General features: G+C 46.1%; 45 protein-coding genes and 2 riboswitches. Of the genes, 12 read left to right on the top strand and 33 right to left on the bottom strand.

The genetic code is table 11. From position 1 onward, the window contains the following. Positions 1 to 488 precede the first annotated feature (488 nt). The 11 genes from AC58QM_RS29710 to AC58QM_RS29760 form a co-directional block, all read right to left on the bottom strand. Complete coding sequence (locus tag AC58QM_RS29710; protein ID WP_497288387.1) at positions 489 to 1,382, bottom strand: family 43 glycosylhydrolase; 894 nt, start codon at positions 1,380 to 1,382, stop codon at positions 489 to 491. Positions 1,383 to 1,458: 76 nt separating this feature from the next. Continuing rightward, positions 1,459 to 3,105 carry an extracellular solute-binding protein gene (locus tag AC58QM_RS29715; protein WP_497288388.1) on the bottom strand — a complete coding sequence of 549 codons (1,647 nt, stop codon included), beginning with the start codon at positions 3,103 to 3,105 and terminating at the stop codon, positions 1,459 to 1,461. A 24-nt stretch (positions 3,106 to 3,129) separates the two neighbouring features. Then, positions 3,130 to 4,005 (bottom strand): carbohydrate ABC transporter permease, encoded by an 876-nt coding sequence (locus AC58QM_RS29720; protein ID WP_497288389.1) that lies wholly within the window; start codon positions 4,003 to 4,005, stop codon positions 3,130 to 3,132. Positions 4,006 to 4,017: 12 nt separating this feature from the next. Next, entirely contained in the window at positions 4,018 to 4,872 is an 855-nt protein-coding gene (locus AC58QM_RS29725; RefSeq protein WP_497288486.1) for an ABC transporter permease, read from the bottom strand. A 278-nt stretch (positions 4,873 to 5,150) separates the two neighbouring features. Continuing rightward, a complete protein-coding gene (locus tag AC58QM_RS29730; RefSeq protein ID WP_497288390.1) occupies positions 5,151 to 7,382 on the bottom strand; it encodes an AraC family transcriptional regulator in 2,232 nt (743 codons plus the stop codon). 307 nt (positions 7,383 to 7,689) lie between these two features. Beyond that, entirely contained in the window at positions 7,690 to 8,082 is a 393-nt protein-coding gene (locus AC58QM_RS29735; RefSeq protein WP_497288391.1) for a retropepsin-like aspartic protease, read from the bottom strand. Then, a complete protein-coding gene (locus AC58QM_RS29740; protein WP_497288392.1) occupies positions 8,072 to 8,326 on the bottom strand; it encodes a hypothetical protein in 255 nt (84 codons plus the stop codon). The genes AC58QM_RS29735 and AC58QM_RS29740 overlap by 11 nt, the downstream gene beginning before the upstream one ends. Positions 8,327 to 8,445: 119 nt before the next feature. Beyond that, positions 8,446 to 10,218 (bottom strand): allophanate hydrolase, encoded by a 1,773-nt coding sequence (atzF, locus tag AC58QM_RS29745; protein ID WP_497288393.1) that lies wholly within the window; start codon positions 10,216 to 10,218, stop codon positions 8,446 to 8,448. A gap of 18 nt (positions 10,219 to 10,236) precedes the next feature. After that, positions 10,237 to 13,860 carry an urea carboxylase gene (uca, locus tag AC58QM_RS29750; protein WP_497288394.1) on the bottom strand — a complete coding sequence of 1,208 codons (3,624 nt, stop codon included), beginning with the start codon at positions 13,858 to 13,860 and terminating at the stop codon, positions 10,237 to 10,239. A gap of 28 nt (positions 13,861 to 13,888) precedes the next feature. After that, on the bottom strand, positions 13,889 to 14,539 hold the full coding sequence (locus AC58QM_RS29755; protein ID WP_497288395.1) for an urea amidolyase associated protein UAAP2: 651 nt from the start codon (positions 14,537 to 14,539) through the stop codon (positions 13,889 to 13,891). Positions 14,540 to 14,570: 31 nt separating this feature from the next. Then, positions 14,571 to 15,290: an urea amidolyase associated protein UAAP1 gene (locus tag AC58QM_RS29760; protein ID WP_497288396.1), complete on the bottom strand. Its 720-nt coding sequence runs from the start codon at positions 15,288 to 15,290 to the stop codon at positions 14,571 to 14,573. Positions 15,291 to 15,359: 69 nt separating this feature from the next. Further along, a riboswitch (guanidine-I (ykkC/yxkD leader) is annotated at positions 15,360 to 15,459 on the bottom strand. 190 nt (positions 15,460 to 15,649) lie between these two features. Further along, a riboswitch (guanidine-I (ykkC/yxkD leader) is annotated at positions 15,650 to 15,754 on the top strand. Between the two features lie 89 nt (positions 15,755 to 15,843). Between AC58QM_RS29760 and AC58QM_RS29765 the strand changes: the two genes are divergently transcribed. The 5 genes from AC58QM_RS29765 to AC58QM_RS29785 all read left to right on the top strand — a co-directional run bounded on the left by AC58QM_RS29765 (position 15,844) and on the right by AC58QM_RS29785 (position 21,083). After that, positions 15,844 to 17,205: an APC family permease gene (locus AC58QM_RS29765; protein WP_497288397.1), complete on the top strand. Its 1,362-nt coding sequence runs from the start codon at positions 15,844 to 15,846 to the stop codon at positions 17,203 to 17,205. 272 nt (positions 17,206 to 17,477) lie between these two features. Continuing rightward, positions 17,478 to 18,431 carry a metal ABC transporter solute-binding protein, Zn/Mn family gene (locus tag AC58QM_RS29770; RefSeq protein ID WP_497288398.1) on the top strand — a complete coding sequence of 318 codons (954 nt, stop codon included), beginning with the start codon at positions 17,478 to 17,480 and terminating at the stop codon, positions 18,429 to 18,431. A 49-nt stretch (positions 18,432 to 18,480) separates the two neighbouring features. Beyond that, positions 18,481 to 19,236 carry a metal ABC transporter ATP-binding protein gene (locus AC58QM_RS29775; RefSeq protein WP_310502894.1) on the top strand — a complete coding sequence of 252 codons (756 nt, stop codon included), beginning with the start codon at positions 18,481 to 18,483 and terminating at the stop codon, positions 19,234 to 19,236. Between the two features lie 13 nt (positions 19,237 to 19,249). Further along, positions 19,250 to 20,197, top strand: coding sequence for a metal ABC transporter permease (locus AC58QM_RS29780; protein ID WP_497288399.1), 948 nt, complete (start codon positions 19,250 to 19,252; stop codon positions 20,195 to 20,197). Continuing rightward, positions 20,190 to 21,083, top strand: coding sequence for a metal ABC transporter permease (locus AC58QM_RS29785; RefSeq protein WP_497288400.1), 894 nt, complete (start codon positions 20,190 to 20,192; stop codon positions 21,081 to 21,083). The genes AC58QM_RS29780 and AC58QM_RS29785 overlap by 8 nt, the downstream gene beginning before the upstream one ends. Before the next feature lie 79 nt (positions 21,084 to 21,162). Here AC58QM_RS29785 and AC58QM_RS29790 read toward each other — a convergent pair whose 3' ends face one another. The 4 genes from AC58QM_RS29790 to AC58QM_RS29805 form a co-directional block, all read right to left on the bottom strand. Further along, entirely contained in the window at positions 21,163 to 22,149 is a 987-nt protein-coding gene (locus tag AC58QM_RS29790) for a Gfo/Idh/MocA family protein (RefSeq protein ID WP_497288401.1), read from the bottom strand. Between the two features lie 101 nt (positions 22,150 to 22,250). Beyond that, entirely contained in the window at positions 22,251 to 23,360 is a 1,110-nt protein-coding gene (locus tag AC58QM_RS29795) for a Ger(x)C family spore germination protein (RefSeq protein WP_497288402.1), read from the bottom strand. Further along, entirely contained in the window at positions 23,353 to 24,432 is a 1,080-nt protein-coding gene (locus AC58QM_RS29800; protein WP_497288403.1) for a GerAB/ArcD/ProY family transporter, read from the bottom strand. Before AC58QM_RS29800 ends, AC58QM_RS29795 begins: the two co-directional genes overlap by 8 nt. A gap of 13 nt (positions 24,433 to 24,445) precedes the next feature. After that, positions 24,446 to 25,951, bottom strand: a complete 1,506-nt coding sequence (locus AC58QM_RS29805; RefSeq protein ID WP_497288404.1) for a spore germination protein — start codon at positions 25,949 to 25,951, stop codon at positions 24,446 to 24,448. 271 nt (positions 25,952 to 26,222) lie between these two features. On the opposite strand from AC58QM_RS29805, the gene AC58QM_RS29810 reads away from it, so the two are divergent. The 5 genes from AC58QM_RS29810 (at position 26,223) to AC58QM_RS29830 (ending at position 29,261) form a co-directional block, all read left to right on the top strand. Then, the gene (locus tag AC58QM_RS29810) at positions 26,223 to 26,645 is read left to right on the top strand and encodes an SRPBCC family protein (protein ID WP_310502887.1); all 423 of its coding nucleotides are present in this window, start codon (positions 26,223 to 26,225) and stop codon (positions 26,643 to 26,645) included. 1 nt (position 26,646) lies between these two features. After that, a complete protein-coding gene (locus AC58QM_RS29815; RefSeq protein ID WP_497288405.1) occupies positions 26,647 to 27,021 on the top strand; it encodes an ArsR/SmtB family transcription factor in 375 nt (124 codons plus the stop codon). A 26-nt stretch (positions 27,022 to 27,047) separates the two neighbouring features. Next, positions 27,048 to 27,209 carry a hypothetical protein gene (locus AC58QM_RS29820; protein WP_497288406.1) on the top strand — a complete coding sequence of 54 codons (162 nt, stop codon included), beginning with the start codon at positions 27,048 to 27,050 and terminating at the stop codon, positions 27,207 to 27,209. Between the two features lie 823 nt (positions 27,210 to 28,032). Beyond that, positions 28,033 to 28,800, top strand: a complete 768-nt coding sequence (locus tag AC58QM_RS29825) for a DODA-type extradiol aromatic ring-opening family dioxygenase (RefSeq protein ID WP_497288407.1) — start codon at positions 28,033 to 28,035, stop codon at positions 28,798 to 28,800. Positions 28,801 to 28,814: 14 nt separating this feature from the next. Beyond that, positions 28,815 to 29,261: a DoxX family protein gene (locus tag AC58QM_RS29830; RefSeq protein ID WP_497288408.1), complete on the top strand. Its 447-nt coding sequence runs from the start codon at positions 28,815 to 28,817 to the stop codon at positions 29,259 to 29,261. 212 nt (positions 29,262 to 29,473) lie between these two features. On the opposite strand, the gene AC58QM_RS29835 is transcribed toward AC58QM_RS29830, so the two are convergent. The 7 genes from AC58QM_RS29835 to AC58QM_RS29865 form a co-directional block, all read right to left on the bottom strand. Continuing rightward, on the bottom strand, positions 29,474 to 30,379 hold the full coding sequence (locus AC58QM_RS29835) for a GyrI-like domain-containing protein (RefSeq protein ID WP_497288409.1): 906 nt from the start codon (positions 30,377 to 30,379) through the stop codon (positions 29,474 to 29,476). 72 nt (positions 30,380 to 30,451) lie between these two features. After that, complete coding sequence (locus AC58QM_RS29840) at positions 30,452 to 31,162, bottom strand: metallophosphoesterase family protein (RefSeq protein WP_497288410.1); 711 nt, start codon at positions 31,160 to 31,162, stop codon at positions 30,452 to 30,454. Between the two features lie 158 nt (positions 31,163 to 31,320). Further along, a complete protein-coding gene (locus AC58QM_RS29845; protein ID WP_497288411.1) occupies positions 31,321 to 36,486 on the bottom strand; it encodes a right-handed parallel beta-helix repeat-containing protein in 5,166 nt (1,721 codons plus the stop codon). Positions 36,487 to 36,901: 415 nt separating this feature from the next. Then, on the bottom strand, positions 36,902 to 37,777 hold the full coding sequence (locus tag AC58QM_RS29850; RefSeq protein ID WP_497288412.1) for a carbohydrate ABC transporter permease: 876 nt from the start codon (positions 37,775 to 37,777) through the stop codon (positions 36,902 to 36,904). Positions 37,778 to 37,812: 35 nt separating this feature from the next. Then, positions 37,813 to 38,763, bottom strand: a complete 951-nt coding sequence (locus AC58QM_RS29855) for an ABC transporter permease (RefSeq protein WP_497288413.1) — start codon at positions 38,761 to 38,763, stop codon at positions 37,813 to 37,815. Positions 38,764 to 38,849: 86 nt separating this feature from the next. Continuing rightward, positions 38,850 to 40,391, bottom strand: coding sequence for an extracellular solute-binding protein (locus tag AC58QM_RS29860; protein WP_497288414.1), 1,542 nt, complete (start codon positions 40,389 to 40,391; stop codon positions 38,850 to 38,852). A gap of 252 nt (positions 40,392 to 40,643) precedes the next feature. Then, a complete protein-coding gene (locus AC58QM_RS29865) occupies positions 40,644 to 42,161 on the bottom strand; it encodes an extracellular solute-binding protein (RefSeq protein WP_497288415.1) in 1,518 nt (505 codons plus the stop codon). 156 nt (positions 42,162 to 42,317) lie between these two features. Here AC58QM_RS29865 and AC58QM_RS29870 point away from each other — a divergent pair, with 156 nt between their 5' ends. Further along, positions 42,318 to 44,639, top strand: a complete 2,322-nt coding sequence (locus tag AC58QM_RS29870; protein WP_497288416.1) for a helix-turn-helix domain-containing protein — start codon at positions 42,318 to 42,320, stop codon at positions 44,637 to 44,639. A gap of 144 nt (positions 44,640 to 44,783) precedes the next feature. On the opposite strand, the gene AC58QM_RS29875 is transcribed toward AC58QM_RS29870, so the two are convergent. The 3 genes from AC58QM_RS29875 to AC58QM_RS29885 all read right to left on the bottom strand — a co-directional run bounded on the left by AC58QM_RS29875 (position 44,784) and on the right by AC58QM_RS29885 (position 47,363). After that, positions 44,784 to 45,080 carry a hypothetical protein gene (locus AC58QM_RS29875; protein ID WP_497288417.1) on the bottom strand — a complete coding sequence of 99 codons (297 nt, stop codon included), beginning with the start codon at positions 45,078 to 45,080 and terminating at the stop codon, positions 44,784 to 44,786. Between the two features lie 292 nt (positions 45,081 to 45,372). Then, the gene (locus AC58QM_RS29880; RefSeq protein WP_497288418.1) at positions 45,373 to 46,209 is read right to left on the bottom strand and encodes a sugar phosphate isomerase/epimerase family protein; all 837 of its coding nucleotides are present in this window, start codon (positions 46,207 to 46,209) and stop codon (positions 45,373 to 45,375) included. An 80-nt stretch (positions 46,210 to 46,289) separates the two neighbouring features. Further along, positions 46,290 to 47,363, bottom strand: a complete 1,074-nt coding sequence (locus AC58QM_RS29885; protein WP_497288419.1) for a Gfo/Idh/MocA family protein — start codon at positions 47,361 to 47,363, stop codon at positions 46,290 to 46,292. Positions 47,364 to 47,523: 160 nt separating this feature from the next. Between AC58QM_RS29885 and AC58QM_RS29890 the strand changes: the two genes are divergently transcribed. Beyond that, the gene (locus tag AC58QM_RS29890) at positions 47,524 to 48,375 is read left to right on the top strand and encodes a helix-turn-helix domain-containing protein (protein WP_497288487.1); all 852 of its coding nucleotides are present in this window, start codon (positions 47,524 to 47,526) and stop codon (positions 48,373 to 48,375) included. A gap of 55 nt (positions 48,376 to 48,430) precedes the next feature. On the opposite strand, the gene ybaK is transcribed toward AC58QM_RS29890, so the two are convergent. From ybaK to AC58QM_RS29930, 8 genes are all read right to left on the bottom strand, one after another. Then, positions 48,431 to 48,904, bottom strand: coding sequence for a Cys-tRNA(Pro) deacylase (gene ybaK, locus AC58QM_RS29895; protein WP_497288420.1), 474 nt, complete (start codon positions 48,902 to 48,904; stop codon positions 48,431 to 48,433). Between the two features lie 279 nt (positions 48,905 to 49,183). Then, a complete protein-coding gene (locus AC58QM_RS29900) occupies positions 49,184 to 50,167 on the bottom strand; it encodes an aldo/keto reductase (RefSeq protein ID WP_497288488.1) in 984 nt (327 codons plus the stop codon). 190 nt (positions 50,168 to 50,357) lie between these two features. Beyond that, positions 50,358 to 51,680 carry an ABC transporter substrate-binding protein gene (locus AC58QM_RS29905; protein WP_497288421.1) on the bottom strand — a complete coding sequence of 441 codons (1,323 nt, stop codon included), beginning with the start codon at positions 51,678 to 51,680 and terminating at the stop codon, positions 50,358 to 50,360. Positions 51,681 to 51,860: 180 nt separating this feature from the next. Continuing rightward, the gene (locus tag AC58QM_RS29910) at positions 51,861 to 53,471 is read right to left on the bottom strand and encodes a response regulator (RefSeq protein WP_497288422.1); all 1,611 of its coding nucleotides are present in this window, start codon (positions 53,469 to 53,471) and stop codon (positions 51,861 to 51,863) included. After that, the gene (locus tag AC58QM_RS29915; protein ID WP_497288423.1) at positions 53,449 to 55,218 is read right to left on the bottom strand and encodes a sensor histidine kinase; all 1,770 of its coding nucleotides are present in this window, start codon (positions 55,216 to 55,218) and stop codon (positions 53,449 to 53,451) included. Before AC58QM_RS29915 ends, AC58QM_RS29910 begins: the two co-directional genes overlap by 23 nt. An 80-nt stretch (positions 55,219 to 55,298) precedes the next feature. Then, positions 55,299 to 56,144 carry a carbohydrate ABC transporter permease gene (locus tag AC58QM_RS29920; RefSeq protein ID WP_497288424.1) on the bottom strand — a complete coding sequence of 282 codons (846 nt, stop codon included), beginning with the start codon at positions 56,142 to 56,144 and terminating at the stop codon, positions 55,299 to 55,301. Further along, positions 56,141 to 57,100, bottom strand: coding sequence for a carbohydrate ABC transporter permease (locus AC58QM_RS29925; RefSeq protein WP_497288425.1), 960 nt, complete (start codon positions 57,098 to 57,100; stop codon positions 56,141 to 56,143). Before AC58QM_RS29925 ends, AC58QM_RS29920 begins: the two co-directional genes overlap by 4 nt. A gap of 183 nt (positions 57,101 to 57,283) precedes the next feature. Continuing rightward, positions 57,284 to 57,484, bottom strand: a complete 201-nt coding sequence (locus AC58QM_RS29930; RefSeq protein ID WP_497288426.1) for a hypothetical protein — start codon at positions 57,482 to 57,484, stop codon at positions 57,284 to 57,286. Positions 57,485 to 57,671 lie beyond the last annotated feature (187 nt).

Genomic DNA, 57,671 nt, shown 5'->3' on the forward strand with positions numbered 1-57,671 from the left:
ATTAGGCACGCCGCCAGCGTTCGTCCTGAGCCAGGATCAAACTCTCCATAATAGAAAGATGACTTGCTCATTTGAAGCTAGCGAGATTTTGCAATCTCTTTTATAGTCGATGACTCGACTGTGCTTACTCACTCGTTGTTCAGTTTTCAAAGATCAATTTCTTTCGTTCGCTACCGTGTTACCGAAGCAGCGAGAAGTAATATATCACAGATCGTTTCACCAATGCAAGTACTTTTTTTTCGATTGATGTCGGTGTCTGTCGAGAAGGCTATTTTACCTTATCTTATTATCAGAAAGCAAGTTCACTTGATGTTGCTTGTGTTTGTTTGCTTCCGAACAACGAGGACTAATGTACCATGCCTAGAAATCAATTACAACCCCTTTGGAAAAGTTGTACTATTGCAATTGTTTTGAATTGTTTATAGAAACATAATAAAGAACCTGCAGCCACAGGCTGCAGGCCTAACATACCCCGCCAGGCTGGTTACCTACTGGATGATAAAAGGCAAACCATCTTTCCAGCCGACCTCAACCTTGGAGAGATACCACGTTTTTCCCATGTCATTATTCCCTTGATAGAACAAGTACGTCCGCTCATCCTGATCTACAAACAGGAAAGGATGTCCAGATTCACTTGAATTCCAACTGCCTGGCTCCCCATTTGGCAATAGAGGTTCTTCAAACAACCGCTTCCACTGAATGCCATCTTCACTGATCGCACAACCGATTTGCTGAGGTGCATTGTTATAAGCCCCTGCATAGAACATGTAGAGCTTGCCCTCTCGTTTGCACATGGCGGCAGCCTCAATACAAGCGCCCTCCCATGCTAGCTCTGGCTTCAAAATGGTGTCTGTGCTAGCTTGTGTCCATGCCGACTTCCCATAATCAGAGTGAAGCGGAGCTGTTGCCACGCCTTGCATCTGAATCTCACCTTTCGGGTCACGCGTTGCATAGTAGAGAAATAACTTCTCGTCGTGAACGATCACATCTGCATCAATCGCTCTGCCATTGTTCCACGCCCCCGTTGGCGCATAGATCGGGTTCGTCGCATTCTTCGTGAAGATCAGCCCGTCCTCCGATACGGCATGGCAGATCGCATCCTTCGGAGAATTACCATACGTTTGATAAAATAAGTGCACACGACCTTCTAACACGATAGCGCCAGGCGCACAAATACCTTTAGCTTCACACGGCTGCTCGAGCGGGACTTCACCGATTTTGTTCCAATTCTCCAAATCCGTGCTTTCCGCAACACCGATTCCCCATCGGCCATCAATAAAGGGACCTCTTGAATAGTATAAGAAATACTTCCCCTTATAGAAAACAACCGCTGGATCTTTCGCATAAGGTATTCCTGCTGTCATGTCGGCAAACTTCATCATGATCATCTCTCCCATCCTCTTGTATACAGCTTACCGCTTCTCATGAATACATGAGAAGCGGTGCTAGCATCTTTGTTTAGTTTTGTTTGAATTTCCACATATCCTTCGCCAGGAATGCCGTATCTTTGTTCTCCTTATACCATTTCAAGTAGAACTCCTCTAGCTTGGCTCCGCCTGACTTCGTCCACAAATCTTTCGCGTCTGCAAAGGCTTGATCAATCGTGTACGTGGATCCCGACACAATTGCTTTGTTATAGAAGTCCGTTATTTTGCTCACATTCGTATTCACGATTTTGAGATCTTCCGGTAATGCTGGCATATGTTCATTAGCCGTAATTGGCGCAAATTTCACATCATCGCTAAGGTTGGCGATATTGTTTTGTTTAATTAGTTCGATGAATTCCTTCTGCAACGGCTGACTGGCATCCATCTGACTTGTTACACTGGCACAGGGCTCGATCTCGATCTGTTGCAGCAAAAGCTGGAAGTCAAGATTCCAAGATACTTCTTTACTAAACTGCGCCAAATCCTTAGGCCCATAACAGCCATTGGCTTTTTTGACAGAATCCGCTTCAGGCGTGCCGTAGCGAAGCATTTCCGCAGTCGCTTTGTCCGACATGAAGTCGATGTATTTCATCGCTGCCTGCGGATCTTTCGTTTTCGAATTAATAACCGTTGTCATTTGAACCGGATTATTGACCCCCACGGCAAAACGACCATACGTAGAAGCAGGGAGCTTAATGGATGAAACTTCGGCAGTCGGCACATTCTTTTTCAAAGGCTCATAATAGGTAGCATAGTTCGCAGGGTCAACCGTACGTCCGACAAAAATACCTGTCTTCCCGTTAATCCAATCTTGAACCGCTTTCTGACCATTTTTATCTGTTAAGAAATCCTTATCCGTAAGACCTGCGTCAAACAATTGTTTCTTGAAGGTCACTGCTGCTTTGGCTCTATCCCAATCATGAACTAGCTTTCCATCTTGCAGCACCCAACTCACATCCTGGAACATCGTGGAGATTGCACTGCCTGTTTCACCGCTCAGCGCGATACCATAGGTGTCCTTTTTGCCATTGCCATCGGGATCATTATTCGCAAACGCCTGTGCAACCTTGAATAGGTCTTCCACGGTTTCAGGCGCCTTCAGGCCTAGCTTCTTCAACCAGTCTTCACGAATAAAGAGTGCTTGAAAGCCAACGAGCTTCTGAACACGACCAAATTCATATTGCTTGCCATCCGATTTGGAACCCGCTTTTTTCAGCTCAGGGTACTTTTGCATGAGTGCCTTGTAGGTAGTGCTGTACTTTTGGATCAAATCATCAACGGGCATAATCTGTTTTTGCTGATAAAGCTGGTCTCTGAAATTGGTATCAAATTCATGAATCACGTCAGGCGCGCTGCCGGATGCAAATAAAATATTCAACTTCTGTACAGACTCTCCGCGAGGAATAGGTACATACTTGGCTTCGGCTGGTCCTGTTTCATTTACCCATTTGGTCCATCTGTTATTATCAATGGTGCCCATGCCTTGTGGAATGTTGCCGCGATCATAGAGCGTAACGGAAATGTTCCCCTTTTTTGCAGGTGCAGCTGTTCCTGCCGTTGTTCCCGATGGTGCAGCCGTAGATTCCGAGCCACTTTCTTTCGAGCAGGCAACCAATAAGCATCCACATGCCATTGTCAGCGTTACGAGTGTTACCATTTTCCGATTCCAAGTTTTCATCTTCCATTACCCCTCTTCTGAGTTTTATCCTTTAATAGCCCCGATCATGACGCCCTTAACAAAATGCCTTTGCAGCAATGGATAGATGATCATGATTGGAAACACCATGACAATAATGGCAGCGGAGTTCACTTCTTCTGGTGTTAATAAAATTTGATCTGCTGCATCTGAGCTATTCATTTGCGCTAGCATCGTTTGACTTTGAATCATTTGTTGAACCAAAACCGACAAGTTATATTTCGTTGTCTCATTGATGTAAATAAGGACATTAAAGAATGCGTTCCAGTAGCCCACACCGTAGAATAAGGCAAGTGTCGTAAGAACTGGCAGGGATAATGGCAGTACGATCCGCGTCAAGTATTTCCAATCGCCACAACCATCAATCCGAGCAGCATCATCCAGCTCGCTTGGAATGTTCTCCATGAAAGAGCGGAGTACGAGAAGATTAAAGGTACTGACAAGTCCCGGCAGCCATAAAGCCCAATACGTGTTCATTATGCCATAGGCTTTCACGGTCAAATAGGTTGGAATAAGTCCACCGCCGAATAGCATCGTAAAGACGATCGCGAACAAGTACCATTTTCTCCCGAAGAAGTAGGAACGCGTTAATGGATATGCCGCCAGTATGGTAAAAGCCATACTCAAGACAACTCCAACCCCTGTAATCTCTACGCTATTAAAAAAGGATTGTATAATGGGTGAGCCTGACATCAGCTGTTTATAGGATTCGAGCGAGAAGCCAATTGGATAAAAGGTTACCCAGCCTGATGCCACCGCATGCGTATCACTAATCGACAGCGATATGATGTGGAGCAAAGGGAATAAACACGCCAATGCTGCTATTGTTAATAAGCCATAAAATATGACGACTAATGTTCGTTCACCATATGAAGTTTGCATGTCGTCCTCCCCCTACCACAAGCCATTGCCGAATTTGCGAGCAATTCGATTCGTAACGAATACAAGAATCAAGCTGACCAAGGACTCAAATAGTCCGATTGCTGCTGTTAAACTGAATTGTGAGCCCATTAAACCAATTTTGTACACATAGGTAGAAATAACTTCGGATACATTGGAAACGGTTGAGTTTTGCAGCATAAAAATTTGATCAAAACCTACTTCCATGACACGCCCCATCGCCAGTATAAACATTAATACCACCGTTGAACTGATACCAGGCAGGGTTACATGCCATATCTGCTTCCATTTACTAGCGCCATCTAATCCAGCAGCCTCATATAGACTGCCATCAATACTACCCAGTGTAGCTAAGTAAACAATGGCACTAAATCCAGCTTCTTTCCAAATCCCAGAACCTACGAAAATAGAAAGCCATGAACCTTCATGATACAAGAATGCGTACGAGTGTCCGAATAGATACTGCCAAACACTATTTAGCATTCCACTTTGCTGTGAAAAGATGGTAACGATAATTCCCCCAACGATAATCCACGAGAAGAAATGGGGCAGGAACACGAGCGTTTGTACGAGACTTTTAAACCATTTGGAACGAACTTCATTTAACATAATCGCCAGAAGAATTGGAAAAGGAAAACCAATAAAGATCGACATCATACTGAGTAAAAGTGTATTTCTTATAATTTGAAGCGTAGCAGGTGTACTAAATAGAACCCGGAAGTTCTCAAGTCCAACCCAGGGACTGTGAAGAATACCATCTCCAAAATTGTAGTGTTTGAACGCCATGATACTACCGAACATCGGTACATATTTAAAAGCAATAAAGAAAAGGATAATCGGCGTAAACATGAGGTATAGTGGAATGTTGCGTTTCCAAGTTGCGCTGCCGATATGGTTCACCCCCACTGATGCGTCTGTGTCAGAATCTCCTGCAGGTTCGATCTGAACACAACCTCACTATACTTGGAGGGCCGTATCGCCACAATTTCCATTATTCGCACCATAAACATTTATGTAAATCTATACGAAAAAACCGCCCTTAGCTTTTGCAAAGGGACGGCTCGTCTTGCCTAACGGTCAATAAACAATTTCCGCGAGTTATCATTTTGGTAAATACGCTGTTTTTCCTAGGTAGCATGCTGCTTTCGGTACTCGCCTGGTGTGCTGCCTTCGGACTTTTTGAAGGTGCGGATAAAGGAAATCACCTGCAGATAACCGACTTGTTCACCAATCGACTGCACAGGTTCGGTCGTCTGAAGGAGCAACCGTTTAGCTTCTGTCATTCGAATATCGATCAGGTATTCAACGAAACGTTCACCTGTTTCCGCTTTAAATAACTTGCTCAGTACCCGTGAAGGAAGATCGAATTTCTCACTCAAATAATTGAGGGATAAATCCGGATTGCTATAATTTTGAAGCAAGTAAGCTTTAATCTCATCAATGCGGTTATGGTGCTCGTTGGCTAGCTGCCATTCCTGTATGGACTCAACCAAGGAACCCAGCAAATCTTGTAAGCCTACTTGGATATCTCCGATGAGATCTGTGGCAACCAGAGCGGTCCTCGCTTCAACATTGAGCCGAGTTACCCAATTGCGGGCGAGTTCTGGCGGCAGGTCTTCCATTTCTTTTTCCAAAGCGAAAAATAAATAGTGAATGATATCGAGTACCTTCTCCCGAGGAAGCAGCTCTGTTCTCATATCCACAAACAGTTCTTCCAAAATCCGCTGCCATTCCCCCTCCGCTGCTCGCACAGCTTTGACTAACGATCGAACGGATTGCAGTTGGCTGTAGATATCACTCTGTAGATGTGATTGCGTTTCTGTCGCATAGTAGACGTTGTTATAGCCACGGAGCGTCCTAAATTGCCCAGCTTTCAGCGCATCTTGATAGGAATGGCCAATTTCTTCGGCATCATTCCCTCTAGTCCCTACATAAATGGATATTGTAAATTTCAAATTCGTGGAAACCCAATTTTTGATTAATTGTGCCAGAGGTTCGATTGATGGGTAATCTTGTTCACCCTGTACATAGAGAATGGCACATAATTGATCCGCCTCTTTCCATTCGAACCAAACTGTTAACTCTTGGCTCTGAGCAATTTCTTGCAGCACACCATGAATAACAAACTTAAATAACGACTGGTCCCTGCTGGAGTATTTCGCTTGGAATTCTTGGTAGTTATCGATTTCAATAATCATCACAAGCGTGGAATGAAAACTCTGAGGAAGCTCTAATTGCACTGCTTCAGTCTCCCACTCCGCTTGATTCAGAGAGAAATTACCTTCTAATAGTTCATAAAACCAATATTTTTTGCGGATGGATAGATCCTCTTGATGCCGCAGTTCATATTGATTGGATTTCTCAACTAAATTATCCAGGGCTGAGGTAATAAACTGAAATTCGTCATGTTCGGACTTCTTCCCCATAGACAGACTTCTTTTCAATGCATAACGATCAATTCGAATCATAATCTCTTCAATCGGCTTGTAATTGCGATGGGTAATAAACATTAAGAACATGAGGCTAATCAAGATCGCACCAAACATCGGCAGGGTCCATGCACCAAAAAATACAGCTAATAAACTCCCTTGCTCCAACTTAGGCACCTTAACAGTGAGCTTCCAACCCGTATAGGAAGACGCAATAGTGCTAATCCCCCATGAATTCGGTTCAACATCCAATCCCACTTCAAGCTCTTTGAATGGTTGATCTTCAGCGCTCATCTCGATGGAATCTGCGGCATTCGCTTTAATGGATTGCAGCATGCCGATCAGTGATCCCAGTTTAATATTGATGACCACGACGCCATTGGGCACTGATGATGTGATGGGAACCTTTTTAACAAGAGAAAGCACCTTATCAGAACGTGCTTCCCCGATGAATTGATTGTACGAACGAGGGGCTGTCCATTGAACGCCCGCTTCCCCCTTAAAGGCAGCTTCCACAAAGGGAGCATCCGCAAATTGGTCAATTTTAAAAATGGAATTATCCGTAATCACTTCATTATTTGATTTCTTATAGATGTACACGTCACCGGCAAATGGGAACAACGTCTTGATGTTACTCAGCCTTTGCGAGATTTCATACGCCGCATACGGCGATACTGAATCATTACTGCTAAAATAACCCTTGATGGATTCATCGGTTAGCATCTGTTGGATGACGAAATTCTCGATTGTTTGAAACGAGGAGTCCACGACATTCATGACATGTGAAGCGAATACGTCATTCGTATTCTGAATGCGTTCTCTCGTCTCAACATTCCATTTGTAATAGAACACCATCATTAAGACCAACACGATAAAAAAGAAAAAAGGTACATATGAAAATAATAATCGGTAAAACCATTTCCTTTGCATGGTCTCCCCCTAATCGTCATTGCGAAGATAAGTTTAGTTTACTACATTGGGAGGGATTTGTACGAAGCCATAGTGTAAAATGTGTTGAGATACATATAAACGGATTTTAAATATGTCCAATGTTACGACAATACGTGTAATGGGTGTACCTGATACTTATGAAGAGGAAGAAGATAAGAAATTTAGAGAGTGGTCAAAAGGGGATTATTATCGGCTGTTGAGTTGAGACTGATGCCGTAGTCATTAGACGAGACAATTTTGTCACAAAAAGGGGACGTGCTTATCATGCATGTCCCCCTTTTCAGTACTACGCCGTCGGTGCCGGATGCATTTCCATCCGCCTGAGATCAATAATCATGTTACCACTTTTGAGTATATCTAAACCAATTAGTCCGTTAATATAATTCATATCATCGTGGAAAACGCCAAAATCAATACTGATATCATTTAAAATAAGGTTACCGAGCTGGACGTGATCTAACTGCTTTTGGAATGAAAACTCTTCTCCCCCAATACCAAAGCTTCTCACAAGCTTATCTCCGTTCTCGAATGCAATGCCGATTTCTGACACGATATCAGAAGAGAGGAGAGAATGGGCTGCACCAGTATCAATCACTAAATTGTTAATCGTCAAAAAGTTACCTTTATAGCAAATAGTCATAGAGGTTTGGAGTAAATGATGTGCATATTCAATCTGCATGTCGTCTACTCCGATATAAAGGGTTTTGTCTAATTTCAATGGTTATCTTCTCTTGACCGGTATGGTAGACGATGTTGTTGTCCCGGCACCTAAATAATTCTTTAGTTGCTTCATGCGGGTCTTGAATCGCTCTAACCAATGCAACTTCATCAACGTACTGAACATTATCCGCTGTATGGGAAGTAAGGATTTCAAGTAAAACGTATTGGTCAGGATAAATATTGCGAACTTCTTGCCATTGCATAGGAAACACACCTCGCTTACAGTGTTTTTTACTAAAAGTATACCATACTAAACGATCACTACAGCAATCTTAAAATACGCTACAGTGCGCAAAAAAGAGGGAGCTGCGCTCCCCCTCTTCTACAAAGGCACCACGTTGCGCCAACCGCGCAACGCTGTAATATCTTCCGCGCCCGCAGCCGCGTAAGCTTCACACACAAAGCCCGGGACTTCCGTGCCGTCCCGGAGCTCAACCTTGCCGATCCCGAGCGGAGCCGGGATCGCTGCCGCGAAGCCGCCGAATGCCTCAAGCGGCATCTCCCAAATCTCCAGCTGGATGGCCGCGCCACCCTGCTGTTGCTTGATCATCCCCGGCTTCGCAGGGGATGTCGGCAGCTTCACAAGGCTGTACTTCGCCGCGGATTCATCCTCCCGGATGAATCGCGCTCCGCAGCCTTGCATCTGTTTCTCCAGCGGGTAGCCACGCATGTGCAACCCGCACACCGCCACCAGCGTCGTCGGCGCTGGAAGTGAAGGTGTGGTTACAGGTATGATGTCGCCTGCCACAAACAACTCCGCCGCCCCACAGATCAATCCCTCTTCCTCCGCCACAGCGAAGAGTGTAATCCCAAAAGGCGTCTCCGGCGCAGCGTCGCCCGCAGGCACAGCAACCGCGCACAAATCCAGCAGGTTGCAATGGTTCGTATAGCGACCCATATCGCGATTCGTGCTGATCGGGTCCGCAAGAACTTGCTCACGCGTCCACGTGCCACCGCAGGTTGGCATCACAAGCACAGCATCCTGAAGTAACTTTCGAGCTTCCAGCTTATACTGTTGAAGCTTATGCATCGCAACAAATACAGATGCTGCATCATACTCGGCAGCTGCGCCTGAGCGTAATATCTTCTCCGTCACGGGATATGCTACGCCAGGATTCGCTTCGATAAACGGCCCAATATCGGCCCAGCGTTCAGCCACCCAAGGACCTTCATATAAAATCGCCGCAGCTTGCGCGAATAGTTCAACATCTACCTCAACAATCGAAATCCCCTCACGGCGGCTAACCTCACGCACCTGCTCAACGGCGCGCAGCCACGCTTCACGATACTCCGCAGCGTAAGGCCCATAGAAGCCTAACTCGCCTTTAGGCAAGCAAACTCGACTAGGCAATCCCGCCGGCTTCCGCACCACGTCGCGGGACCAAGGATCTTCAGCGTGGACACCCCGCGCCACGCTGTCTACGACAAGTGCATCCGCTAGGGAATGCGCGAAGACCGTGACACAGTCGAGGCTCGCACAGGCTGGCACGACCCCTTTGGTCGGCCACGCGCCGAGACTCGGCTTATAGCCGACTAGGCGATTCAGTGCTGCCGGCACACGGCCGGAACCTGCTGTATCGGTGCCAAGTGAGAAAACCACTTGGCCACGGGCTACACTGACGGCTGAGCCAGAGCTCGAGCCGCCGCTGATCAGTTCAGGACGCAAGGCGTTATGCGCGTCCCCGTAAGGGCTGCGAGCGCCGACTAAGCCTGTCGCGAACTGATCGAGGTTCGTTTTGCCTACTGGAATGGCGCCTGCCGCAATTAATCTCTCCACGACACCCGCATGCTCATCTGGCGTAAACGCATATTCTGCGCAAGCTGCAGTCGTCGGAACACCCTTTAGATCAATGTTATCTTTGATCGCAAACGGAATCCCCCACAGAGGCGCATCTGCCCTCGAGAGAGAGGACAGACGATCCAAGTACGGCTGAATCGCATCCATAGAAGGCGGCGTTATCCAAATATTCATATCCGCATCCGCGATCGAACGCTCTACAATGGTCGCCATAACCTCCTGTGGAGATAATGTGCCCGCTTCATACTTTTCACGCAAGTACGCTATCGTTAACTCTTTTGCTACTGTAATGCCCATAGCCCCTTCACCTCTCCCTTACGCAGATTGTGCGATACCTAGAATAAGTTGCCCAGCATGCACCTGATCGCCCGGCTTCACACCAACCATCGACACATATCCATCACAAGGCGCGTGCTGTGGGAACTCCATTTTCATACTTTCGAGGATGGCCAGTTGGTCGCCTTTCTTCACTTGCTCACCGGGAGATACCAACACTTTCCAAACACTGCCTGGCATAATACCGCGTACCGCAATCGTTCCTGCAGGCAGCTCATCCTCTGGCGCAGCATCCCCTGTCTCCTGCTCGGAGACATATTCAGCAAGTCCTTTCGCCTTCCAGCTCTCACGCTCCTCATTGAACGCTACGCGCTGCTCAGCACGGAATGTTTCTGCACTCTCTTCTATAGAACTTAAAAATTGCAGATACTCCCCTAAATCAAACGTCGTCTCCTGAATATCAGCCTCATAACGACCGCGAGGGAAATCCTCACGCAGTTGCAGGAGCTCTTCCGCACTCACTTCATAGAACTGGATTTGATCAAAAAATCTCAACAACCAAGGCTTACCCGTCTGAAAGCTCTCCGTTGAGCGCAGACGATTCCACATTTGAATCGTACGTCCTACGAACTGATATCCGCCTGGACCTTCCATTCCATACACACACATGTATGCTCCACCGATACCTACGGCATTTTCTGGTGTCCATGTACGAGCTGGATTATATTTCGTTGTGACTAGACGATGACGAGGATCAACCGGCGTTGCTACTGGAGCCCCTAAATACACATCACCTAACCCCAGTACGAGGTAGTTGGCTTCATATACGATTTTCTTCACTTCATCTATAGTGTCTAGGCCGTTAATCCGTTGAATGAACTCAATATTGCTCGGGCACCAAGGTGCATCTGGCCGGACGCCTTGTTGATAGCGCTCGATCGCAAGCTGCGTTGAAGGATCATCCCATGACAAGGGCAAGCGCACAATACGCGATGGTACACGGAACTGTTCTAAAGGAGGGAGAGCAGCGTCGATCTCGACGACCTTACGGCAAGCTTCTGTCACCGTAATTTGCGATGGATCAATATGAATTTGTAAAGAGCGGATCCCCGGAGTCAGATCAAGCACTGGAATGGAACCACTTTCCACGATTGCCTGCATCAATGCCTGCACTTGGAAGCGAAGCAGTAAATCTAGCTCAAGCTCACCGTATTCGACGAGCAAGTTTTGGTCTCCACAGCAACGGATCGTGATTGGGAAGCGACGGTTCTCTACTTCATGGAAAAGTCGCGGATACTCCGGCGTAATCTCCTCATTTACATCAGGCAACTGCACGTGTACCAATTGGTCAAAATGTCCCTCGCCAATCGCACGCAGGTTACTCTCTTGCAGATCACGCAATGCCTCGGCTTCAGGAAGCGTCAGCAGGTGGAAACGGATCGAGTCACCAGGGTGTAATTGACCTAGCTTCCAGAACTCGGCTGACGCCGTCGTCACCGGACATACGAAACCTCCAAGACTTGGTCCATCTGGTCCAAGCAGAATGGGCATATCACCAGTCAAATCCAACGTACCAATCGCGTAAGCATTATCGTGAATATTGGAAGGGTGAAGTCCCGCTTCTCCGCCATCTTCCCGCGTCCATAGCGGAGCTGGCCCTTTCAAGCGAACACCAGTTCGCGATGAGTTAAAATGCACTTCCCAGCTCGTTTCTGTCAGTTGATCCAGATACTCCGTCCGCAAAAACTCCCCTGTACAATGCGGTCCAGGAACGACCCCAATCGTCCACTCGCGTGTCATGCCAGGGCGATGATCTTGAGCTAATTCATAAACGTCTTGCACACGGTTGTCGCCGCCTTTATTCACACCAAGCACGTCTCCCGTGCGAAGCGCACGTCCCCCGTGACCCCCGAAGCCGCCCAGCGTAAACGTGGACGAACTGCCAAGTAGCTTCGGCATATCCAGCCCGCCGCCAATGAGCAAATACGTGCGCATGCCTTCTTTGGCTTCACCAAAGCTCAGCAATTGCCCTTTTGTCGCATAGACAGGTCGATACGTCGCAACTGTCTCTCCGTCCAGCTCTGCCTGCATATCCGCCCCAGTCACGCAGAACCACATGTCGCTGCGGAACTTGTAGGAGCCACCACGCAGGGTCATTTCTAATCCGGGAGCATCATCTGCATTACCAAGCAACTTGTTCCCAATGCGGAAGGATAGCGGATCCATCGGTCCACAAGGCGGCACACCGACATCCCAATGGCGAATACGGCCTGGGAAGTCTTGCACGGTTGTTTGAATGCCGCCATCGACGACTTCCAGTGCACGCTCTGTAGGTTCAAATGTATTCAGCAATTGCGTATATACATTGCCGCTCAGACAAGCTTCTTCTTGCAGAAGTGCACGTACATACTGTAGGTTCGTTGTTATCCCATACATGCGCGTTTCAGCCAGCGCTTCCACTAATTTATGGATCGCGTCTAAGCGGTCCTTGCCGTGAACAATGATTTTAGCCAGCATCGGGTCATAGAGTGTCGTTACGGTCAGACCATCGCGAACCCATGTCTCATTACGTGCTTCACTAGAGAAAACAGCGCGATCCAACTGCCCTGCACTCGGTCGAAACTGTTGGAGACAGTCCTCCGCGTAAATCCGCGCTTGGATACTGTGGCCTTGCGGCTTGCGGATCAACGACCCTAGATCATCCAGTTCCAACGCCGCTTCACGTACCATCCACTCCACCAAGTCAATGCCGAGTACTTCCTCCGTCACACCATGCTCCACTTGAAGGCGCGTGTTCACTTCCAAGAAGTAAAACTCACACGTTTCTGGATCGTAGAGATACTCAACGGTGCCTGCACTGCGGTAACCAACTTCTGCTGCCAAACGTTTCGCCGAAGCGAACATCGCCTCACGTACTTCGTCCGATAAGTTCGGAGCTGGGCTTTCTTCAATAACCTTTTGATTACGGCGTTGGATGGAGCAATCGCGCTCCCCCAAAGTTACAACCTCCCCTAAGGAGTTGCCGAAAATCTGTACTTCAACGTGACGAGCACGGGCAATATATTTCTCGAGGAACATGCCTCCGTTTTTGAAATTCGTTTCGGCCAAATGGCGTACACCATCGTAGGCAGAGCGCAGCGTGGCTTCATCTGCACAAACACGCATGCCGATACCCCCGCCGCCTGCTGTACTTTTCAAAATAACGGGGTAACCAATACGTGCTGCTTCCGTCAAAGCTTCTTCTAATTCAGTGATTAGAGGAGTACCTGGCAGCATCGGCACGCCTGCTCTTTCGGCAATCTCACGTGCGGAATGCTTCAGTCCGAACATCTCCATTTGCTCCGGCGTCGGTCCGATGAATACAATGCCATGTTCGCGACATGCGCGGGCAAAATCCGCATTTTCACTCAAGAAGCCATACCCAGGATGGATCGCTTGCGCACCAGTTTCGAGCGCCGTTTGGAGAATGAGTTCTGTATTCAAGTAACTCGACTTCGCTGGCCCCTCACCGATCAGAACGGCCTCATCGGCTCCATCCACATGTAAACTATCTTGATCTGCAGCCGTATAAACAGCCACGGATTGAACTCCCATTTTGCGCAATGTACGTTCGATACGTACAGCGATCGCTCCACGGTTCGCAATTAGCACTTTTGTAAACATCGTAACCACTCCTTCACATTTATGTTCGTTATTTATCCCAGATGAGCACCTGTATCGGCGTCGGGTTATAGGCATTACATGGATTGTTAAGCTGTGGACAATTGCTGATCAATGCCATCGTGCTGGCAATGGACTGCATTTCAACATAACAGCCAGGCGCGGACACGCCATCATCGAATTTCAAACCACCATCCGGAGTCACAGGTACATTCATAAAGAAATTAATGTTTGGCGCTAAATCCCGTTTCGTATATACACCGTCTTGCCCAGCTAGCTGCAGCATGAACGTATCGCGACAATTGTGCATCGACAATTTATCGTGTGAGTAACGCACGGTATTGCTCTGCGCCGAGCACGAGCCACCGACCGTATCATGACGGCCGCAGGTGTCAGCTACGATTTTCAGCATTTCCTTGCCCGACTCCGCTCTTAGGATGGAACCTGTGCTCAAGTAAATATTGCTTTGACCTGTGATCGTCGCCACTGCACTGTAGTGATCCTCTGGATTTTCCGCATCATAGAACAATGTGTCTGCTGCCTGATTGCCTTCCAGATCCACGATCCGCATCACTTGCCCTGGCTTCAGAACACGCATCCAGCCATCTCCCGCCTGAATCACTTCACTATATATCGCATCCTCCACTAGACGAGGGCTTTCCACTCGATTAAATACAGCCATATTCCCAGCCTCCTCCGATTAGTTAGTTCTATTAAGAACCTAGCAGTGTGTGATATTCCCATGTATTTTCATAAGCTCGGCGATTCTCCGGGCGATAATTCAAGCAAAAATCATCTTCATTGACAGGTGGTGCTGCTAGCACTTCGATTTTGATAGGCACGGATGGATAACTCGCTCTTGGATCAAGTGGATTCGGTGTGTTGGACAAAACGACTAGTGTGTCCAGCTCTGTACGCAAAGTCACCGTTGCCCCTGCTGGGCAATGCCCCAGACTCAACCGCATATCCCCATTCTCATCCACGACCACTTTGGAAAAGAGATTCACCACCGGCATCATATCCCGCATGCTCAGGCCGTTGCGAACCAACTCAACCGCGAAGTTCTCTTGACCGCTCCGTAGCCAATCGTTACGCAGCTCTTGGTAATTCGTCGTTCCGTACTTGGCATCTGTTGCTGCACGACTTGTGTATCCGCTAAGTGGGTCATGCCAGCCTAAGCTGTCTTCCACGATACTCACCATCGCACGGCCGTTATCGCTCATCAGTACATTCCCACGAGTCAAATGCGCCGTATGCTGTGCCTTGAGCGTATCCGGCATATTGTAACGCTCCGTCAGATCCTTCGCGTGGTAGAACTGGATTGACACATTCGCACCCGCTTCCAGCGCAGTCAAACGAATCAACTTCCCTTTGCCAATCGTCCCTGACCATTTATCCCCTGGTCCGATGTCCTTGCTCCAAATGTTCCCCATGCTATCGCTCTCCTTCGCTTTTTTGCTTAAACAAAAAGGGAGACATCACAAGACCATTGTCTTGGTGATATCTCCCAGGTTTTTATCCTTCCGTGGCACTCTCTCACAAGAGTGGTTTACTCTCGGACCAGCCCGGAACGTTACCGGCGGAACCCTAGTAAACAATCGTATTCGTTTGTGTTACTAAACATAACATCGTTGATGATACGTGTCAATAACTTCTAATTATTTTAGTTTATATACGTAAAATACTTCTCATAACCCCAACTATGTGTTATATTAACTTACACAAACAACGAATATCTAACATCATAAATGAAATGGTTAACCACCTTATATAAAAGTCATGAAACATGACATACAAAGTTTTCTAGGGTTCCGCGGGCAGCCTAATTCCCGGCCTGGACCAAGAGGAGACGCACAGCTAAACACTGTGTTCACGGAGGGATAAAAGCCCGGGAGATATCTGTAACCTAGATATCACCTTGGCTTTTTTGCATATAAAAACCTCTTCTGTGTTCACATAAATCACTGATGAGGGAGTGTTATCGCTATGACCACTGAAGGCACACTACGTAAATCCCTAAGCCTGTACCAAGTTGTTTATATGGGACTCGCTTGGATGACTCCTATGATTTATTTTTCCATCTACGGAATCGCTTATGAGAATGCACATGGTATGTTAACGCAAGCCTACCTGCTCGCCTTCATCGCTATTTTCTTCACCGCGTACAGCTATGGTGTGATGTCGAAGGTTTTTCCGACTTCGGGTTCCGCCTACACGTACACCAAAAAAAGCATCCATCCCTATCTAGGGTTTCTCGTCGGCTGGGTCTTGCTCCTGGACTATTTCTTCTCCCCTATTATCGCGTGCCTAACCTTCGGCATCTATCTGCATGCTCAGTTCCCGTCCATTCCTGCTTATGTGTGGATCATCGGACTTAACATCGTCCTCGGTCTCATTAATATCATCGGCATCAAATTCTCTGCAAATATCAGCAAATTGTTCGTCTGGATTCAGATTATTTTCATCGCGGTATTCTGTTTCTTTCTGTTCCGTAACTTATCTGGTGTTGGTGAGATTCATCCACTACAACCTTTTCTGCAAACCGATGTGCCTTTCTCTACCATTCTTGCTGGCGCCTCCATTATATGCTTCTCTTTCTTAGGCTTTGATACAGTGACAACGATGGCGGAAGAAACGGTCAACTCTGAGAAAACCATCCCGCGCGCTATCATGATCATCATTATTACAGCCAGCGTTCTTTACTTAGTACCCTCTTTTCTAACGCAGCTCGTATATCCGCATTTAACTTTTGTTCATATCGATTCTGCCGGCTTTGAAATTGTCAAAATGGTTGGCGGCGCCGCATTAAGCTCCGTATTCCTCACTGTTTTGATTCTTGCGATCTTCACACAAGGATTATCGTCCGTTACCAGCGTATCACGCCTCCTATTCGTGTTGGGGCGAGATAACGTGCTGCCAAAGCGAGTGTTCGCGTTCCTTCATCCGAAGTTCAATACACCGGTTTTCAACATTGTAATCGTTAGCGTCGTTTCGTTGCTCGCACTCGTGATCTCCCTAGATAATGCTGTGAAATTCGTTAATTTCGGCGCCCTTACCGCTTTCTTCTTCGTAAACGTATCTGTCATTGCGCAAAAGTATATGAAAGAACGCCAACGCTCGCCAAAGCAAACAATCTTGTATCTGGTGCTTCCGTTGCTAGGTGCCGGATTCATCGGCTATCTACTGTCACTGTTGGATAAAGACGCGTTATGGATGGGTGTAACATGGCTACTGATCGGGGTGGTGTACCATCTCGTTCAAAAGCGTACCTCACAAATGAAGAACTCTACGTCAGTAGTGACTGAGCGTTTGCCAGGAAGTGCACAGCCCGCTGGCACATTGAAGTAATTGGTAGTGACAGCAGCAATAATACAACATAAAAACAGTTGGAGTGAGTTGACTCCGACTGTTTTTTTCTATTGTGATAAAACACTTCGAATGAAATGTGGTTACAACAAAAAAAAATGAATCGATAAAACTTTGTTTCCCTATTGCAACTTTTTCGGATATGGATAATAATATAAGAAATAAATGTTTCCCGAAGTCAACAATTGTGGGCTTGTACAAGTTTGAAGTATCGCATGAGAAAAAAAGTGAAAGATTGGGGAGGACATAACGAAATGAATGTGATGACTATAAAAAGCTTTTGGAAGAAGAGTGCCGCCGTTGCTTTAGTAGGCGTTTTATTGACCGTAACCGCTTGTGGTACCACTGGGAAATCGCCAACTTCAACGGAGAAGGAGATTAAAGTCACCACAACAATAGGGATGATTACGGACATCGTCCAGAATGTTGGTTCGACACATGTCAAAGTAACGGGGCTCATGAATGCTGGTGTGGATCCTCATTTGTATAAAGCTTCCCAAGGCGATATTAAAAAGTTAGATGATGCCCAAATTATTTTCTATAATGGTCTGCACCTAGAAGGTAAAATGGTTGAGATTCTAGAGAAAATGGGTAAAGAAAAGCCAACCGTTGCCGTATCGGAAAAAATCGATCGTAAAGTATTGCGCTCCGGTGCCGAGATGGCAACAGAATACGATCCGCACATCTGGTTTAATGTGAAGCTGTGGATGAAAGCAACGGAGCAAGTCCGTGATTCTCTCATCGCGTTAGATCCTGCTCACAAGGAAGATTACACCAAAAATGCTGCCGCTTATTTAGTGAAGCTTGAAGAAATAGATCGCTATGCGACTGAGCAAATTGCTTTAATTCCTGAGGCATCCCGTGTGCTCGTAACAGCTCATGATGCTTTCGGTTACTTCGGGGACGCTTACCACATTCAAGTGAAAGGTCTTCAAGGGATCAGTACAGCGTCGGAATACGGATCTAAAGATGTAAGTCAGTTAAGAGATTTCTTAGTCGAGAAAAAAATCAAAGCTGTATTCGTTGAATCCAGTGTGCCTAAGAAATCCATTGAAGCGGTTATCCAAGGCGCTAAGGAAAAAGGTCACCAGATCCAAATCGGGGGAGAATTGTTCTCTGATGCTATGGGTACAACTGGAACACCCGAAGGTACTTATGTGGGGATGGTTCGTCATAATGTAGATACCATTGTCAAGGCGCTCAAATAGACGTGAAGCAAAGAACGGATTGAAATCGAATCGTATTGGAGGAATAACAATGAAACATGCTCCACTAACCATACACAACATGACTGTCGCTTATCATAAAAAACCTGTTTTGGAACAAGTCTCCTTAACGATCCCTGAAGGTAAACTAATCGGCATTGTGGGGCCGAACGGCGCAGGAAAGTCAACCTTAATTAAAGCAGCGCTTGGTTTGATTCCTAGCCTCTCAGGTGAAGTGAAGATATATGGAAAGCCCTATAAGGAACAGCGCAAGCTTGTTGGATATGTGCCGCAAAGGGAATCCGTCGATTGGGATTTCCCAACGAATGCGCTTGATGTTGTAACCATGGGCAGATATGGGCATTTAGGCTGGTTCCGTAGACCGGGAAATAAAGAAAAACAAATCGCCATGTCTTGTTTAGAGAAAGTAGGGATGGCTGACTTCGCAGACCGACAAATCAGTCAACTGTCCGGCGGACAGCAGCAACGTATTTTCTTAGCCAGAGCACTCGCTCAGGATGCCAGCTTATATTTCATGGATGAACCCTTCGTAGGCGTAGATGCCGCTACCGAAAAAGCGATCATCACCCTGCTCGGTGAGTTGAAGAAACAAGGAAAGACCGTACTCGTTGTTCATCATGATTTATCAACCGTTAAAGAATATTTTGATTGGGTGATTTTGCTCAATGTAGGCCTTGTGGATATCGGTCCGACCGATGAAGTATTTACGAAGGAGAAATTACAACAAACGTATGGCGGTAAACTTGCCATCTGGGATCGGGAAGATACCGAAAAGCAAATAGGATAAAGAGGTGAGCTACATGTTGGATTCATTGCTTCACTTATGGTTAGATCCGAATGCGCGATGGATATTACTCGGATGCTCATTACTCGGACTAAGCAGCGGAGTGTTAGGCAGTTTTGCTTATTTACGTAAACAATCGTTAATGGGCGATGCGCTATCGCATGCAGCTCTGCCAGGTGTGTGCGTGGCTTTTATGATCACAGGCTCCAAATCTATTCTTTTCTTCCTCATCGGAGCAGCTGTAGCCGGCCTACTTGCAACGCTAAGCATTGGATGGATTACGCGATATTCCAAAATCAAGAATGACTCGGCGTTAGGTATTGTATTATCCGTTTTTTTCGGGGTAGGCATCGTATTGTTGACGCAGATTCAGCATAGTTCAAGCGGTAATCAAAGTGGTTTGGATAAATTTCTATTCGGTCAAGCGGCATCCATGATTCACTCTGATGTTATGACAATGGCCATTATTTCTTTTTTATTAGTTGGTGTGTGTACATTATTCTTTAAGGAATTTAAATTATTGAGCTTTGACCCCGGCTATGCGAGAGGTTTAGGGTTTCCTGTAGGGATCCTGGATCATTTCATGATGTTTCTCATTGTCGTTGCCGTCGTTGTCGGCATCCAAGCGGTAGGCGTCGTCTTAATGGCAGCACTATTAATTACACCTGCTGTTGCAGCTAGATATTGGACTGAAAAATTAGGGTTAATGGTCATCTTATCTGGCCTATTCGGAGCATTTAGCGGATTCGTGGGGACTTATTTAAGTACAATGGGCAGCAACTTGCCTACAGGTCCACTCAGTGTGCTCGCGGCTACGCTGGTATTCGTCTTCTCTCTCTTTTTTGCTCCAAAACGAGGGCTTCTCATTAAAATGATTAGACAGTCGTCGATGAAACAAAAGATTCAAAATAGTTCCGAGCCAGAGCACTACGTCAAGGCAAAAGAGGTGAGTCCTGTTGAATGATTTCTGGATTATTCTCACCGCCGCACTTGTCGCTGCCTCTTGTTCCTTAGTTGGCTGCTTCCTTGTCCTGCGTAAAATGGCCATGATTGGTGATGCCATCAGCCATTCCGTACTTCCGGGTATCGTTATCGCTTTTCTGATTAGCGGTTCTAGGGGTTCAATCTTTATGCTGATCGGCGCTGCAGTAATTGGACTCATTACGGTATTCTTAATCCAACTTTTCCAACAAAGCGGTGTGCAGTCAGATGCTTCTATCGGTGTCGTGTTCACGGCCATGTTCTCCATTGGCGTTGTGCTTGTCAGTTTGTATACGAGACAAATCGATCTAGATTTGGACTGTGTGCTTTATGGCGAAATCGCCTATGTGCCGTGGAACACGATTGAAGTTGGGGGTATAAGTATCGGACCCAAAGCTGTCTGGGCGGTTGGTTTTGCGCTCATACTGAGCAGTCTTGTCATCGGCATCTTTTATAAACAGTTCAAACTCTGTTCGTTCGATCCGGCTCTTGCTGCTGCAGTGGGCATTCCGGTCTTACTATTCCACTATCTATTGATGGGCTTAGTGTCGATCACGACGGTAGCTTCTTTTGAAAGTGTGGGTGCCATTCTAGTTGTGGGTATGCTAATCGTACCTGCAGCGACTGCCTATCTGTTAACTGAAAAACTTAGTGTCATGATCATGCTGAGCATGGCTGTCGGAGTTATCTCCTCCGTAATTGGCTATTATGTCGCCTACTTACTGGACGCTTCCATTGCTGGCTGTATGATTAGTGTGGCAGGTGTAATGTTCGCACTCGCTTTCCTCTTATCACCAACCAACGGACTCATCATCCGTAAAATTCGTCAAAAGCGTGGATTGTCTAGGATGACACCAGAATCCGCTTAGTTCATGGAACAACAAAGAAACCACTTCCAATTTCGTACTTGGTTGTGGTTTCTTTGTTATAAAGCGCCCTTAACGTTCCTTACTTCCGATCAGCCGGGAACACCAGCCCAATCTGTCTCCGCGCCTCATCCATAATAGCCATCGCCGCACTGGAATTCGCATGCGAGTTCGTCGGAGACTCTAGTTCGCCCGTTTTGATCAGTCGACTAAACTCTTCCGCCTCGTAGCGCATCGTTCTCACACTTTGCTCCTGTGTTAAATCCTCGACAGAACCGTCGCGGTAACGAATTTGCACCTTCTCAGGTTGGTTAATCTTATCGATAACCATCGTCGCCAGTTCGCCTTGGATTTCAGCGGGCAGGTAGGAGCTTGCGATTTTGGAGTGCTGAATGACAGCATCCATCTCTGGGTAGCTAAGCAGCAGGCTCCCTTCACCATCAACGCCGGATTCCAGCATCACTGCATTTGCCTGAACTTTATCCGGCGCACCAAACAATACAACCAACGGATAGATGCAATACACACCTAGGTCCATCATGGACCCATTGGAGAACTCAGGATTGAACGCATTCAGCACAGTCCCCTGCTTGTAGGCGTCATATCTAGATGAATATTGGCAATAGCCAGCAAAATAACGTCTTACCTTCCCAATCTTATCTAAATTTTCTTGCACGACTTTAAAATTAGGCATCAGCGTCGATTTCAACGCCTCCATGAACACAACTTTGTGACTGCGTGCCGCTTCAATCATGGCAGCCAATTCAACGCTGTTGGAAGCCGCAGGTTTTTCACAAATGACATGCTTGCCGTGCTTCATACAGTGAACCGCATACTCTGCATGCAAGGAATTCGGGCTAGCAATATAAACAGCATCGAACGCATCACTTTGTGCAAATGCCGTTAAGTCTGTAAATTGATGTGCGATGCCAAATTTCCCAGCAAATTCAGCCGCTTTATCTCCCGTACGGGAGTAAACAGCTGTCACTTCGAACTCTCCTGTTTCGAGCGCCGCGTGTATGAATTCCTCTGTGATCCAGTTCGTACCAATAACTGCAAATCGTATCATCTTCCCCATGGCTCCTTCAATCTAGCTATATTCTCTGACCTCTACCCTATCAAATTCAACCTCCAAATTCAATTGTCATTACGATGCTGCCTCTTTTGAACTCACTGAAACTTCCCGTAGTGCTTGATCTTCACTTTCGTTTGACAATGAATCTCAACTTCGGGATAGACCTCACGCCAGTCCATCGCTTTCCATTCTTTATATGGAATGATATTCTTCACAGCGTTTCCTATCCCAAGACTATCCACATTATGCTTTTGCATATCCTTTACCATCATCTCCATGGACTCGGTAATTTTCTTTGCAATTTTAGCTTCAAGTTTATTCCGATCCTCTTCCTTACTGATCTTCAAATCTCCCCTATACTCCAGAATAGAACCACTTACTGAGATCTGAAAATTCACTGTAAACGCGCCCGATCCACCCTGTGTTACGCGAACTCTTCTTTTACTAATCAGCGAATCGAATAATGCAAGCTCTTTCACTTCATTTTCTTGACTTAGTACCATTGGCAAAGAACCTAACTTGAAATTTTTGTTCAGCATAGCAAAATAAATCGCATCCTGCGCAGCTACCTTAGTCAGATAACGATCGTCTCGAAATAAAGCAATCCCATCAATTTTCACATGTTCGCCAATATCCTTAATGATGGGAGCAACAGGATCAATACCATCATCATAATAATCTCTTGTAAAATCATATAAACTGACCTTCGGAATACTCTGAAATTTCGATTCTGATTCCATCATTCTGTCAATATACTGTGCAGTTCGCAGGTAATTGCTGTAGGTTTTGATTAATAAGTCATTCGCATTGCCATCCACAACGGTTACTCTGACTCGCGGTGAAACGGAAGGATCTCTCACCAGGGTATCAATATCGTCCCAAAATCCTCGCCGTGCGAGTGACGAACCGAACAAGATATTACGCATCTGGCCGCTCACTAAAACTAATTGACTCTGCCTAGCAAGGTCTACCTTGGCTCCTTTACTACTATCCGTAACGGTCGTCAAAATTTCCCTTGGCTTTAAGCCTTCACCTACAGCTAGAGGAATGCTATTGGTCACCTTAAGCATCCCCCCGGGCATTAAATCGAAACTTGTCGTATGGGTTAAACCAATCTTCTCTAAGATTCGCTGGTCATTCCCACAGCCTGTGATCGTCATCAGTAGCATACAAGCAATTAGACATAGATACCGAGCCTTAAGCAAGCTGTTTTCGCCACCTTTGAATAGAGAGAATGCCAATTAAGCCGAGCGGAAGAAGAAATGTATAGGCAATATTGAAATAAGTAGCAATAAACAACCATTTACCAACCTCATCCAGCACACTTGGAATGAACGAAATTAGATACGTGATACCCATCATAAATAGCGCGATCCGTTCAATTTTGCTATTTTTGAATACCTGCTGTATACACAAACTTGCTGCCCAATGATACATCACAATGGTAATGAGAACCCTGAGGAGTAGAAAGCTAAAGAGGATATTCTCTGCTCTCTCAATAAAGGGAAATTTAATATAAGCGAGCAAATCAATGAAGGGAAACATAATTAACTTTAACTGCTGTAAGCTGTAGAAGCCGAAGCAAATCAGAGTCACACCCAAATAAATCAAAAAACTAAACACATTAGCTAGTTGGACACTTGTGAAGAATCGCGTTTTCGGCTGAACATAAGGAAATAACAGCAGGCACAACTCAAACCCTAAGAAAGAACCAAATAGATTAAAGGCACCCAACCAGTATTCTTTCCCCTCTTTAAATAAATAGTGCGTATACCTCGACAGTTTCAAATCGTTATAAAATGTAAATTCCAAAAGCACCATCCACATCACCAAAAAGAAAAATACAGTGCTGGCTTTAGAAATTGCGTAAACACCTTTGACAGTCAATAGATACGCAAGCAGCGTAATGAAGAACATGAAAATCATTGGGTTTGCTGTCGGGAATGCTGTAACCTGAAAAATGAGAACGTACTGCTTAGCAACTAAACTAGCTGTAAATGACCAAGTAAACGCCAAAATGATATAGATCGGATAAATGACCCATTTAGGCAGGTAATTTTCAAAAATAACAAAAATACTTGCTCCCTTCCCCATCTTCCATACAATCCACATTAGATAAATATTGAATGCGACGATTGCCGCAATAACAACTAACATGAGCCAACCGTTATAGCCAAAGTACTCAGCTGCAATACGCGGTAAAGCAAAGATCCCCACACCAACTTGGATCATATGGATCAAAATAAAGATATGGAAACCATTCAGCTTCTCATTCACGCCCGGATCATCCTTATTTTCTCATTTTATTCTTCTTGGGATTGGCTGTTCTCACTTGATCTGGCCGTGACGTCAGTGTAGAGAATGGACCACGAATGAAAACATCCTTCCAATCTGCCCATTTCGTAGGTGCAAAAGGTGATAGATAGGATGTCCCTAGGCTTGTCAATCCGCATAAATGGATCACAATGAAGGCAATTCCCAACATCAGCCCAAAGTTCCCCCATATTCCGGCTAGTAGTATTAAACCAAAGCGGATAAGACGAATCGATGCACTCATCACATAACTTGGAATGACAAAGGACGAAATCGCTGATGAAGCCACTGCAATGATGAGAATATTACTCGTCAGTCCCGCTTGAACAGCGGCTTGACCGATAACGATACCGCCAACGATACCGATGGTTTGTCCGATTTTGGTCGGCAAGCGCGCCCCTGCTTCCCGCAGCAGCTCTATCGTCACTTCCATTAACATCGCTTCAATCACCGGGGGAAAAGGCACCTTACTTCTCGATTCTCTTAACGTTAAAATCAACGCCTCCGGAATCATCTCATAATGATACGTAGTCACAGATACATAGATAGCAGTAAACGTAATGGTAATCACGAAAGCGATAAACCGCAGCATCCTCGTAGCAGTCCCAATCGACCATCTCTGATAATAGTCATCCGCCGAAGAGAAGAAGTCAAAGAAAGCCGTCGGAGCGACGACCACTGCCGGACTCCCATCTACAATTGCTAGAATGCGGCCTCCCACCAGCTTGGAAACAGCCGTATCCGGACGCTCTGTAATGAGGAATTGCGGGAATAATGAATACGGAAAATCATCGATATACTGAGAGAACATATTGCCATCATAGACAGCATCAATTTCAATCCCACGAATACGCCGAACAAATTCATCAACGAGTTCCATATTCGCAATGCCCTTAATATAAAGGACAAATACGACGGTTTTGGTGACTTCACCGACTTCTAGCTTAACCACCTTTAAATGTGAGCTTCTCACCCGTCTCCGCACCAAAGAGAGATTGATACCAGCTGTTTCTGTAAACGAATCATGCGGCCCTGTAATAACCGTCTCCGTTTCAGACTGCTGCACACTCCTTGATTCAGGACCATAGGCAAAGAATAGATATACCTTTTCGCGATGAAAGATAGCCGCTTGCCCAGACAATATAGCAAGGACAATTATTTTGGGATCAACCGCTACTTCAAATTGTGTTTGCTCCAAAATGGTGTTTAAACCATCCGTTTGCGCATTCGATATGGGATCCATGACTTCTCTGGACAATTGCAAGTGATCAACCATATGAGGAATATAAATAATATCAACTTGGATACTGGGTATGTGGCGATGAAAAACATCAATACAATCCTCAAATTGCTCCAGAATATGAGCTAGAGATACCGATTCATTTGTATTAGCGGACTCCGTTAACACGGGCACCTCAAATCCTCTAGGCTCTCTGTTTACTTGCCGTGAGAAGGAAAACAGTAAACGATCCCATATGGTCATGCATAATCCCCCCCCACCTAGAGCTTTCTTTTATTCTGAGCAGTTATGGTTAAAATAATCCATTTTGCCCAAAAGTTGCGCTTTGGTACTTAACCTGACACGCATATTGACACGAAACTAAATGGTTTCGTATAATGAGAAATGTAACCAAAAGGTTTCGCGTTGACGAGTCCGATGAAAACATGATTTTGCGGGAAAACTAGGTGGATACGCTTCAAAACGAAGTAATGTACAAAGTAAATAACTATACGATTACTGGAGGCTTTTAATAATGGAAAATCAAATGCAATCCCTACCTGATATTAAACAAACGCTTGTTTTTAATGCACCTATACAAAAAGTGTGGAACGCCGTAGCCACTTCTGAAGGCATCGCCGTTTGGTTCATGCCGAACAATTTCATGCCAGAAATCGGCTATGAATTCCATTTGGAAGCTGGCCCTTTCGGCAAATCCCCTTGTAAGGTTACAGAATTAGATCCCCCGAATCGCCTAAGCTTCTCTTGGGGGAAAGACTGGTTTCTGACCTTCGAATTGTCTGATCTAGGGGGCAAAACCGAGTTCACTCTCACCCATGGCGGCTGGGATATCGACAAGGTTACCGAATTCGGTCAACCGCATGATACAGTTCGCGATACGATGTCACAAGGCTGGGCAGGCATCGTCCAAAGGCTATCTGCTTACATCGAGGCTTAAGATGGCCATTCCCGCGCAAAAGCATGACGTCTTCCAGGCCATAGCCGATCCCACGCGACGACATCTGCTGCAGCTTCTGGGTGACCAGGAAATGCCAGTCACTGTTATCTCCAGCCACTTCCCGATGAGCCGTACAGCGGTTTCGAAGCATCTTCGTATTCTCGCCGAGGCCGGCTTAGTAAAAGAACGTAAAGTCGGCCGCGAGACCCGTTACCGATTGGAGGCCGAGCCGCTGATGGAGCTCAAACGCTGGCTTTCCTATTACGAGCGCTATTGGGAAAATAAACTTAATGTACTCAAACGTTTCGTCGAGCAAGATGATAACACCGAGGGACTTACTTATTCTCGCCTAGAGGCAGTGGATCCTGAGAAGTAGATGAATGGCACGGAGGGCCTCCCATTTTGGGAGGCTCTTCTTTGTTTGATGGAGGTGGCGGCGACGCAGCAGGTGGTGATGCGAGGGCGTGGGGCGGCGGGCAGGCACGCGGGATCGTTTGGCGCGGATTCGGCGGGCGTCATGCTGGGACGTGGGCGGGCTTGGCGCAGGTGCCGCAGGATGAATAACTGGAAAAACTCCAGTTATTTATGTCGAAATCGTCAAAAAAATCCAAATAGATGGATTTCATGTAGTTAATTCATGGGAATTCGGCGTATTTACCAAGAATTGAAGTAATTAACTGTAGGAAATACAGTTAAACCTCTACAAAGGCATTTTCCACACAAATTAACTGGAGGAAATACAGTTATTTCATCCCTAGGGGCACTAGCTACTAGTTGGGATTGGGATTGGGATTGGAGTTGGGCTTAGGCTTGAACTTGAACTTGAACTTGAACTTGAACTTGAGCTTGGGCTTAGACTGGAGCTTGAACTTGGGCTTGGACTGGGCTTAAACTTGAACTTGAACTTGAACTTGGGCTTGGACTGGGGCTTGAACTTGGGCTTGGACTGGGGCTTGAACTTGGGCTTGGACTGGAGCTTGAATTTGGGCTTGGACTGGGGCTTGAACTTGGGCTTGGACTTGAACTTTGGGTTTCATTGACGTCAGGCACCCGAACATAGCGACTCTACTCTAGTCTACTCTACTCCACTCCACTCACTCTTCCTTACTTTACTTTCACTTCACTTCACTTCACTTCACTTCACTTCACTTCATCACTTTCACTTTACTTTCTACTTCTACTTCTACTTCTACTTCCACCTTCGCATTACTTCCACTCCTACTCCCCCCCCGCCCTCACTCTAACGATCACAAATACGTCACCACCAAATCAACTAACAAAAAGTAACTAACTTACTTGACGCGACGCAAATAGAAGCGTATTATTAGTTACATAAAGTAATTAAATATATTTAAGTACATTAACCATAGATAAGGAGATGTTTACCATGATTTCACCGATTTTCGTAGGGCATGGTTCCCCCATGATGGCTCTTCAGGATACTGCTTGTACGCAGTTTTTGCTCGATTACGGTTCAAAGCTGTCGCCTAAAGCTATCGTCCTCTTCACCGCGCATTGGGAAACGGAAGTGCTCACTATTTCCTCCACGAATGAGGTCTATGACACGATATATGATTTCCGCGGCTTTCCCGATGAACTGTTTCAAATCAAATACCCTGCAAAAGGTGACGCCGCTCTGGCTCAATCCATAGCTGAACGCTTTCAAGCAAAGAACATTCCCGTTCAATTCGATCACACGCGTGGTCTAGACCACGGCTCATGGGTACCGTTGTTGAGAATGTTCCCTACACCTGAATGCCCTGTCATTCAAATTTCGGTGAATCCGTATTTGCCGCCAGCCGAGCAGTACCGGATCGGCGAAGCTTTGCGCGGTCTGGATCAGGAAGACATTTTGATCATCGGCAGCGGCGCCACGGTCCATAACCTGCGTGCGTTGAACTGGAACGCCACCGAACCTGATGCATGGGCGGTTGCATTTGATGATTGGCTGGCTGCTAACATGCAAGCCCAGAACTTAGAGGCGTTGTTCAACTACGCCACCGAAGCTCCCAATGCGAAGATGGCAGTACCGCGCCCTGAGCATTTCATTCCGCTCTACATCGCAATGGGTAGCGGCAATCCGCAGCGACCTGTTGAGATTATCCATCGCAGCTACGAAGTCGGCTCGTTGAGCTATTTAGCCGTATCATTTTAAGAGGAGTATTCCGCATGAAATTGGCTGGGTTGCGCAAGCTAACAGAACCTATTTCAACAAACAGAGGTGCTCTGGTATTGGCTTGGACATGGACAACTCGCATCATTCAAATTTTGTTAGCGGCAGCTTATGTCATGTTCGGAGTTCTGAAGCTGTCCTCCCATGACTTGCAAACGGAAGTCTTCACGTCAACCTATGGGTATAGTGTAACTTTCATGTACATCATTGGGGCAATCGAACTCGTCGCGGGCATCGGCCTCATTATTGGCCTGTGGCAGCCACGAACTGCCTTGTTCTCCGCTGGTATCATTGGGATGATCATGGCCAGCGCGATGCTGACGCATATCCGTTCCCATGAGGGAATGCGCACTTCGCTACTACCGCTAATCTTCCTCCTCATGGCGATATTCGTCATCATTAGCAACTCACGTGGCGTGGAGCGAAAACGAGAGTGGATTTAAAATCAAAAAGCGTGTGAGCCCCGGCTCACACGCTTTTTCTTGTTCAACCCTTTGCATAAGCGCACCACATTGCCAAAAAAAGAGACCCACAGCAACGGGCTGCGGGTCTAACATATATATATATTTAAAAGGGGGTCGAATATCATTATAGGTCTCGAACCTTAAAGCAAGATGAAATTCAGATGTCATTTCCGTGACAAAAAATCTCAGTTTTACTTCGCCTTAATTGGAATATAAATATCCATCTCCACAAGCTCATGCCGGTTCGAATGACAGCGCTCATCATAATACTCGAATTCAGCGCTTCCCGCATGCTCATACCCCGAGTGAGGGAACCATTCCGCGAAAATTGTCTGCCATGTTGTCTGAATTGAAGCAACAAATTGGTCCTGCGTCACCTTCGGCGTCGTAAACACGGCGTATTTCGCCTCTGGAAACTCGCGGCATACCATATCCGCAGGTACATCCTCGAAATTCGTCGCTTCCATCCCGATGATGTAGGTTAAGTCCCCACTTTCCAAGTCAAAATCCGCACAGATTCCTAACTCAACCGGCAACCCGGTATGCACACGGTTCGGGATACGCGTTCCCAACCCTTCTTGCATATACTTCTGCCAGAAAGCCGGGATATCGCGGTGATTCTGCCCTTCCTTGCACGAGGTCTTCAATTCATATCCAATTATCTTGAACCCAGGTTTCGTTTTCAGCTCGTAGTTCATACGTATTCCTCCTAAATAGGGATTAAATTTCCGATCCAACACATTCACTTTGGGATAACTAGGCGGTCGTATACCTTGCTTGCGATAAGCAAGCGGCGTACGTTCAAACACCTTTTTGAAAGCCCGCGTGAAATTCTCGTGGGATTGGAATCCATTGTCGAGGGCAATATCGATCAATTTGTGCTCCGTATGCGCGATTTGATAAGCCGCTCTCGCTAATCTCCTTTTTCGAACATATTCCATCACAGCATCTCCCACCATGGTTTGGAAGACCCGATGAAAATGAAAGGCTGAGAAGCAAGCTACCTCGGCTAAACACTCAACGGAAAGCGGTCCCGATAGATGTGCCTCAATATGATCCAGCGTCATCTGTATCCGCGCCTCATAATTGGTGTCCATCGCTTGCCCCCTTCAACTTGATAATCTCAGTCTACGCTATTCAGAACAACGCTTCTTGATATTTCTTGCTCACTATTTCCAGCTTCCTTTGGAAGGCACCGCATAAGTCTTGTACTGATTCTTCCCATTAATTTCAAGAAGATTCAACTGCAGACCATAGGCACAGCCGCCATCGATTCCTATTTTATCCGTATCAAACCACACATCCGCTTTCCCATGAATGTCCTTCGTCGTCGTATGACCGAACACAACTGGCTTCTTCACAACCGTTTTCTGCCCTAAGAAAGGCGCACGAATCCAAATAAAGTCTCGCTCCGGCTGTGTTTTCCAATCTGCGTAAGCAGGATTAAGACCAGCATGTACAAAAATATGCGTATCATTCTCGTGATAAAGAGGTAACTCCCGCAAAAAGGCAAGATGCTCGCTGCAATTCGCCCTAATGCGTTCTTTCGCTGTTTTCAAATCAAAGTCTCTAACGCCGCTAAAGCTTTGAAACGTCTGGATGCCGCCATGCTCGAAAAACTTCATTTCCGTCAAGTCATCGGTCCCGTCCATCACTTCCAAGAAGCGCTGATCGTGGTTCCCTTTGAGCGCAACAGCACCCTTTTCACGCACCAAAAACATCACATGCTCCACGGCCTCCCGGCTCGCCGGTCCACGATCCACATAATCTCCTAGCAAAACAAGCTGATCCTCTTCCGCATTAAACTTTACTTTATCTAGTAATTCTTTAAATTCAACAGCACAACCGTGGATATCACTGATAGCTAGCAGTCGTTTCATAGACGTTTCCCCCTGATGTTCACTTGTCGAACTCCCATGTGTATGTAGCTTATTTTAGCATATTTCGTCACTTCCGAGCTTCCTTAATTATGGAAAATGCCTTCAAGGCAGGAAAAAGGACGTCCTAGTTGGACGCCCTCCTCTTATTCTATGATTGTTTATTCATTGATAAAATGGACAACCAGTAGGAACCGTTTCAGCATAACAGCAGCTTCCGCTCTTGTCGCATCTGCCTTCGGATGGAAGGTCGATTCTGTTACACCCCTTACAATACCTGCATGAATAGCTTGGGATACAGCATCTTGAGACCAAGTGCTTACCTGCGCCGCGTCCGCAAATGCCGCCAAAGCCTTCAGATCCACATCCACAGTTGTACCTGCAAAAGTCATAGCTCTTGTCATCATCACAGCTATCTGCTCGCGGGTGATCCGCTCATTCGGCAAGAAGGATCCGTCCTCGAAACCGTTAATGAGTCCAGCTTTCACTGCAGCACCAACACTTCCTGCGTACCAACTGCTAGCAGTAACATCTTTGAATTTGGCAATAGCTGTAGCCGCATCTTCATTTAAACCTAGTGCTCTGATTAACAATGCTGCAAATTCTGCGCGCGTGATGGAGGCATTCGGTGCAAACTCGCTGTCACTCACGCCTTTAACAACTAATTTGGAGGCTAGTAATTCCACGTCCGTTTTTGCCCAGTGCGCTTTCATATCGTCGAACGTTTTGGAGGATTGAACGATCGCGTACAAACTATTTCCTGGACGTTTAATCGTCACCGTCGTTTTACCATTACTAGTGTCAAAAATAGCAGGAACGAAAGTCATTTCACTGGTTTCCGGATCGTACATAACCGCAGTTAATTGGTTGTCGTCTACTGTTTGAACAAACGTAACCGTTCTAGATACGTACGTATGTCCAAAATCGTTCACGGTTACCGTCTTCCCGTTTCCTTCCACGGTAATCATAAAATCGAAAACATCGGATATCAGTGATAACCCCGCTTCTTTCGCTTTAGCGTTAATCAGATCCACTGTCACGCCGGTTACTTTTTCAAAAGAGATATTAATTTTCACCTGATTGACGTCGGCACCAAGCCTTTTAGCTATATCAATAAGATCTAACGACTTGGCAGGAAGATGGTAACTAACTCCATTGCTTTTGATGGATATAATCGTATCTGGCGCTTTTGCCAGGCCAGTTGCTAATACGTTAGCCTCAACCTGAACTTTAACCGCGTTTTCACTACTGTTCACTTCAATAATAATCTTTTGTTCTTTGGCTTCTTTTGTTACAAGTGCATCAAAAGCTTTGCTCAACGTACTTCCATCCACCGTAACTACAGCTACGGTCCTTCCGTTAATCGTTTGATTAACGGGTTCCACTGACAGATGCATACCGTCCTCATTGCTTGTTGGGGCCGCAGGTGTTGAACCTCCAGAGGAGTTGTCGTTTGTACTATCAGGCGCAATAAATTGAAGGAAGCTTCCTCTAGTTATGATTCCTGCTGCATTTCTTTGATAAGGTAAGGATGCCGTCAAACTTACGAAGTTAGCATTTGAAAGGGATACTCCTGATTTATTAGCTGAAACTGTGCCATTAAACATAAAGTTATTATCAGCTCGCAATTCAGTTGGATAACTGTCTTTCGCTGAATAATCTTTCTGATAAGACACAAATCCATTCATGCTAAAGTAGGAAGGTTTATCTGCATACGGTTGGAAGTATAAGTTCCCTCTAGCATTGTTAAAACCAATATTATTTTCAGCTATGACGCCTGGATTACTATTATTCGTAAATCCATACGCACCGTTGCCAAATGCCATGCTGTTACGGATGATATGGTTTACACGAATGCCTTCGCCACCCAGTTTAAATCCGTTTTTATCACCATCACCTACACGATTATTCGTTAAGGTACCATTGTTATACGCAATACTGTCTTCAATGAGAACAGCGCCAATAGCACCTGTACCTGCTTTCGTGTATAAATCCCAACCATCATCAATATTGTTATGGGCAATATCGCCTCTGAAAATGTTGCCCGTGCCCGACGTTAATTTGGCAGCGAAACCATCCGCATTGTTATTCGAGGGATCCACATTATCAAAAGATTCACAATTCAGAATGAGATTGTTGGAAGGCCACAATGCTTTGTTAGACTCCGTTAAGTCTGTGCGGCTGATTTGGAGACCTGTATCTCCATTGTCATAAAATCTGCTACTTTCCACGATGTTGTTGCTGCCACCAACCGTAAAACCTTTGGTATTTGCTGCCGAACGGGTAAAATCAATACCTTGCACATGCCAGTAATTGCCGCTTAGCACAACACCTTCAGATCTTTTGTCAAAATCGATAATTGGCTTAGCGCCTGGGGCTGCAACCAAATATTTCATCGCACCGTCTCTGCCGTCATTGCCTTTCTTGATATCCAATTTGGCATTGCGTACATATCGGCCTTCCTGCATGATAATTTTTTGACCGGCCCGGACATAATCAATCGCGGTATCCAGATCAAGAGGGCTTTCGATCGTACCACTTCCACCACTAGTGGCTGTTGGCGATACGTAGATGTCACCGTTATCCACATAGGTTTTCATATCGACCGTGTGATTTTTGACGATTTTCTCATAGCTTGTCAGATACTGCGTATCGTCAGGCACGAAAGTTGCTGTAAAGTTCGTATACGTATTTGCAGTAACCGTTCTGTTAAGAGATACAAGCTTACCCACTTCCATAATTGCATCTTGTTGGAATATATTAGGTCCTTGTTTGATCGTAACTTTCCCGTTCACATTGGACATCAAACCTAACGTATACGCGGTTACAGAAGTGCGTGTTAGACCTACAAAGTTAACATCGGGCACGACAGGCTGTGGAACTGGTGCTTGCATAGGTGTATCGGTATTCGCAGAGGTAACTTTCAGCTCCATACCACTTACCGTAATCGTTGCAAGACGAGCCGTATAAAAGCCCACATACATTTTATCTCCATCTTGAACTGTCATGATATCCGGCGCATAAATTTCGGCACTTGTCCCGTCATTTAATCTACCTGTGAATCCGCTGTTTGTTTTGATTAGCGTGAGCTTGTAATTCGTTGCCGTATTGCTCGCAGCAGGTCTGACCGAACTAAGCATACTGCTTTGAATCCCTTTACTGCCTGCGCCATCTGGCGTGGTAACACCCGTTCTCACGAACAATTGCGTACCGTTCGGCAAAGTCGTTCCACCGCTGTAACCACCAATTGCCGCAATGTTGGACGCAAAAACAGTGGAATCACCTTGCGTACCTATAGCATCTCTAGCCATAATCCCGAACGATTCTTGACCATCCTGCGGCTCCTTAGCATAGACTTCAACTTTGATATTTGCCGACAATTCAAAGTTATCCTTCCTTGCATCCAACTCCGTGTAGTAGAAGGTGATGCCGTCATGGTCGCCGGTCACTTTACCGCCACCTTCCAGCGCCTCAAGCTTAACCGCCCCATCTCCGTTAACCGTTACTTTATTATTCGTGTTCGATGTGGATTGTCCAAAACGAATCGATTTCCACGCATACGTTTTATTTTCAACTACGGTTACTTTAAGAATCGTTTGAGGGATTGCAGGATTATTCGGAACGATAGCAATATCGTATACACCTGGCATCGTTTTATCGAAAGCGTTAGTATCGACCGTATACTGGGCATCTGGCAGTTCCTCTAACTTACTGCTGTAAACCGCCGATACAACCATACCTGCTCGATCAAAATCTTCACCAATCGCATATGTCGTTCTGGGATATTTCGTTACTTGGCTGCCAATCATTTGTTGTGGCAAAACAGTAATCGGAAATGAAGCTGTCGCCGCTCCTTTAATGGTAGAAACCTGTGCTGTTTTCGTACCCGCTGTACTCATATTTGCAGGTGTAATGGCATATTCGCTTTTCAAAAGCTTAACTTCCTTATTATCATTGTACTTTGCATACACAGCTACGCCGTCTTGAACGAATTTGTCGCCGACAAAGTATTCCGTCTTTAGTGGCAACTCTCTAACTTCTAGACCTGTCAATTGAGCATTGTTAACCGAAACATTAAGCGTAGTATAGGTAGATGAAGTGACTGTCGATGTCACTTTTACCGTTTTTGTACCAGCTGTTAAGAATTTATAGGTTGCATTCGTTACGGTTACATCAGCTTCTGGAAAAATAGAGAATGCATATTGACTACTTGCCAATTCGACCCAATTACTACCGTAATTGTATTGACCTAACACGGTTAGACCTTGGGAGTCAAAGACTTCACCAGGGTAATATTCCGTCTTGGCAGGGAGATATTTAACGTCCATCCCGGTTACGATTAAAGGCTGAAAGGTTAACGGAATAGATGCCGTCTTCCCATTGAAATTCACAGTAATCGAACTCGCTTCCGCTTTCGTATTATTAAATCCAGAGACAATGTAATCACTCGTTGATAACTCTTTCTCAACGTTCCCGTCATATACAGCCGTGACTTTTAATCCTGTTAGATCAAGGCTGTCACTGACGTAATAATCTTTTTTCATGGCGTCAGCATCTACTTTTAGACTAATAGGGGCTCTTGTGTCCTTGGTGAAGGTTACATCACTGAAGGTAACCGCCGTATTTCTCGCAACATAAAGTCCTGCATATGCAAAACCCCCAACAATTCTGTCAATCACCTGAGTTTGATTACCAATTTTCAGTAGGTACACATTCCCCGACTTTTTAAGGCTCAGCGCATAGCTCACCCCGACATTTGGGACACTCGCCGTATTGAATTCATATCCTGTTCTTACTTGAGTTAAAGGATTACCGTTTTTATAGAAACCCTTCATTTTTTGGTCAATAGCACCAACAGCAATATATTCTCCGGTGTATGCTTTTAATGCTGGAGGAGTTGTTGCTCCTTGGTTTTCGTTCATAAGAATATCTTTTCTCAGCATAATACCAAATGATTGTTGAGCATCCGCAGTAGATGTCCAAGCATCCACTTTGGCTGTTGCCGAAAGCTCGAAATTATCATTTGCATCCACTTCTCGAAAATAGTAAGCCATTCCTTCACTACTGCTAGAGATTTTTCCCTTATTGCCAGTAGCCACTTTAGCACTAGTGATAGCAACTGATTTATCCACATTCTCAGTAATCCCAAAATTTGCTGTCGACGGATTGCCACCGATATCACCAAAGACGCTTCCCTTCCATGCACTCGTGTTTGGAATGTTAATCATCCCTGCTGGTGGATCTGCAGCCAGAGCTGCAGTCGGCAGCATCGCTACCACTATGCATACAGCCATCATAAAAGCGATTAATCGATTCTTTTTCCTCAAGTCACATATCTCCTTTTAATTTGGATTGCGAGAAGTGTTTATCTGTGTCGTTGGGAGTCTAGGGTGTGGGGTCTAAGATGCAGGCATCTAATAGCTGAACTTGCGGGGGTTGTACTTGTATGCGTTTTCACTAAAAAGGATGCTTCTTGTTTTATCCATTTAAATGGATAAACTCCATCTAATTTCCTCGCTTTAGGCGTGTTTGAAGAACTAACTGTATTTCCTACAGTTAGTTCTCCTCCTTTTAGCAAGATACGGTTGAATTGTCCGAATTAGCTGGAGTTTTTCCATCTAGTTGATGAAATCAAACTATTTCGTGAAAAATAGCTGTATGTTTTCCATTTAACCTGCGACGCGGCGAGGAGTTCTCTGGATTGCTGGAGTTGATTGAGCTCCAGGTTGTCTATGGGTTTACCTATCCCTTAATCGAACCGATCATTGCACCCTTAGCAAAATGCTTCTGCAAGAATGGATACACCAACAGAATTGGAAGCGTAGCTACGACGATAACCGCCATTTTGATCGATTGCGCCGGAGGTGGTGTCGCGCTGTCTAGATCTGCGCTCACGTCCATGCCACTGGCAAGTACAACAATTTGGCGAAGCAGGACCTGAATTGGCCATTTAGCACTCTCATTGATGTAAAGAATCGCACTCATATACGTGTTCCAATACGTTACCGCATAGAACAATGAAATCGTTGCGATCGCTGGCATCGACAACGGCAGCACGATACGGAATAGGATACCGAAGTCGCTGCAGCCATCAATTTTGGCCGACTCTTCAAGTCCTTCCGGAATGTTCTGGAAGAAATTTTTCAAAATAATTAGGTTAAACGCACTAATTGCTGTCGGAAGAATCAACGCCGCATAGGTGTCGATCATCCCAAGCTCTTTTACCACTAGGAACGTCGGGATTAAACCGCCGTGAAACAACATCGTAAATACGACGAGGAACATGATGATTTTACGGCCATCCACATCTCTGCGTGACAAACCATACGCCATCAACGCTGTGATGAACATACTGATAACCGTACCGACAAACGTCGTCCCAATCGAAACAGCCATCGCTTTAAATATCGTATTCGTTGAAAAAATAAATCGATATGCTTCGATACTCCAATCCGTCGGAATGAGGACGAATTTCTTCGTCGCCATTTCCGCACTCGTCGTGAAGGAGCCTGCCACCACGTGGACGAATGGGATGATCGTAATGAATCCGATGATCGTTAATAACAAATAGTTGATGATACCGAACATTCTGCCGGCCAATGTTTTATCTTCTACCACGATTTCAACCTCCTAGCTGCTGGGGTTTACAGAACTTAGTAAACGCCCTCTTCACCCATTTTCTTCGCAATACGATTCACTAACATGACCAGCACAAGTCCGATGAATGATTTGAATAAACCAATCGCTGAGCTGTAGCTGAATTGCCCTTGTTTAAGACCTGCTGTATATACATAAGTATCAATGATCTCAGCAACTTCTCGGTTCATGGAGTTAAGAAGCAAATACACATGTTCAAAACCGAGCTCGAGAACCGCACCAATTTTCAAAATTAATAAAACAATGATGACACTTCGGATTGCGGGCAATGTAATATGCCACACTTGTCTAAACCGCCCTGCACCATCTATACGAGCAGCTTCATATAACCCAGGATCGATGGAGGCAATCGCTGCTAAATAAATGATCGTTCCCCAACCTGCTTCTCGCCAAATGACTTGCAAAATATAAATCGGTCTGAACCATTCTGGAGCGAGCAAAAAGTTAACTTTTTCAAGGCCAAAATACGAAATGATCTCATTAATAATCCCGCCATCCATGGTCAGCATAACGAAGCTAATGGACACGATAATAACCCAAGACATAAAGTGAGGCAGATACACAATCGTTTGAAACACTTTCTTAAACAGATCCCCTCTAACCTCATTCAGCATGAGTGCCAAAATGATCGGAATTGGGAAGTAGAACAACAGATTCATAACAAACAAAATTAACGTATTGCTCAAAATATTAAGAAAATCCGGCTCTGTGAACAAGCGCTTAAAGTGCTCTAAACCGACCCATTCACTGCCTGTAACGCCTTTGAAAGGTTTGTAGTTCTGGAAGGAAATAATTAATCCGTACATCGGGATGTATTTGAAAACGATAAAGTACAAAATACCTGGCAGCAACATGACATAAATCCATTTATTTTTCCAAAGACGTCTGTTCAGTTCACTACTCGATTTCCTAGTGACCACGCTTTGCGCAACATTCACTTCTTGCATAGGACTTCTTCCTTTCCTTAAAAGGAGAAGACTGCCGCGATGCCAGCAGCCCTCTCGCCTTGACTTATCAAACGACGATTGTGGAATTACTTTTTGTAAACTGCGTTGTATTCTTCGATAATTTTGCTGCCGCCACGACTTTTCCAATCTTCAATTGCTTTATCAAAACCAGCTTTATCAAGTGTTCCGTAGATGTACTTGTTCGTTGCATCCACGATAACTGCTTGCAATTGAACGCCTTTTTCAAGGTTTGTTTTGGAATCTAGCGCTGCTACTGGATCTTGAACAGCGAACTTCAGGTTCGCAATTTTCAACTCATCCGCTTTGCCTTGTGCAGGGATCGTTGGAATACCCAAGAATCGGCCGGATGTATCTTCGTCACCAATTGCTGCATCTGTGAATGGTTTTACTTCACGTGTCCATTTCTCTTCATCCAACTTCTTCGCTTTATTGTCAGTTACGCTGTAATTGACATCTTTAATTCCCCAGTTTGCCATGTTGGCTACTTCTGGTGTCATCATTTTGTCAAAGTAAGCTAGCACTTTACGAAGATCTGCTTCTGTTTTGTTTGCAGATTTCGGGAACAGAACTACGTTTGCATAACCTGGAAGTGCCCATGCTGCGAACTTGCCATCAGGACCAGCCACCATACTGTGAACATCAACTACGGCAGTCGGTACATTTTTAACCAAGTCTTTGTTCAATGTGGAAACATCCGTCATGGCGCCGATATACATACCTGCCGTGCCACTCGTGAATAGTTTTTGTTGATCCGTTTTACTTGTTGCCGCGAAGTCTTTGTTGATGTAGCCGCCATCACGCATTTTTTTGACATAATCCATCGTCGCTACATATTGCGGGAACATGAATTCCGGAGCTAGCTTGCCGTCTTTCACACCCCAGTTATTCGGTGTGCCCATCCATGCTGCAAGTGTTTTGAATGCGCCGTAGATCAGATCGTTACGATCTGTTAGACCGATTGTATCTTTTTTACCATTGCCATCAGGATCGTTTTCCGTAAACGCTTTCGCCATTGCTAATAGCTCATCCATATTCGCAGGAGCCTTCAGACCCAGCTTATCTGCCCAATCCTTACGGTAAATCAGACCTTGACGAGCAATGTCGACACCGCGGTACAAAGTGTACAGCTTGCCATCGACTTTTGTATTATCATTCGTTGTGGATTTCAGCTTGCTCAAGTTCGGGAAGTCTTTTAATAGAGGTCCGATCTCCCAGAACTGTCCGTCACGGATTGCGGATTTCATTTGAATGAATGTTGCTTGGTTTTTCAAATAGGTTGCTTGTGGCAGAGCCCCAGTTGCGAACGTCGTATTCAATTTCTCTTCATACGTGTCTGCTGGGAAGAACTGATACGTCAATTTCGTGTTCGTCAGCTTTTCAAGTTCTTTAATAATCGTATCTGGTGGTGTTTGTGCCGTATTAAGTGGTGACATGATTGTAATCGCTGTAGGTGTGTTATCTGTTGCTTTCGGTGTAGCTGCTGTTGCTGCTGTAGTAGCTGCAGCTCCTGGTGACGATGCAGGCGTTTCTTTATCTCCGCATGCTGCTAGTGCAAAGCTGGAAACGAGTAGGACGCTAAGTGGAATCGTGACTAATTTTCTCTTCATATCGGGTTGACCTCCGTGAAAATGTGGTGTGCTACAACTCACACATTACACGGCTTAATGCGGGTACCGAAACAATCATTTACTCATATACCCCTGTCTAGCGCGGGATGTGAGATGATGATTATCGGGCGGGGAGATGATTATTGAGGAAGCCTATAAGGGGACGGGGTTGAATCTTTAGGCCCATAAGGGCAAAAGAAAAAGCCTACCGGTTGGTAGACTCGTTATGTCACGCCTTTTTATACACGCAACTTACTTCTTCGTATACGCCTCGTTGTACTCTTGTATCATCTGATTCCCGCCGTTGCGTTTCCAACGCTCGATCTCTTGCTGGAAAGCCGCCTTATCCAACTTACCTAGAATGTAATTGTACGTCGCGTCGGAGATAATTTTGTATAATTCGACACCACGCTCATCATAAGTCTTCGACTCAACGCCCAACGTCGGATCCTTAATCGCATATTTCTCATTGTCCAAACTGAGCGTATCCGCCAGCTGAGATAACGATTCGCTTTCGACAACAGGAATAATGTTCGCATTGTTTAAATCAGCAATCATCAGCGCGTACAGCGCGTTGACCTCATTGACGCGAATCTTCGATGTCTCTTCGGAGAGCTGGATTTGTCCATTTTTGACCGTATAATGCCGCCCTTCCAAACCATACTTCATCAGATTAGCGACATCCTTGTCCATCGTCCTATCAAAAAACTGCAGCATCTGCTTAAGCTCCGCCTCAGTTCTGATCGCTTTTTTCGAAAACAGATATAACGCACTATAATTAGGAATTGACCAGATTTGAAATCCTTGCGGTCCTTCAATATGATTCACAAGTGTTAATCTTGCCTCAGGATTCACCAATTGCGCCTCGTCCGAAAGACGCTGCACATCCTGCATACTGCCAATGTATACGCCAGCCGTACCACGAATTAATTTATCCCGCTGCACATCTTTGCTCGTCACAGCAAAATCCGAATTAATCAACTTCTCTTCATACAACTTCTTCATAAAGTTCATCGTGTCTATATACGCCTGTGTTTCGAATTCGGGTACAAGCTTTCCAGCAGAAACGCCCCAATTATTCGGTGTTCCGAAGTAGGAGCTGATCGTCTTAAAGGAACCGAACACCAGATCATTGCGGTCTGTTAACCCAATTGTATCGTTCTTCCCGTCGCGATCAGGATCCCCATACGTGAAGGCTTTGAGCACGTCATACAGTTCATTTAGATTGGTAGGTTTCTTCAAATTGAGATTATTCAACCAGTCTTCACGAATAATAATGCCCTGGCGCGAGGACGGCCGCTCGGTGTATAAGCCATATATTTTGCCATCTACAGTCGCCTGACCTAGAATCTCTTTATTGAGTTTTTTCAAATTAGGATACGAAGACAAATAAGGGCCAATATCCCAAAAAGCGCCAGAACGAATCGAATTTTTCATCAGCATATAGTCTGTATATTTTACGTAGGTCGCTTTTTTCAACGAGTTGGTCGTCAGAGCCGTGTTCATTTTATCCGTATAAATGCCATCTGGCACCCAGTTCAACTCCAGCTTCGTTTGGGTCAGTTTCTCGATCGCTTCTACAAGCTCAGGTATCGGCGGGTGTGGAAAATGAAGAGGTGCCATAATTGAAATAACAGGCCTTGTCCCCTTCTCTTCTTTGGCCTTTGGCGTGCTCTCATTCTGACAGGCACTTAGCAGCATTAGGATATTCAGAGCGATAATCATTCGTCCTATCCAACTGAGGCGCTGACCAAACAAATTACTTCTCATGCTTACTCCCCCTTGCAACACAAGTGTTTTTTAACAGCAAATATGAGATAATGATTATCCCAAATGCAGATGATTATTGATCTGAACTGGACTCTTGACTACAATACATAGATAGTCTGACGAATGATTCTTCGAATAGATAAGGTGTTGAATACGATGCGCTCTTTAAGTTTTCTTAGCAAAATGACGATATTCAGCTTCCTGCTCAGCACGCTGCCTGTGATTTTTATCGGTGCTTTTGCCTTTGTAACATCCTCAAGTGAGATCCAAAAAAATGTAAACGAAGGTAAAATGCAGTTAATCACCCAAATCAATTCCAATGTAGAGCAGAAATTAACCACTGTCAACCATACACTAAATCAAGTCATCAATTCCACTGTTCTCAAAAAGGCTATGGAAATGCCGCTAAGTGTAACCGATTTCATGATGTACGATGACCTGCGCAGCGAAATTCGGTACATGCAATCTTTTGACACAAGGCTCGAAGACGTGCTCTTGATTAACGCGAAGCAGGACTGGATGATCAAAAACTCAGGTCTCTATCGTTTTGACAATTATCCGTTTGCCGATAAATTGATTTCACTGATGAACACGCCAGATAACACAATATGGACCCTGAATCCGTCGGAGTGGTTCTACACGGAAGAAAATGCGCGCAGCGTAAGCTGTGAGTACAGTATCTCGTTAGTCAAAAAGCTTCCGACAACCGGCCTGGATAAATACGGCCTAGCCTTAGCTAATATTCCCGCCTGCTCCTTGCAGGATATGATTCAAAGTGACTCTGAACACCCCGATGACATCGTCATCATCGATGAACAGCAGCGGATTGTCATGAATCGCGATCCCGGTCTAATCGGGAAATCCATCACAGCGGCAGGTCTGACCGACCTGAAACCGCTTGGAGAAGCGAGCGGTCAGTTCCGCGCTAGCATTCATGATAAACCTTATTCCGTTACGTTCCTGCGCTCGAACTTGAATAACTGGACCTATTTATCCTTGACCTCTATCGACAGCTTGACCAAGGAATCCAGCAAAATCGGAACCTATACCATCTACATCTGCGCCCTGATGTTGCTTCTTGCATTAGTGCTCGCTTGGCTCGTTTCACGCAAAATGTACTCACCGATCCAGCTGCTTCTGAATCAAATTGGCGGCTTGGTGAGCGGAAACCAGAAGCGCAAGGCCAATGAATTCCAGATGATCAGCGAGCATGTGCATACCTTATTTCAATCGAAATCGCAGCTTGAAAAAGAAGTCCACCAGCACATCGGCCAAGTCCGGACGTTCTTCCTCATCAAGGCTTTTCAGGGGCATATCAAATCGGCGGAATTGGTAGAAAAACTCGCACAATTCGGTTACACCGAACATATTGCTTCATGGAAAACGATGTCCGTCATCACGATCCAAATCGATGCTATTGATCATACTCGCTACGAGAAAAAGGATATGGAACTGCTGCTGTTTGCCGTGCACAACATGCTGGAGGAGCTGATTCCGTCGGAACAGCGTTTAGCGCCGATCCTCATCGACCAGACCATCGTTACGATGATCGGTAGTGCAGATTCGGTTGACAGTGACTTCCGTACCATGGTGTACAGCTTAACGGAACAGGTGCAGCAGCATATTTATAACTTTTTGAAGCTGCATATTTCCATCGGAATTTCCTTGCCGATTCATTCTTTTACCCAAATGGCGCTCGCTTACAAAGAGGGACTTGAGGCGCTGAAGCACCGAATTAAGCTCGGTGAGGGCATCATTATTCAATATGAGAACATCAACTCCGGGAAGCATTACTTGAACTTGAACTATCCGAAGCCTCTTGAGAATGAACTAATCGACAGCATTAAGTTAGCCGAAAAAGATAAATCTCGCGAGCTGCTCAAGCAGCTGCTCCATGCTGTTTTCGCTGCGCCGCTATCGCCGCAGGAGTATCAGATCCCGCTGGCGCGGCTGCTCAATAACCTGCTGATGATGATGCAGGAATCCGGCATCGCCTTGAATCAAATTCATCCGAACAAAGGCTCTTTGTTTGAAGAGGTGCTGAGCCTGCATACGACAGCCGAGATCGAGGATTGGTTCTGGACCGAAGTCGTCCATCCGCTGATCCAGATTTACCGTGACCGTCAGGATGCGCAGTACCACAACATTTCTGAGAAAATCATCGATCTCGTGCAGCATTATTACGACACAGATCTGACGCTCGAGGAATGTGCTTCACGGTTGCATTATAATGCGAATTATTTAAGCAGCATTTTCCGTAAAGAAACGAATTGCTCTTTCAGTGACTACTTATCGAATTACCGCTTCAATATGGCGAAAAAATGGCTCTCCGAGACCGATATGCCGATCAAGGATATCTCCTCGAAGCTGCGCTACAACAACTCGCAGAATTTCATCCGCTCCTTCCGCAAACAGGAAGGACTCACGCCCGGTCAGTATCGGGATAAGCAAAAAGAGGGCTTACCGCCTACTACGTAGGGCGACAAACCCAAAGCAAACAGCCTGCGAAACCACCACATTGTTGTTGGTGGTTTCGCAGGCTGTTGTTCGTGATGCGATGCGGGACAAGGACAGCCCTCGGAGAGGCTTGTCCTTGTCGGCTCCGCGGCTTGGTATCGTTTCCTAAGCGGAAACGACTTGGCTCGCATCAACTGCAGCTTTGAGCGCTGCACGGTTGTCCCACAGAAACGAGAGAAGCTGATTACGTTCCTCAAAGAATGACTCTTCTGCGTCCTCGTAACCGTTCCCCACGCCATGCACACTAAAGCGTTCGTCTTCATAACTCATTAAGGTCCATTGACCTCCACGTTTTTTATCAGCAAAAACAAGGTAAAGCTTCTTCCCTGCTGCGTCCCACTCTGCGAAGCTTGAAAAGTTGTCCAAAATCAGGCTGATGTCCTGTTTATTCTTAATTTGCATGATCTTATCTCCTTTTCGCTTTTTTAAAATCGTACCCGAGATTCCATGAGAAGTTTGTCACACTTTAGGGACGAAATGTAGGAATTTTTGTCGACTGGAAAAACTGGCCCCCATTGGCTTTATCCAGTGGAGCTATGTTCTGGTTAGTGACGGTAGCAGCTAAGCATACAAGGGTACGAGTTCAAACGTGGAGAACCGTGCAGGTGAGAGTTGGGTTGAGTTGGAACATGGACAACCCCCAGAAACAAAAAGAGCGAATCCCCAAAGGAATTCGCTCTCTCCAAACCCACGATTACAGCCCCGCCGCGGCATAGACCTTGTCGAAGCCAGCTTTAGACCGCTCGGCCAGGCTCTCCGGAGAAGCCGTCGGCGCTTCCGCCGTAAGGATCTCCTGCGCCACAGCGCCGGTGTAGCCAATACGTTGCAGGCCTTGCAGAAAGCCTGCCAAATCAATAACACCCTCACCCGGATACACACGTCCGTTATCGAGCACTTCCTCTACCGGCACATCTGGTGCATCGTTGATGTGCACGTGCACGATCTGATCGGCGCGGAGCTTCTCGATATCCGCCACAGTCCCGCCATTCGTGTACCAGTGGTACGAATCGAACAGCAAGCCCACGTTGCGCTCACCAATCGCATCGATCCAATCTAACGTTTCATCAATGGTCCAGATGAACGGGTTCTGCCACCGTGTCCGCAGATGATGCGGACCGACGAACTCCAGCCCTAGGCGGATGCCGTAGGCGCCTAGGATTTGGGCGCACGTGCGCAATCTGCGCGTCGCGAGCGCCATGAAGTGCGCTGCCCCGAGGTCCGTCGAGGGCAGCACATACGTGCAGCAGCTCGTGCAGCCGAGCGCTGCTGCCGCTTCCGCGGCTTGGGCTAGCTTCGGCAGCCCATCGCGGAACGCCTCTTCCGTGGTACGCCATTCCACGGGTAAACCGATCGAGCCGATGACGAGGCCACGGCTCTTCAATAACTCCCGCGCACCAGCAACAGTGTGCGCTTCCACAAGGCTCACAGCGTCGATATCGACCGCTTGGAAGCCATATTTTGCCGCTAACTCGATGAATTGCTCGTTGCTCTCGATCTTGCCAAGCCCTGCTCTTGATAACCCTCTAAGCATCGGATAATCCCTCCAAATGGTTTCTGCTATACGCTTGTACTTGTACTTTGTCTATCCCGCTTTCTCTGCTCTATGCTTGACTACTCCCAGTTCAACTTCACTTCACTACCTGTACGCGAAGATTCATAGATTGCATCAAGAATCAAATTGTTCGTATAACCAGAAAGCGCCGATGTGATCGGCTGTTTGCCTTCACGAATACAAGCTAAGAAATGTTGGCTGAGACGTAGGCGCTCGCCTTCATCATTCTCAGGCTTTTTCAACTCAGTCTCGATCGCACGGTTGAATTTCTCAGTTAACAATTTACCCGTAGGTCCTTTGTAGCTAGCTCCGCCATCTGCGCCCATGAGGTGTACGAAAGGCGTGTTGTCCGTGTCCATGTGAACCGCCCAGCTCACTTCAAGCGTCAGCGTACTGCCATCCTCCATACGAATCAACGCCGTTGCCAAATCCTCCACATCGTACGTACCATTCCAATTCGGTTTCCCCCATGTGCCAATCCCTTTACGGCGTGGTCCGAATTCCGCATACGTTGCACCAACAACTGATACTGGTTTTGGATTGCCCATCAAATAGAGCGCAAGATCCAACATATGAACGCCGATATCGATCAACGGACCGCCGCCGGACTCATCCATTTTCGTGAACCATGTCCCCCAACCTGGAATACCTTTACGGCGGAACCAGCCGGTTTTAGCTGTATAAATTTTGCCTAGCTCACCAGCTTCAACCTGCTCTTTAATCTGCATCGGGACCGACTCCCAGCGCATTTGGTGACCAATCATTACAATTGTATTCGAAGCCTTACTAGCTTCATATATTTGTTTGGCCGCAGCGGCGTTAATCCCCATTGGCTTCTCGATAAGTACGTGTTTGCCCGCTTCAATCGCTTGTACAGCAAGGGAGGCATGGTATTGGTTCGGCACCCCAATGATGACGGCATCGACTTTTGCGCTTTGAATAAGTTCCTCAGGTGTGGCTGCGACATAGGCAATGCCATGCTCTTGTGCTTTCGCCTGAGCCAAAGGCAAGTAAGCATCTGTAATCGCCGTAATTTCGCAAAGTTCTGCCAGCTTGGAAAACTCCCGAATATGAACACCGCCAATATTGCCTGCACCAATAATCCCAATTCTAATTTTGTTAACGCTTTCCACGATTCGTTCCTCCTCATAAGTACACGCTGTTGATCCTGTTTTTATGATAAAATAAGATCACCAAGAAGTCGTACCGTTTATTCGGAAAACGTCCCATTTTTTCGAAGGAGACCTAACTAACATGACGTATTTTCCTGATTATCTGAAAACGTATCCCAATATGCACTCCCCCTTCCCATTCCACCTTAGTAGAAATACCTTGGAGCACGGCTTTCGCGCACATCGCCATGATTACCTGGAGTTCTCTTATGTGGTTGAAGGGCGTGGCGCAGAAATGATAAATGATGTAAAACACACCATGGCACCTGGCACGTTTACCTTTGTACTCCCTTATCAGGTGCATGAGATTTTTACAGATCCGGGTGAAAAGCTAGTTCTCTTCAATGGTATGTTCAGTATGGATCTGCTCATGGAGCCGGGGAACGATCAGGGACTGTCTGAGCTATTTCATGACTCGAATGAATTGCCAGCCTACGTGCAGTTCGAGGGGGCTGAACAGGCACAGATGACCGCTCTCATCGAAGATATGGTGAAAGAGTATCACGGGGACGAGCGCTACAGGCAGACTCTCCTGAAGGCCAAATTGAAGGAAATTCTGATCCGCTTTGATCGGCATCGCTTCCAGCACGCAGGCCAAGAGGAAGAAGCGGCGACGTTGTCCAAATCCTCCTCAAGATCCAGCCACGCCGTGTGGCCGATTATTCATTATATCCATCGGAATTATCAAGAGGATTTGGCGTTATCCGATTTGGCCGCCCGCTTCACAATGAGCGTCTCGCGTATCAGTGAGGTGATTAAGCAAACGACAGGCCAAACCTTCGTTCACTTCCTGCACGATCTGCGTCTGCGCCACGCCTGCAGCCTGCTGGTCTCCACTGACATGAGTGTCACGGAGATTGCGCTAGAGGTGGGGTATGGATCGTACAAAACCTTTTCACGGATATTCCGAGAGAGCAAGGGGATTGTGCCCAAGGAGTACAGGCGAGTTGAGCATGGTCGGGCGCTGACATAAGTAAGGAAGAACCTGCCCTTTCGCACTAAGCGGATTGCAGGTTCTTTGCAAGTTGCTATGTACTTGTTATATCCACAAGAGTGGCCTCAGAGGCTCTGATTAAATCAGCACCGCTTATAAATATTTGAAGCCCACGACGGCCTGCACTAATGCTGACCAGCTCCATCATTGCCGCGGAACTATCCAAGAAGAACGGATAGTTCTTTTTCATACCAAGCGGGGACACACCGCCTCGTATATACCCTGTCAAATTCTGAATATCCTTTACAGGAACCATCTCTACCTTTTTATTATGGCTTTGGATCGCTAAGCTTTTTAAATTGAGTTCTCGATCCCCAGGGATACAGGCTACGATTACCCCTGTATTATCCCCCTTCAAAACCAATGTTTTATAAAGTTGACTGACTAACAAATGAACCTTTTCAGCCACTGTTTGGGCATCTAACTGATTTTCATCCCACTCATATTCATGCAACGTATAGGGAATTTTGAGCATATCTAATTTGCGACAAGCATTCGTTTTCACCATGTTCTCACCTTTTTTCTTAATGCTAAATGTATGTGTCCATTGTACCTAATCATGGCTTGTTCGCAAGGGCTCATATCTATCATCTATTGGAAGTTCACTTTTTGCGCTACGATTGCGATTGCCCGTTAACAAAAAAGTGACCCACAGCAACGGGCCGCGGGTCTAATGTATTTATATTTAAAAGGGGGTCGAGATTTAGTATAGGCTTGTTACCTTAAATCTACCTGAAGAAAAGATTGCAACCCTGTTACAATTACATAACGACTTGTTGCAGTAGGTTTATTTATTCAGTACACGATTGGAAACATCGCTGATTTGCCTCAATTCCTCATCAGTTAGTGTGAATTGCATCGCTTTCACATTCTCCTCCGCATGGTGCGTCTTCGATGCACCCGGAATAGCAAAAACCGTCTCTCCATGTGCATGGATCAACCAATTCAGCGCGATCTGCGTTGGTGACGCATCATAAATGACAGCGAGTTCGTCCAACTTATCAATCAGGGGCTTCGATTGCTGCAACCCTGCACCACGGAAGGCTGAAGTGAATTTACGAGGGCCCTTGATCGCTTTCACCAGTGCAGGATTCTTGTGAAACTTACCGCTTAAGATCCCTTGCTCCAAAGGGGAATACGCGATAATCGCGATGCCCAGCTCCTTCGCAGCATCCATGATGCCATTGTGCTCAATCCGACGATCCAGCAAGCTATATTTCACTTGGTTAGAAATGAGCCGGAGTCCGTGCTCCCGCAGTACACGGTCAGCTTCACGCATCTTTTTCGCTGAGAAATTGCTGACGCCTACGTTCTTGATTTTGCCCCGCTTCACCAGTTCAGCCATCGCATTCATTTCCTCTTGAACAGACGAGAATGAGAATGGCTGATGCACCTGATGCAGCTCTATTGTCCGGTTTTCCAGCAATCGGAGACGCTCATCGATGGTACTCGTGATGCTGCTCGCCGTGCGCAGGGCAGGCCACCACTTCGTAGCTATGTGAGCCCCTTCAGCTAGAGGCCCAGCTTCACGCAGCGCTTCCGCCAGCATTTGTTCGGATTGACCTTTTCCGTAAACTTCTGCTGTATCAAACCAATTAATCCCGCCTTTGAGACTGGTCTGAACAATGCTGCGCACATCTTCCTTCTTCAGCACCGGCCAAAACTTGCCCACCATCCCCTGGCCATTGCTGAACTGCCAACAGCCGAGTCCAAGAGGTGACAAGGCCAGAGACGAGCTGCCCATCTGCCTGAGTACCGCTTTTCCCACCATACTTTTCCACCCATTCTTCGCTATGATGTGATTCTTCCATTGATTATACACGATCTTAGTTGGAATCACCCGATTCACGCGAAGGTGCTCCGCATCCGCTTTCTTCAACGAGAAAAACCCAAGCTGCCGAGAGAATCTCGACGGCCTGAGTTTTTGTTTAATCACTTATGATTGCTGGATTGAAGACCTTTTATTGATAATCCTTCGCTTTTTTCACTAATTCTTCGTATGCTGCTTCCGGCGTAATTTTGCCGAACATCACTTTTTCACCAATATCCTTAAAGTCCTTAGCTGTATAGTTACTCCAGCCTTTAGCACCTGGGTTAAATGGCTGCGCATCTGGTGCAACATTCTTGATCAGCTCGATTTGTTGTTTATCTGCAGGCGTCAACTTCGGTGTCAAGTACTCAAGAACCTTTTTGGAAACGGGTACACCACGCGTTGTTGTCAGAATATCCGCCGCTTCTGTGTCGTTCACAAACCAGTCGATGAATGCCTTAGCCGCGTCAGGGTTCTTGGAATCTGCACTTACAGACCAGAACATGGACGGCTTCAGGAAGCCGCTGGCTTGCGCACCTTTGGGCTGCGTAACAAACTTATAAGCTCCCGGTTTCACGCCTTCATAGCCAGGCAGCAAAGCCGCGAAACTGCGCTTGATCAAGACGGTATCGTTGTTCATCAAATCCATCTTCGCATCGGATTCTTTATCTGTCGTTGCAACATCCGGAGGAGGAACTACGCCTTCTTTACGAAGGTCAGCATATTTCTTCGCGTACGTAATGTAGGTATCTTTGTCCAAGTTAAATTTACCGTCTATGGTAACCGGATAACCTTTGCCTTGACTGCTTTGGTAAGAGGAATAGACCGTATAGTCACTTGTCGCATCCATTAGTGCATATTTATCTTTCTCCAGCTTTGCTTTCGCGTCCTTGCCGAATTGGAAATATTGATCCCAAGTCCAGCCATTAGCCGGAGGTGTGATACCCAGCTTGTCTACGGCATTCTTATTAAATAACATCCCTGTAGCGTTATTTCCTAATGGAATCGCATACAACTTGTCTTTATATTTACCGGAATCGACCAGAGACTTATCTATATCTGCGACATTGATGCCTTTGGACAGGTCCACGAGCTGGTTTCTACCGCTGTATTCCGCTAGCCAAGCCGGGTCCATCTGGATCACGTCAGGTGCATTCTTTGCCGCAGCCTGAGTAGCTAGCTTATCTGCATAGCCATCAAACCCGGAAAATTCCGGTTCAAACGTAACGTTCGGATGTTTCTTCGTGTAAGCTTCGAGTGCCTTCAAGGTCGCATCGTGTCTGGCTTGTGAGCCCCACCATACAATGCGTAGTTTTACCGGCTTATTATCGACTACTGCTGCTGTTGCTGCTGCATCGCTGCTCGGTTTCGCAGCTTCGTTCGTTTTGGTTCCGGCACCGCATGCGGTCAGACTTACAGCTGTAAGTGCCGTAATTGTCAGTACACCCCATCTTTTTATCTGCTTGTTCATCATTCTATTGAACCCCTTCCTCTATTCCATATTCAGAACCATGTGTCAAAGCCTTTCCAATTAAGAACGAAGGTACCTTGGCAGCTCCATTCATTCAGCAGCGCTTCTAGCTTCATTATATGAATGGAAGGACACAATCAAAATAAGGGTAATGAACACATTTCTACCACAATCGAGCACAACCTATTTTTTTCCGAGCTCACTGGGATTCATCCCATAATGCTTTTTGAAAATGGAACTGAAGTAAGCCACATTCTTGTAGCCTACCATTTCTGCTATCTCATAGATCATGTGCTTGCCTTCCGCCAGCAGCACCTTAGCTTTCTCGAGCCTTACACGGATCAAATAGTTCGTAAATGTCTCCCCTGTCGCTTTCTTGAATATTCGGTTCAAATAATTGCGGGTTAGATATAACTGTTTAGATAAATCCTCCAAAGTAATGTCCTCCGCATAATGCTCATGCGCATACTGAATCATGAAATCGATAGCTTCCTTATGCTTGGAATGTTCACTCCATCCGCGTTGTGAGGAGATGCCAGAGATTGTGTACGCGAGCCAATTCCGAAGCTCCTCGATCGTTGAGATCTTGGCAATTTCCTGGCTTGCCGGCAAACCAGGGAACAGATCGTCGAGCACGACACCCGTACTGTATAACGAATAGGCGAGAATCGTCCACAGCTCTGAGCATAAGTATTGTAGGTAAGCCGGCGAAACGGGCGACATCTGACGGAGCTGCGCTAAGTAGGCGTCAACAATCGCAAGTGTCTCCTCTTTCTTGGCATACACGATAGCCTCAGCCAGTTCTTGATAAAACTTGATGGGACGTATCTTAAACTCATGCTCCGCTTCATCGGGAATCGATAGTCGAGTTCCATGATCTTCTTTCAGTGTTTGCTGAAGCAAATCCAAGAAGGCCTCTTCCGTTGAGTTGGGGAGTTGTCGCCAATCGTCCTGTACGCTACCTATTCCGATACGGATGCTCAGCTTCAAATAAGTCTGCATACATGCCGTGAGATGCTCTCCGATATGTCTAATATTCGCTCGGGCCTCTGCATTCGATTGTGCTAAAGGGATGTGATACACGATGGCAGCATGATGGCTGTGTAATTCGATAAACTCTGACTGTGGCCATTCTTGCTCAAGCACTTCACAAATGATATTGGCCAGTGCGAACCGAAACAAGCTCCAGTCAGTTAAAGTAAGATTGGAGACCCGATCCGTCCCCATCAGCTCGATGCCCATGACGAGATGCTTCTGCCGCAGCCACACTTTCTCGTCGATGGGCTCCATGCTTTCCTCCGCCATAGCCCGGCCTAGTGTACCCGTGACAACCGACTTCAGCCATTCCTTCTGCACGAAGGGCTCGTACATCATCAACCTGCGCTGTGTTTCCTCCTGCTCAAGCTTCGCCAATTCCTTGGTCTCCAACTCGCGAATTACCCGCTCCAGTACGCCACCCAGCTCATCCATCGTGACTGGCTTCGACAAGTAATCACTTACTTGTAGGCGCAACGCTTGGCGCGCGTACTGAAAATCGGAATAACCGCTGAGAATAATGATTTCTCCCGAGAATCCAACTTGTTTCAGCTGCTCTATCATCTCGAGTCCATTCATCACTGGCATGTAGATATCCGTTATAATAATGTCCGGACTCGTTTCCTTTACCTTCAGAAGCCCCTCTTGCCCATCCATCGCTTCTCCTACCCATTCGGCCTCCAGCCGCTCCCAGGGAATGGATTTCTTCATCCCTTCCAACACTTGAAAATCATCATCAATAATAAGTACTCTCCACATGAAGGGCCTCCTCTAGTTCTGTTTTATTGTGCAAAATAGGGAGCAGCAGGACTACTTCCGTTCCGCCTGCCTCTCTATTTCGCAAAGTGACACCGTAAGGCTCCCCGAAGTACGCAGCGATCCGGTCCATAACATTTCTGACGCCATAGCCTCCGGTTTTGCGCGGCTTCGGTAATTCCCAATCTGTCTTCAGTCCCACGCCATTATCACGAATAATAATTTCCAATTCGTATTCCTTACGCTTAAGGGAGATGTGAACTTCCCCCGCCCTTCTGCCATGAAAACCATGAATAAAGGCATTCTCCACAAACGGCTGTATCGTTAGACGCGAAATATACAGATCTTTTAAATCTTCTTCGATATCCATGCTGTATGTGAGACGTTCTCCCCAGCGAATTTTTTGAATTTGCAGGTAGCACTCCACATGCGTGATCTCATCCCGAATTGGAATGACCGTCTCTCCGTTCGAAAGTCCAATACGAAACATCTTGCCCATTAGCGAGACGATGGTACTGATCTTCTCTTGTCCGGAATCAATCGCTATCCAGTTCAACTGATCCAAGGTGTTGTATAAAAAATGGGGATTAATCATCGCCTGCAGTGCCAGTATCTCCGCTTCCCGCTTCCGCTTATGCTGCGATTGCAGTGATTTCAGCAGCTCTTCAATCCGCTCCATCTGTCGGCGATAGCCATTAAATAAGCTCCCGAACTCGTTCTCATAGTCCGTAGGCAGATCCATCACAGCCCCTGCAGCTGGCACTCGTCCCATTCGTGACAGTAACAAGCGAATTGGTTTCGTGAACTGTTTGGATAGAAACAGCGTGAAGAAGGCGGTGATAAATATCGCGGTCAGTCCAACTGAGACTAAAATATAAGCCAAGCGGATACTGCCATGTACGATCTCATTCCAAGGGGTAATTTCAATCAGCATCCAGTCTGATCGCACCTTGCTCCATACGAGCAGCGCCCCCTCCCCATGATCTTGGTTCACCGGTAGGTGAATATAATTCGAGGTGTTCTCCTTGCTGTTGATCAGCCCAAGATCATCTTCACTTAATGTCGGCTTACCAATCGTGGCAATCGTCCTGCCGCTCGCATCCAACAACAGCCGGTTCTTCTCTTTACCGGCGGACTCGCCCCGAACAAGGCCTTCGATCGCCGTTGCCTTCACATTAAGCATCAGCAGCCCATAATATTTGTCCGAATTATTATAGAGCTTGCGGGCGAAGCTGATAAACTGCTGCGGTCCTTTATTAGTTGGGAGCGTCCGCTCCCCGACCCAGGTGAAGTCTGACTTCTCAATCTCCGGATACCATAACTCCTCCCGGACATGCGCCATATCGAGAATTTGCACAGGAGCCTGTGGATCGGTTTTCGTAGGGTTATCTATATATAAGTAGATAGACTGCACCATCGTCGTGCTGTAGGTGATGCTTGCCAGCATCCGCAGCATATCATCCCTTCGATGAAATATCTCGAATGGATCCTTTTCAAAAGGATCATACCCGATCGTATTCATATTTCGGGATGCCGCAAGCGACATCTGCTCAATCGATTTCAGTTGGATATCAATCTGCTTATTCAACTCATTAAGCATATCTTGCTGATAGTAAGAGGATGTATTCGCGAGTTCCTTGGACGTCGTACTGTAGCTAATCCAAGTAAAGACGAGCAGCAAAATGGATAAGAAAGATGCGAAGCTCCCGAAAAACAAGCGGTCAATCCGCACGCGTTTAAATAAATTCATTCAGGCTCTCCCTTCTGGCGCAATCATGAAAGCCAAAAAAGCTGCACAATATCGCAGCTTTTCAAATAACTCTCCAAATTTTAACCCTTCACCGCACCGGAAGCAATGCCGTCTACAAAGTGGCGCTGTGCCATAAAGAAGATAATTAACGAAGGTACAACCGATAGGAGTGACATTGCGAGCAATTGACCCCAAGGCAAGGCAGACTGACTATCTACAAACAATTTGAGTGCAAGCCCTACTGTATATTTATCCACCGAGTTGATATACAACAGGTGGCCGAAGAAATCGTCCCAGTTCCATAGGAAACAGTAGATCGCTACCGTAACAAGTGCAGGCTTCGTTAGTGGTAGAACAATGCGCCAGTAAATGCCGAACCAGCTGCAGCCATCTATTTTGGCCGATTCGTCCAGATCCTTTGGAAGTCCCCGTATGAATTGAATGAGTAGGAATATGAAGAACGGTCCGCCTACCCCGCCAGCCAGCGCATGCGGGACATAGAACGGCAGATACGTATTCACCCAGCCGAATGTATTAAACATAATATACTGTGGAACCATCGTTACCTGACTAGGCAGCATTAACGTGACCATCAGAATAGAGAACCAGACATTTTTGAGTGGAAAATCAAGACGGGCAAAGCCGAAAGCGACGAGACTGCAGGAAAATACGGATGTAAGCAGTACACCCAATGTAAGCTCGAAAGAGTTCATATAGAAGTGCGTGAACGTATATTTCGGCAAAGCAACCCAGCCTTCGGTGAAGTTGCTCCACAGCCACACCTTCGGGAACAAACTTGGCGAGCTCATTTCATCATTGGATTTGAATGCCGCTCCAACCCACCACAGGATCGGATAGACCATAAGGATACTGAATATGGCTAAAAAGATATGAGAGCCGAGTGTCCGGCGTTGTGTAATTGTCATTTCTTACGGCCTCCTTCTGTCTCATAGAATACCCAATAGCGGGACGATGCGAAGATCAAGGCAGTCGCGATGCCGATAATAACAAGCAGTATCCAGGCCAATGCGGAAGCATAGCCCATATCATAGCGAGCGAAAGCTCTTTCGTACAAATACAGTGCGTACATATACGTGGAGTTGATCGGGCCGCCTTTGGTAATGATGAATGCCTGCGTGAACATTTGGAACGAGCCAATCGTCTGCAACACTAGATTAAACAGGAGTACCGGAGAAAGCATGGGCAGCGTAATGGTACAAAATTGTCTCAACTTTGATGCGCCATCGACCGAAGAAGCCTCATACAGCTCTGCTGGAATTTGCTTTAGCCCTGCAAGGAAGATAACCATCGAAGAGCCGAACTGCCACGCCACCAAAATAATTAAAGTGCCTAGCGCTGTGCCAGGACTGCTGATCCAACTAATCCCTTCCACACCGAAAATACTTAAAAATCTATTGATAAATCCGTCGATACCGAAAATGTTTTTCCATAGAACTGCAACAGCAATACTGCTTCCGATCAGGGATGGTAAATAAATAAAAGTACGGTAGATGGAGATACCCTTAATATTCTTGTTAAGCAGCATCGCAACCAACAAGGCGCTCACCAGCTTTAGGGGCACGGAGATGACAACGAACAACAGTGTAACTGAGAGAGACTGACGGAACGTTTCATCATCGCTGAAGATTCTTTCATAGTTTCTAAACCCCACCCATTCGGGAGCATCGAGCAAGGTAAACTTGGTAAAGGAATAATAAACCGACCGGATCATCGGCCATAAGGTTAAGAGTAAGAAACCAAGCAGCCATGGGGAGATGAACAAATATCCGGCTACAGGCGATTCCCAGCGGCCCTTCCAATTGAAGGCGGCGAACCGCTTTTGAGCCTGCTTACTGGCATTTGTCGTAGGTTGTGTACGCATATTGGAGCTCACCCTTTTCTCAAAGTTATTTCATATACCTGTAGTATAAAAGAGCCCTCTCTCCAAGAAAATGAGGGGATTGAACACAACTTCATCCCAATCGAACACAACCGCTAGGCAACTCATTTCTGACTAAATGAAAAAGGAGCTGCCCTCAGCTGCCCCTCTCTCGCCTAATCTTACTTATACCCTTGCACCAACTCCCACGTCTTCCTGGCTTGAAGACAACACTTCGTGTTTCATGAAAAAACACGTCATAAACGCAACAATCCCGAATCCGAATCCGATGGCGACTATATACTGGAGGGTCTCTTCAACAAACGTAGTGATCCGCAGCAGCACATCTAACATCAGCCCTTTCGAGGTATCACTTCCTTGATCCATCCTAAAAACCCCCTCTAACCTCACTGAGATTGATTTCCTACATCCGTAATTGTCATTAAATGCTATATATCTATTGTACAGCTGCAGCCCCCCACGCTCATCAGCCGTGAGTTTTAGCCTCATCTCGGTCTAGAGATGTAGTTTGCCTAGCTATGGTATACTGTCCACATATGCATGATTGAAGGAG

The organism is Paenibacillus sp. J22P165, from assembly GCF_059692015.1.

Bases quoted from the DNA above. Each gene is read 5' to 3' on its own strand.
- AC58QM_RS29825 (WP_497288407.1), top strand. From the start codon at position 28,033: ATGATTTCACCGATTTTCGTAGGGCATGGTTCCCCCATGATGGCTCTT.
- AC58QM_RS29770 (WP_497288398.1), top strand. From the start codon at position 17,478: ATGAATGTGATGACTATAAAAAGCTTTTGGAAGAAGAGTGCCGCCGTT.
- uca (WP_497288394.1), bottom strand. From the start codon at position 13,860: ATGTTTACAAAAGTGCTAATTGCGAACCGTGGAGCGATCGCTGTACGT.
- AC58QM_RS29880 (WP_497288418.1), bottom strand. From the start codon at position 46,209: ATGCTTAGAGGGTTATCAAGAGCAGGGCTTGGCAAGATCGAGAGCAAC.
- AC58QM_RS29775 (WP_310502894.1), top strand. From the start codon at position 18,481: ATGAAACATGCTCCACTAACCATACACAACATGACTGTCGCTTATCAT.
- AC58QM_RS29765 (WP_497288397.1), top strand. From the start codon at position 15,844: ATGACCACTGAAGGCACACTACGTAAATCCCTAAGCCTGTACCAAGTT.
- AC58QM_RS29890 (WP_497288487.1), top strand. From the start codon at position 47,524: ATGCACTCCCCCTTCCCATTCCACCTTAGTAGAAATACCTTGGAGCAC.
- AC58QM_RS29790 (WP_497288401.1), bottom strand. From the start codon at position 22,149: ATGATACGATTTGCAGTTATTGGTACGAACTGGATCACAGAGGAATTC.
- AC58QM_RS29840 (WP_497288410.1), bottom strand. From the start codon at position 31,162: ATGAAACGACTGCTAGCTATCAGTGATATCCACGGTTGTGCTGTTGAA.
- AC58QM_RS29910 (WP_497288422.1), bottom strand. From the start codon at position 53,471: ATGTGGAGAGTACTTATTATTGATGATGATTTTCAAGTGTTGGAAGGG.
- AC58QM_RS29860 (WP_497288414.1), bottom strand. From the start codon at position 40,391: ATGAAGAGAAAATTAGTCACGATTCCACTTAGCGTCCTACTCGTTTCC.
- AC58QM_RS29870 (WP_497288416.1), top strand. From the start codon at position 42,318: ATGCGCTCTTTAAGTTTTCTTAGCAAAATGACGATATTCAGCTTCCTG.
- AC58QM_RS29865 (WP_497288415.1), bottom strand. From the start codon at position 42,161: ATGAGAAGTAATTTGTTTGGTCAGCGCCTCAGTTGGATAGGACGAATG.
- AC58QM_RS29735 (WP_497288391.1), bottom strand. From the start codon at position 8,082: ATGCAGATTGAATATGCACATCATTTACTCCAAACCTCTATGACTATT.
- AC58QM_RS29780 (WP_497288399.1), top strand. From the start codon at position 19,250: ATGTTGGATTCATTGCTTCACTTATGGTTAGATCCGAATGCGCGATGG.
- AC58QM_RS29715 (WP_497288388.1), bottom strand. From the start codon at position 3,105: ATGAAAACTTGGAATCGGAAAATGGTAACACTCGTAACGCTGACAATG.
- AC58QM_RS29855 (WP_497288413.1), bottom strand. From the start codon at position 38,763: ATGCAAGAAGTGAATGTTGCGCAAAGCGTGGTCACTAGGAAATCGAGT.
- AC58QM_RS29815 (WP_497288405.1), top strand. From the start codon at position 26,647: ATGGCCATTCCCGCGCAAAAGCATGACGTCTTCCAGGCCATAGCCGAT.
- ybaK (WP_497288420.1), bottom strand. From the start codon at position 48,904: ATGGTGAAAACGAATGCTTGTCGCAAATTAGATATGCTCAAAATTCCC.
- AC58QM_RS29810 (WP_310502887.1), top strand. From the start codon at position 26,223: ATGGAAAATCAAATGCAATCCCTACCTGATATTAAACAAACGCTTGTT.
- AC58QM_RS29730 (WP_497288390.1), bottom strand. From the start codon at position 7,382: ATGCAAAGGAAATGGTTTTACCGATTATTATTTTCATATGTACCTTTT.
- AC58QM_RS29915 (WP_497288423.1), bottom strand. From the start codon at position 55,218: ATGAATTTATTTAAACGCGTGCGGATTGACCGCTTGTTTTTCGGGAGC.
- AC58QM_RS29905 (WP_497288421.1), bottom strand. From the start codon at position 51,680: ATGATGAACAAGCAGATAAAAAGATGGGGTGTACTGACAATTACGGCA.
- AC58QM_RS29740 (WP_497288392.1), bottom strand. From the start codon at position 8,326: ATGCAATGGCAAGAAGTTCGCAATATTTATCCTGACCAATACGTTTTA.
- AC58QM_RS29930 (WP_497288426.1), bottom strand. From the start codon at position 57,484: ATGGATCAAGGAAGTGATACCTCGAAAGGGCTGATGTTAGATGTGCTG.
- AC58QM_RS29725 (WP_497288486.1), bottom strand. From the start codon at position 4,872: ATGTTTACGCCGATTATCCTTTTCTTTATTGCTTTTAAATATGTACCG.
- atzF (WP_497288393.1), bottom strand. From the start codon at position 10,218: ATGGGCATTACAGTAGCAAAAGAGTTAACGATAGCGTACTTGCGTGAA.
- AC58QM_RS29710 (WP_497288387.1), bottom strand. From the start codon at position 1,382: ATGATGAAGTTTGCCGACATGACAGCAGGAATACCTTATGCGAAAGAT.
- AC58QM_RS29755 (WP_497288395.1), bottom strand. From the start codon at position 14,539: ATGGCTGTATTTAATCGAGTGGAAAGCCCTCGTCTAGTGGAGGATGCG.
- AC58QM_RS29925 (WP_497288425.1), bottom strand. From the start codon at position 57,100: ATGCGTACACAACCTACGACAAATGCCAGTAAGCAGGCTCAAAAGCGG.
- AC58QM_RS29875 (WP_497288417.1), bottom strand. From the start codon at position 45,080: ATGCAAATTAAGAATAAACAGGACATCAGCCTGATTTTGGACAACTTT.
- AC58QM_RS29900 (WP_497288488.1), bottom strand. From the start codon at position 50,167: ATGGTGGGAAAAGCGGTACTCAGGCAGATGGGCAGCTCGTCTCTGGCC.
- AC58QM_RS29830 (WP_497288408.1), top strand. From the start codon at position 28,815: ATGAAATTGGCTGGGTTGCGCAAGCTAACAGAACCTATTTCAACAAAC.
- AC58QM_RS29720 (WP_497288389.1), bottom strand. From the start codon at position 4,005: ATGCAAACTTCATATGGTGAACGAACATTAGTCGTCATATTTTATGGC.
- AC58QM_RS29920 (WP_497288424.1), bottom strand. From the start codon at position 56,144: ATGACAATTACACAACGCCGGACACTCGGCTCTCATATCTTTTTAGCC.
- AC58QM_RS29835 (WP_497288409.1), bottom strand. From the start codon at position 30,379: ATGGACACCAATTATGAGGCGCGGATACAGATGACGCTGGATCATATT.
- AC58QM_RS29760 (WP_497288396.1), bottom strand. From the start codon at position 15,290: ATGGGGAACATTTGGAGCAAGGACATCGGACCAGGGGATAAATGGTCA.
- AC58QM_RS29805 (WP_497288404.1), bottom strand. From the start codon at position 25,951: ATGACCATATGGGATCGTTTACTGTTTTCCTTCTCACGGCAAGTAAAC.